Annotated in this window: 30 protein-coding genes, 3 pseudogenes and 1 other annotated feature (1 of these 34 running past the window's edge); of the genes and pseudogenes, 17 read left to right on the top strand and 16 right to left on the bottom strand. The window is 57.6% G+C overall.

The genetic code is table 11. From position 1 onward, the window contains the following. Nucleotides 1-382: 382 nt before the first annotated feature. On the top strand, nt 383-1,744 hold the full coding sequence (locus tag HDG33_RS29365) for a GDSL-type esterase/lipase family protein (protein ID WP_184037507.1): 1,362 nt from the start codon (nt 383-385) through the stop codon (nt 1,742-1,744). 692 nt (nt 1,745-2,436) lie between these two features. Continuing rightward, a complete protein-coding gene (locus HDG33_RS29360; protein WP_184037504.1) occupies nt 2,437-3,627 on the top strand; it encodes a M20 aminoacylase family protein in 1,191 nt (396 codons plus the stop codon). Between the two features lie 6 nt (nt 3,628-3,633). Here the strand turns inward: HDG33_RS29360 and HDG33_RS29355 are convergent, their stop codons facing one another. Together HDG33_RS29355 and HDG33_RS29350 are read right to left on the bottom strand one after the other, a co-directional pair. After that, nucleotides 3,634-4,008 (bottom strand): hypothetical protein, encoded by a 375-nt coding sequence (locus tag HDG33_RS29355; RefSeq protein ID WP_184037501.1) that lies wholly within the window; start codon nt 4,006-4,008, stop codon nt 3,634-3,636. Between the two features lie 275 nt (nt 4,009-4,283). Beyond that, the gene (locus HDG33_RS29350; RefSeq protein WP_184037498.1) at nt 4,284-4,619 is read right to left on the bottom strand and encodes a hypothetical protein; all 336 of its coding nucleotides are present in this window, start codon (nt 4,617-4,619) and stop codon (nt 4,284-4,286) included. Between the two features lie 243 nt (nt 4,620-4,862). On the opposite strand from HDG33_RS29350, the gene HDG33_RS29345 reads away from it, so the two are divergent. The 5 genes and pseudogenes from HDG33_RS29345 to HDG33_RS29325 all read left to right on the top strand — a co-directional run bounded on the left by HDG33_RS29345 (nt 4,863) and on the right by HDG33_RS29325 (nt 12,970). Then, a protein-coding gene (locus HDG33_RS29345; RefSeq protein ID WP_409259089.1) for an IS3 family transposase occupies nt 4,863-6,097 on the top strand; the annotation gives its coding sequence in 2 pieces (ribosomal slippage) (nt 4,863-5,151 and nt 5,151-6,097; 1,236 coding nt in all). Further along, nucleotides 5,141-5,257 (top strand) — a sequence feature (AL1L pseudoknot). It overlaps the preceding gene by 117 nt. 843 nt (nt 6,098-6,940) lie before the next feature. Next, nucleotides 6,941-8,385: pseudogene (locus tag HDG33_RS29340) on the top strand (MFS transporter). A 497-nt stretch (nt 8,386-8,882) separates the two neighbouring features. Then, a complete protein-coding gene (locus tag HDG33_RS38440) occupies nt 8,883-9,152 on the top strand; it encodes a helix-turn-helix domain-containing protein (RefSeq protein ID WP_409259088.1) in 270 nt (89 codons plus the stop codon). 790 nt (nt 9,153-9,942) lie between these two features. Next, nucleotides 9,943-10,473 carry an HAD domain-containing protein gene (locus HDG33_RS29330; RefSeq protein WP_184037489.1) on the top strand — a complete coding sequence of 177 codons (531 nt, stop codon included), beginning with the start codon at nt 9,943-9,945 and terminating at the stop codon, nt 10,471-10,473. 1,582 nt (nt 10,474-12,055) lie between these two features. Further along, nucleotides 12,056-12,970 carry a hypothetical protein gene (locus HDG33_RS29325; RefSeq protein ID WP_184037486.1) on the top strand — a complete coding sequence of 305 codons (915 nt, stop codon included), beginning with the start codon at nt 12,056-12,058 and terminating at the stop codon, nt 12,968-12,970. 157 nt (nt 12,971-13,127) lie between these two features. Here HDG33_RS29325 and HDG33_RS29320 read toward each other — a convergent pair whose 3' ends face one another. Further along, a complete protein-coding gene (locus tag HDG33_RS29320; protein WP_184037483.1) occupies nt 13,128-13,937 on the bottom strand; it encodes an H-NS family nucleoid-associated regulatory protein in 810 nt (269 codons plus the stop codon). A 339-nt stretch (nt 13,938-14,276) separates the two neighbouring features. Here HDG33_RS29320 and dcm point away from each other — a divergent pair, with 339 nt between their 5' ends. Next, nucleotides 14,277-15,626: a DNA (cytosine-5-)-methyltransferase gene (gene dcm, locus HDG33_RS29315; RefSeq protein ID WP_184037480.1), complete on the top strand. Its 1,350-nt coding sequence runs from the start codon at nt 14,277-14,279 to the stop codon at nt 15,624-15,626. 934 nt (nt 15,627-16,560) lie between these two features. Here dcm and HDG33_RS29310 read toward each other — a convergent pair. After that, complete coding sequence (locus HDG33_RS29310) at nt 16,561-17,457, bottom strand: GIY-YIG nuclease family protein (RefSeq protein WP_184037477.1); 897 nt, start codon at nt 17,455-17,457, stop codon at nt 16,561-16,563. A gap of 406 nt (nt 17,458-17,863) precedes the next feature. Between HDG33_RS29310 and HDG33_RS29305 the strand changes: the two genes are divergently transcribed. The 4 genes and pseudogenes from HDG33_RS29305 to HDG33_RS29290 all read left to right on the top strand — a co-directional run bounded on the left by HDG33_RS29305 (nt 17,864) and on the right by HDG33_RS29290 (nt 24,092). Further along, nucleotides 17,864-19,024 (top strand): DNA cytosine methyltransferase, encoded by a 1,161-nt coding sequence (locus HDG33_RS29305; RefSeq protein WP_260330619.1) that lies wholly within the window; start codon nt 17,864-17,866, stop codon nt 19,022-19,024. Nucleotides 19,025-20,158: 1,134 nt separating this feature from the next. After that, complete coding sequence (locus HDG33_RS29300; RefSeq protein WP_184037474.1) at nt 20,159-20,809, top strand: hypothetical protein; 651 nt, start codon at nt 20,159-20,161, stop codon at nt 20,807-20,809. A gap of 401 nt (nt 20,810-21,210) precedes the next feature. After that, nucleotides 21,211-21,517: pseudogene (locus HDG33_RS29295) on the top strand (hypothetical protein); the annotation flags it as partial. A 565-nt stretch (nt 21,518-22,082) separates the two neighbouring features. Next, nucleotides 22,083-24,092: a sigma-54-dependent Fis family transcriptional regulator gene (locus tag HDG33_RS29290; RefSeq protein WP_260330618.1), complete on the top strand. Its 2,010-nt coding sequence runs from the start codon at nt 22,083-22,085 to the stop codon at nt 24,090-24,092. Nucleotides 24,093-24,305: 213 nt separating this feature from the next. Here HDG33_RS29290 and HDG33_RS29285 read toward each other — a convergent pair whose 3' ends face one another. Further along, a complete protein-coding gene (locus HDG33_RS29285) occupies nt 24,306-26,183 on the bottom strand; it encodes a sigma-54-dependent Fis family transcriptional regulator (RefSeq protein WP_311548392.1) in 1,878 nt (625 codons plus the stop codon). A gap of 664 nt (nt 26,184-26,847) precedes the next feature. Here HDG33_RS29285 and HDG33_RS29280 point away from each other — a divergent pair. Further along, on the top strand, nt 26,848-27,651 hold the full coding sequence (locus HDG33_RS29280; protein WP_184037471.1) for a response regulator transcription factor: 804 nt from the start codon (nt 26,848-26,850) through the stop codon (nt 27,649-27,651). Nucleotides 27,652-28,819: 1,168 nt separating this feature from the next. Continuing rightward, nucleotides 28,820-29,476 (top strand): annotated as a pseudogene (locus HDG33_RS29275) (TolC family protein); the annotation flags it as partial. Nucleotides 29,477-29,644: 168 nt separating this feature from the next. On the opposite strand, the gene HDG33_RS29270 reads toward HDG33_RS29275, so the two are convergent. The 10 genes from HDG33_RS29270 to HDG33_RS29225 all read right to left on the bottom strand — a co-directional run bounded on the left by HDG33_RS29270 (nt 29,645) and on the right by HDG33_RS29225 (nt 43,700). Continuing rightward, the gene (locus tag HDG33_RS29270) at nt 29,645-30,064 is read right to left on the bottom strand and encodes a hypothetical protein (protein WP_184037468.1); all 420 of its coding nucleotides are present in this window, start codon (nt 30,062-30,064) and stop codon (nt 29,645-29,647) included. Nucleotides 30,065-30,216: 152 nt separating this feature from the next. Further along, nucleotides 30,217-31,149 (bottom strand): oxygen-dependent coproporphyrinogen oxidase, encoded by a 933-nt coding sequence (hemF, locus tag HDG33_RS29265; RefSeq protein WP_184037465.1) that lies wholly within the window; start codon nt 31,147-31,149, stop codon nt 30,217-30,219. Between the two features lie 366 nt (nt 31,150-31,515). Then, the gene (locus HDG33_RS29260; RefSeq protein WP_184037462.1) at nt 31,516-33,345 is read right to left on the bottom strand and encodes a UvrD-helicase domain-containing protein; all 1,830 of its coding nucleotides are present in this window, start codon (nt 33,343-33,345) and stop codon (nt 31,516-31,518) included. Nucleotides 33,346-33,734: 389 nt separating this feature from the next. Next, nucleotides 33,735-33,947: a hypothetical protein gene (locus HDG33_RS29255; protein ID WP_184037459.1), complete on the bottom strand. Its 213-nt coding sequence runs from the start codon at nt 33,945-33,947 to the stop codon at nt 33,735-33,737. A gap of 540 nt (nt 33,948-34,487) precedes the next feature. Then, nucleotides 34,488-35,756: an IS256 family transposase gene (locus HDG33_RS29250; protein WP_221311575.1), complete on the bottom strand. Its 1,269-nt coding sequence runs from the start codon at nt 35,754-35,756 to the stop codon at nt 34,488-34,490. Nucleotides 35,757-35,901: 145 nt separating this feature from the next. Further along, complete coding sequence (locus tag HDG33_RS29245) at nt 35,902-36,342, bottom strand: hypothetical protein (RefSeq protein WP_184037456.1); 441 nt, start codon at nt 36,340-36,342, stop codon at nt 35,902-35,904. 420 nt (nt 36,343-36,762) lie between these two features. Next, a complete protein-coding gene (locus HDG33_RS29240; protein WP_184037453.1) occupies nt 36,763-39,420 on the bottom strand; it encodes an AAA family ATPase in 2,658 nt (885 codons plus the stop codon). A 1,013-nt stretch (nt 39,421-40,433) separates the two neighbouring features. Further along, nucleotides 40,434-41,594 carry an IS30 family transposase gene (locus tag HDG33_RS29235; RefSeq protein WP_184037373.1) on the bottom strand — a complete coding sequence of 387 codons (1,161 nt, stop codon included), beginning with the start codon at nt 41,592-41,594 and terminating at the stop codon, nt 40,434-40,436. Nucleotides 41,595-41,867: 273 nt separating this feature from the next. Then, nucleotides 41,868-42,140, bottom strand: coding sequence for a hypothetical protein (locus HDG33_RS29230; RefSeq protein WP_184037450.1), 273 nt, complete (start codon nt 42,138-42,140; stop codon nt 41,868-41,870). Between the two features lie 1,182 nt (nt 42,141-43,322). After that, nucleotides 43,323-43,700, bottom strand: coding sequence for an Ltp family lipoprotein (locus HDG33_RS29225; RefSeq protein ID WP_184037448.1), 378 nt, complete (start codon nt 43,698-43,700; stop codon nt 43,323-43,325). A gap of 227 nt (nt 43,701-43,927) precedes the next feature. On the opposite strand from HDG33_RS29225, the gene HDG33_RS29220 reads away from it, so the two are divergent. From HDG33_RS29220 to trpS, 3 genes are all read left to right on the top strand, one after another. After that, entirely contained in the window at nt 43,928-44,107 is a 180-nt protein-coding gene (locus tag HDG33_RS29220; protein ID WP_311548394.1) for a zinc ribbon domain-containing protein, read from the top strand. A gap of 607 nt (nt 44,108-44,714) precedes the next feature. Then, nucleotides 44,715-45,248: a universal stress protein gene (locus HDG33_RS29215; RefSeq protein WP_260330617.1), complete on the top strand. Its 534-nt coding sequence runs from the start codon at nt 44,715-44,717 to the stop codon at nt 45,246-45,248. Between the two features lie 131 nt (nt 45,249-45,379). Continuing rightward, the gene (gene trpS / locus HDG33_RS29210) at nt 45,380-46,390 is read left to right on the top strand and encodes a tryptophan--tRNA ligase (protein ID WP_184037446.1); all 1,011 of its coding nucleotides are present in this window, start codon (nt 45,380-45,382) and stop codon (nt 46,388-46,390) included. A gap of 137 nt (nt 46,391-46,527) precedes the next feature. Here trpS and HDG33_RS29205 read toward each other — a convergent pair whose 3' ends face one another. Beyond that, nucleotides 46,528-46,771, bottom strand: partial view of a DUF3788 domain-containing protein gene (locus HDG33_RS29205; RefSeq protein ID WP_184037444.1) — the 3' portion only. It continues 242 nt past the right edge of the window; only the last 244 of its 486 coding nucleotides appear in the window; its start codon lies off the right edge, out of view; the stop codon is at nt 46,528-46,530.

Here is a 46,771-nt window from a genome sequence, read left to right as displayed (position 1 = left end):
GGCAGTACTGGCAGCAACAGCGGAATGATGTGACGTGCGGCGAGCCCGGGGCCATCGAGTCAGCCCCGGTGCCACAAGAGGTTGCGCTCGTCTACCTGGAAGAACACCACCCATCTTCCTGCTGCGCAGCGTGGGCAGTGAGCATCGTGGACTGGAGTCGGCCATCTTCTGCCGTTCGACCTTTCTCTCAAACCGACATTAGAACGTCGGCTCCGCCCCGGACAATGGACGTCCGCAAGCTGATCGTAGCTGGCGTGTTTATCGGTGTGATTGTCCGACGCAAGGAGACCCGTGGGTATAAAAAGTGCACGTTTCGTCGAAGCGTTTGTTCAAGCATAGGTCGACGTTCTTGCGGTCCTCGAGACCGCTTTGAGAGGCACTCATGGACCGATTGCAAGGTTTGGCCGATAGCACTAGCGCGTGGCCTCGACGCGCGCTGATCGCGCTTTTGGCGGCGGTCTGTCTTTCCTGCGGTGGTGGTGGTGGCGCGGGCGGAGCCGGCGCGAGTGGAGCCGGCGCGAGTGGAGCCGGCGCGAGTGGAGCCGGCGCGAGTGGAGCCGGCGCGAGTGGGGGAACTGGCTCCGGCGGAACATCGGGGAGTAGTTCCGGAGGAATGTCTAATGGCACGGCATCGATCGCGTGGATCGGTACCTGGGCTGTCGCACCATGGGTCACTAATGCACCGGGGTTTAACAACGAGACTGTGCGCCAGATCGTGCACACCAGCATTGGCGGTTCTGCCGTGCGTGTGCAGTTGTCGAACCTTTACGGGAGCGAGGCAGTCGTGATCGGCAACGTTTATGTTGCCCTGCGTGACAGCGGTCCCATTACGGTCGCCAGCAGCACGAGAACGGTGACGTTCGGAGGCCAACAAAGCGTGACACTGCCCGCAGGTGCGTCAATCGCAAGCGACCCTGTTCCCTTCGACGTGCCGTCACTCGCGGATATTGCCGTCAGCCTGTATCTGCCCGGCGGAACGCCACCGCATTCGACTGGCCACGACGGCTCGCTACAGGACGTCTACGTCGCGCCGGGCAACGTCGGTGCCGATCCGAGCTTCACCGGCTTCACCCCTAACCCTGCCGGTCAGGCATACTATTTTTTGACGAACGTCGATGTCCAAAACGCCAAGGCAACGGGCGCGGTGGTGGCATTCGGCGCGTCGATCACTGACGGGTCTGCATCCAGCAGCAACGCTAATCGCCGCTGGCCGAACGATCTTGCCGTGCGCCTGTTCGACGCCGGCATGGCGGTCGGTGTACTGAACGAGGGAATCAGTGGCAATAACTTTTTCACCGATGGCTGGGGCGAATCGGGCCTCAATCGCTTCAATCGCGACGCGTTGGCCCAGCCGGGAGTGAAGTGGACTATCGTCTCCGACGATGCCGTCAACAACCTCAACACCGAGGCACCAGCCAGCGCGCAGGATCTGATCGCCGCGTTTCAACAGTTGATCGCCCGCGCGCATGTGGTCGATGTCAAGGTTATCTGCTCGACGCTGACGCCGTTTCGCGGTACGCCGTTCTGGACACCCGCGATCGAAGCTACACGGGAAGCGATCAACGCGTTTGTGCTGAGCCCGTCGAGCGGCTGCGATGCCGTGCTGGACCAGGCTCGCGCCGTGAGCAATCCCGCCGACCCAGCCTCCTTTCTGCCGGCTTTTAACAGTGGTGACAACCTGCATCCGAACGACGCTGGCATGCAGGCGATTGCCGACGCATTGGACCTTGATAGCCTCAAGTGATGACGTCATCTTGGGTTTCTGAACCTGCGTGCGCATTCTCAGCCAACGACGCTAGTGGTCCGATACCTTTATGGCAGGACATCGTCGCGCCATTCAAACGATGTCTGCGGGGAAATCGAGGCCGTTCACAACCGTTGGCTTGTTAAAGGACAGTTAGCAGCGGTTAGCGAACACACGCCCACGTCGACCGGCCACGCCGTGGGTCGCATAGAGCAACCGCCGCCGTTAACCGACTTGCTCTCCTGTCGAGACACGACAACGCGTGCCAGTGACGAGGTTTGGTGCAGCAACGGCGAGCCTGCCTACGAGAATCGCCATCAAGTTGGACAAGCCAATTAGAGACACGGACAACTACGAGCCAGTCAATATGAACGCCCGAATAGCCGTTTGGGCGTTGGAAGCTGCCGGTGGAGCCGTGGTTGGTCGAACGGCGGATATGGGTCCGACTGCTGCTCGCCCCGACGGGCCCGTTGGGTAAAAGCCATCGGCGGCGAACCAGGCCGCCGTTGGAAAAGGCTGCCGAAACAGCCGGCATCTTGGCCAAATAGCTCGAGGTTATCCGCGCTTGCGGCTGAATTCGTCTGCTATAACTGAGCGACATGTGTAGCGGTGCGCAAGTTGCTTTTGCAGCCCGTAAATGTTGACACGAGCCAAAAGCTGCCGCGCCGACCCGGCACACGAAGGCTTCCCCGATGACTCTCACTTCCCGCTACACCGAAGTCCCCGATCTCGCCGACGATGCCCCCTCCCTGCGCGAGATTCGCCACCACCTCCACCAGCATCCCGAACTCGCCTTCGAGGAACTGCGAACGGCCGCGCTTGTCGCGGAGAAGCTTGCCGAATGGGGCTGGCAGGTGACGCGCGACGTCGGCGAGACGGGCGTCGTCGGCACGCTGGAGGTGGGCGAGGGCACGCGCAGCATCGGCCTGCGCGCGGACATGGACGCACTGCCGATCGTCGAGCGGACCGGCAAGCCCTACGCCAGTGCGGCCTACGGCAAGATGCACGCATGCGGCCACGACGGTCACACGACGATGCTCCTCGGTGCCGCGCGCCATCTCGCGCGCATGCAGCGTTTCAGCGGCACGGTGCATCTGTACTTCCAGCCGGCGGAGGAGCGCAGCGTCCCGAGCGGCGCGCAGAAGATGATCTCTGACGGCCTCTTCACGCGCTTTCCGTGCGACGCCGTGTTCGGCGCGCACAACCATCCGGGCATGCCGCCGGGTACGTTCCTGTTCCGCAAGGGCGCGTTCACGGCGGCGGGCGACAAAGTGACGATCACGATCGAAGGCGTCGGCGGGCACGCGGCGCGGCCGCATCTGACGGTCGATCCGGTCGTGGTGGCGTCGAGCGTCGTGATGGCGCTGCAGACCATCGTCGCGCGCAACGTCGATCCGTCGCAGCCGGCGGTGGTCACAGTCGGCTCGCTGCATGCTGGCACGGCGAACAATGTCATCTCGAATTCGGCGAAGCTGGAACTGAGCGTGCGCTCGTTCAGCGAGGAAGTGCGCGCGCTGCTCAAGCGCCGCATTGCCGAGTTGGTGCAGGCGCAGGCCGCGAGCTACGGCGCGACGGCGGTGGTGGCGTACGAGGAGGGTCATCCGGTCGTCGTGAACACCGACGTGGAGACGGAATTCGCCGCGCAGGTGGCGCGCGAACTCGTCGGGGAAGAAAACGTCGTCGCGAACGCGGATATCCTGATGGGCAGTGAAGACTTCGCGTTCATGCTGCACGAGCGCCCGGGCTCGTTTCTGTGCATCGGCAACGGCGCGGGCGAGGACGGCTGCATGGTCCACAACCCGCACTACGACTTCAACGATGCCAACCTTCCGGTCGGCGCGGCGTACTGGGCGCGCCTCGTCGAAAGGTTTCTCGCGCAATAACTTTTATCAAATTTTATGCGCATGACGCTCGTCACGCATGGCCGAAGCGGCGGTCAGGCCGGCAGCGAGAAGTTTTCGATCGCTTCGCGCAGCACGTCGACCTGAACCTTCAGAGAGCGGGCGGCGGCCGTCGCCGCTTCCTCGAGCGGCGGCGTTCGGCTGCGTGACCGGGTTCGTCTCGACCACCGCGCGGTTCACCCGCACCGGACGTGCAGATCTCCCGCATTCGCCGCTCGCACAAGACATCACGCCTTCGTTCACGGCTCGCAACAAGTACAAGCTTAGACGTCGCAGGGGCGGGAGCGGCTTTGTCAGGTTGATGGGAAGGCGGCGGTAGAACGAAGGGATGAAGAAGACAAAATCTCGTCCGTGAGTGACCATACCAAGCGACTGCTCGACTCTGATACCTGCCGTTGCAGCCCTGACGGCTCGACCGGCGGCAATGGGTCGAGGCCGTGTGAAAACGCAAAAGTCCTCGGTTTTCAGGTGTCGCTTTACCCTTCCCAACGCACTACCAAGCCAGCACAGCGCGATCTGAAGGGTCGCCTTTTTCGAACGTCGCGTTTAGCCTGTGTTTTCACACGGCCTCGGTCGACAGTCGCACGGCGAGCCGATGACGGTACGGCCGCCGTTGTCGCCAGCGCCGTGCAGATCCCTTATCCTCCCCAAATGCGCGCGACGTTGTCGTTTATGTAGGTCCCGACAGTCAGAACCTGATTGTTCGCGCGGTCATATGCAACAAGGCCGCACAGGACGTCGCCGAACTGAGGTCCATAGGCATCTAAAGCGCTTGTCAGGAGCAAATTGTCCGCGGCAGTCACCTGCCCAACTGAGGAAAGGATGAATTTCACGTCCGGTGCATTGCTTAGAAACGACAGGAGTTGCTCCGAAGTGGAAAAAAATCGCGGGAGCTTGAGTTGGGAGCCGTCCAACTGCTCAAGCAGAGCAAGCTTCGCTTCGTATAAGCCTGTGCCAGCCGTGTACAAGATCATAGCCGCCCCCTATGTGAGCCTCTATTGGGCTGAAACATAGCACTTCCGGCGCGTCAATTCAGACATTGTATCCGCGTTGACGGACGGCCCCCAGAGACTCCCGCCACGTGCCTCTATGTGGCTTGGGGACTAGCCGTCGGCTGGCGCGGCGGTTGCGTTTGATTTCCGAGGCGATGACCGCGCGCGGGAGCAATGAACCGCCCCGGATTTGGTGGAGGCTCCAACTCTTGAGAGAATGGAGCTATGAACAAGTCGAACAAGTTTTCTGCTGAAGTCCGCGAACGTGCTGTGCGCATGGTGCAAGAGCATCGGGGCGAGTATCCCTCGCAGTGGGCAGCGATCGATTCCATCGCCCCTAAAATCGGCTGTACGAGCCAGACGCTGCTGGGATGGGTCAAGCGAGAAGAAGTTGATAGCGGTGAGCGTGAGGGCGTCACCGCGTCGGAACGTGAGCGCCTCAAGGCACTGGAGCGTGAGGTTAAGGAACTGCGCCGTGCCAATGAGATCCTGAAGCTGGCGAGCGCGTTTTTCGCCCAGGCGGAACTCGACCGCCGCCTGAAGTCCTGAAGGCCTTTATCGATCAGCATCGCGACACCTTCGGTGTCGAGTCGATCTGCAAGGTCTTGCGGATTGCCCCGTCGGGCTATCGGCGTCATGCCGCACGGCTTCGCGATCCATCGCGGCGCTGTGCCCGAGCGAAACGCGATGAGTTTCTGAGTCCGGAAATCAAGCGAGTCTGGCAGGCCAACATGCAGGTCTACGGCGCGGACAAAGTCTGGAAGCAGTTGAACCGGGAGGGTATTGCGGTGGCACGTTGCACCGTCGAACGGCTGATGAAGCAACAGGGTTTGCGCGGTGTGAGGCGTGGAAAGCGAGTTCGCACGACCATCCCCGAAGTATCGGCTCAACGCCCGCTCGACCGGGTCAACCGTCAGTTCAAGGCTGACCGGCCGAACCAGCTCTGGGTGTCAGATTTCACGTACGTCTCGACGTGGCAGGGCTGGTTCTATGTCGCATTTGTGGTCGACGTGTTCGCTCGGCGCATTGTCGGCTGGCGTGTTAGTTCATCGATGACCACGGACTTCGTTCTGGATGCACTTGAACAAGTCCTGTACGCTCGCAAACCAGACAACGACGGCACGTTGATTCACCACTCCGATAGGGGATCGCAATACGTCAGCATTCGATACAGCGAGCGGCTGGCCGAAGCCGGCATCGAACCATCCGTCGGCAGCCGCGGCGACAGCTACGACAATGCACTGGCTGAAACGATCAATGGCCTATACAAGGCCGAACTGATTCATCGGCGCGCTCCGTGGAAAACTCGAGAATCTGTCGAGCTGGCTACGCTGGAATGGGTCGCGTGGTTCAACCATCATCGACTGATGGAACCTCTCGGCTATATCCCGCCCGCCGAAGCTGAGGCAAACTACTACCGGCAATTCAGCAATACCATCGCTGTGCCGGCATCAACTTAAACCAACCAGCCTCTACGAATCCCGGGGCGGTTCACCTGGCACCGCCGCGTCGCGACGCAGCCCCGATCCAGCGACAGCAGAGTGCTCAGTCGCGGCCCGCGATCCCCGGCGCTATTGATGCGTGGCCCAAACAAGCCACGAGTCGAGGCGGACGACTGAAGACGCTCGGACAGGCGCGGGCAAACGACGCGGCTAGCTGCGGCGTTGACCGTTTCGCCTCGGTAGCAGCCATTGGAAAGAGACGAGCCGAACGACCGAGTAGGGTCGAAATGCGTCCGCCGGAGGACGCACAGTTACAGTGCCCACCTGGTGCAATGCAACCAAGAACGCCGGCATCAGCCAGCAAATAAGGATGTCCCATTTTTCAAGCAGTTCCACGGGTTTCTGGTGGCACAGGGCGCGGCCCTCCGGGTTCGATACGCTCGATCAGGAGGAACGGTTCCCGATAACCCGGCGCTCGACGGAAATCCGGCAAACCCAAGCGTGGCAGGGGATTGCGCTGGTGTAGCCCTATATATATACAATAATTACTACCAACCTCGTGATGGCGTTTCAGGAGACCGCGACGGGCCTTAATTTCTGGCGCTTCGTCGCCTGTGGGCGTGCAATTAAGGGTGTTAAAAAACGGCTGTCTTGCTTCCATGACGGGACATTAAAGCTAAAAACCGTAGCTTTTAACCCCCCGCCATACTTAAATTCTTTGCGATTTTCATTTTGTATCGTGAGAAATGCGCCATTGTTGCAGTGCGATACTAAGTAATAACCTAATGCCAACTTAGACTGCCTAGCGATGCGAGACGGTGACCCAACTGTGTTCTCGCCGCTTCATTCCGGAGACACGTAATGCCCTATCCTGACGCAGCGATCACTTGCTCGGTGTCTCTTGCGACACCGCTTGCGGGAAGTTCTGAAGCCGGGCAAAGGGTAGATGCCGGAAGTATTTCGGCCCGACTTGACCGGTTGCCCCCGACCCGAACGGTGTGGAAGCTGGTGATCCTGCTGAGCTTGGGATTTTTCTTCGAACTGTACGATTTGCTGTACACCGGGTACGTTGCACCGGGCATCGTGAAGAGCGGGCTGCTGACCCCCACGACTCACGGAATTTTCGGCACAACGGGGATCGCAAGCTTTATAGCCGTCCTTTTTGCCGGCCTATTCATTGGCACGATTGCATGCGGGTTCCTAGCCGATCGGCTCGGACGACGTTCGGTTTTTACATATTCGTTGGTCTGGTACGTAATCGCCAACGTATTCATGGCATTTCAACACAGCGCCGCAGGTCTCAATTTTTGGCGCTTCGTCGCGGGTATTGGGATAGGCGTGGAGCTCGTGACTATTGGCGCGTACATTTCCGAGCTTGTTCCAAAGGGTATTCGTGGTCGCGCGTTCGCGTGCGAGCAGGCGGTCGGCTTCACGGCGGTGCCGGTGGTCGCGTTTCTGTCGGTTCTGCTGGTGCCGCGCACGCTGTTCGGTCTGGACGGCTGGCGCTGGGTCGTACTGATCGGCGCGCATGGCGCGCTATTCGTCTGGTGGATTCGCCGCGCGTTGCCGGAAAGCCCGCGTTGGCTCGCGCAGCAAGGGCGTCTTGCCGAAGCCGACCGCGTGATGAACGCGCTCGAGGCCAAGGTGCGCCACGAATACGGCCGCGAATTGCCGCCGCCGGCGTGCCGGTCGCGCCGCGCGGCAGCTTCCGCGACATGTGGGTACCGCCGTACCGCAGCCGCACGCTGATGATGACGATCTTCAACATCTTCCAGACGGTCGGCTTCTATGGCTTCGCGAACTGGGTGCCGACGCTGCCGATCAAGCAGGGCATCACGATCACGACGAGCCTGATGTATTCGAGCGTGATCGCGTTGGCCGCGCCGCTCGGTCCGATCATCGGACTGTTTATCGGCGACCGCTTCGAGCGCAAGACGGTGATCGTCGTGATGGCCGGCGTCAATATCGTATGCGGGCTGTGGTTCAGTCAGGCATCGGGCGCGGTACTGCTCGTCAGCCTCGGCGTGTGCCTGACGCTTGCCGGCAACATCATTTCGTACAGCTATCACGCGTATCAGACCGAGCTGTTTCCGACCAGCATCCGGGCGCGCGCGGTCGGCTTCGTCTACTCCTGGAGCCGTTTTTCCGCGATTTTCACGGCGTTTCTGATCGCGGCGGTGTTGCGCTACTTCGGGACAACCGGCGTGTTCGTGTTCATCGCGGGCGCGATGCTGATCGTGATGCTGGCGATTGGCTTGATGGGCCCGCGCACCAATGGTCTGGAACTCGAAAGGATTTCTAAATAACTAGGTTCTTTCCTGAGCGATTGTGATCTCCGCCTACAATAAGCGCACAGTGGCTTTTCTATGTGAATCGATCCCTACCTGCTCTTACTCGTTCGGTTGTAAGAACTACGAAATCAAGTATATGCTGGCCGTCGAATTGACAATTCGTAGCGTTTATGGAATACAGCGGGGGCAACTTTGTCGAAATTTCAAGCGTGGATTCTGTTTGCCTCCTAGCAGTCTTTCTTGGCGAAGAGTAAGTTGACGCTGTCTCCGGCCGCAATGCGCTGCGTCCTTCGCCGAACCTTCCCCTTGGACGAATACGACCGCGCTTTGTCTTTTGCGACCAAATTGATAACATTGTGCCGATGCATTGTTTGTGTTGAAGAGCCGCAATGTAGACCCTGCCGGTTCCATGCCGACAAGGTGCTGCGTTATCAATACATCGCGAGCGGAGTTGTGACGTGCTCTTTTGAAAAGACGTTTTTCAGAGCGCCTGCCGCAATTTTTACTAAGGCATGTTTATGGTCGAGCGTCCACCCGTCGGTAAGGTCATTCGATTACTGCGGCTTGAGCTCAAACTGACACAGATTGAGTTTGCGAAGCGGTGCGGGCTCACTAGCCAATATTTGTCACTTCTGGAACTCGGGAAAGTTAACGTTTCGCTAGATACGCTCTTGGTGATAGCCGAACAACTAGGGGAACCTTTGTCGCACGTTCTCTCAAAGGCTGAGGATTTTGAGTTACTGAAGCGACCGAAGTCTCATAGGGGAAAAAAGTCCGTTTGATGCACGCTGCTGAATTCAGTCATCACCGTTTGTTGTGTCAGGCACGGTTCGGAATCTTAGCTCATTGAAATTAGTCACAACCTTGCACCGTGCCGGTCTCACTTGTGACGAGAACCCTAGATAGGCATTGGTGGCCCCGCGGCGATCGGTTAGCCGCACCTGTATAGGCCACCATCGTGCTCGTGGGCGCATGCGGTCTCGGGTTGCCTTGCTAGTTCCTGCAGGTGCGCGAGAACGAATGAGCGTCAGAGTTCATGGCTAAAACGTGTGCTCACCGGCGATGATAGTACAGGCAAGCAGCCTACCGAGGGCTGCGGTCTTTCCCTCGAAGTACTCCGAGTCCGCATCTGACAGCCATTTTCGCTTCATAGCCAATGCATTTCCTCCGCCATTGCCGTCGCGATCAGACATGCGCCGTCGCTGCACTGCGGTAAGGGCTTGTTAAGTGCCATACCGCCGGGCGCCGCAGAAAAGGCATATCCTCACCTCGACGGTGGCTATCAGGTTGGGTGCTGCATTGCACAAAGCACGCGATCTTCGTCGTACGACGCAACCGCATCCTGCCTGACTGCTGCATCGAGGACGGTCGTTCCATCAACTGAAGCTTCGTCCTAATTCAATATTTATATTGAATTTCCGGATGAGATGTACCAAACTGGATTGTGCGATGGGCCGGGGCGATGCCTTTGGAGACGTTCCGCACCTAGTAATATTGCAGTCCGCTGAACTGGGAGTTTCGACTTTTACCTGATTATCTTGGGAATGAGCGGACACATCTGGACGCGTTGACATGGCCACGAGCGCTAACGACCGGATCGATGAAGACGTTCAGAGAGCGGTCCTGTTCTTGGACTACGACGGTACCTTGCACAGGGGGCCGACGTATCGTACGCGACGGGGCATTGTAAGTAGCGACCCGGAGAGGATTGCGCTTTTCGAATTTGCACCGCTTCTCGATGCCTTGCTCAAGCCGTACCCGCAGCTTGAAATCGTGCTGTCAACTTCATGGGTGCCTGTCCTCGGATTCAAACGCGCCAAAAAGTTTCTTCCGACGTCACTTCGGGAACGCGTTGTCGGCGCGACGTTTCATTCTATGTACGCCGATGCATTCGCGTGGCCAACAATCGGGCGCGGCATACAGGTGCTTCGATATGTTGGAGTTCATCGCCTGCGACGTTGGTTAGCAATTGACGACCAAGATGATGGGGCCGAAGGCTATGAGAAGCATTTCGTGAAGTGTAATCAAGCGCTAGGACTCGGTGATTCTGAGACAGTGGAGTTGTTGCAATGCCGGCTCGCGGAACAATTCGGCGAAGTGTGAGTGTTCACCTGAAGCTCAGAAGTTAAGCAATCGTAGTCCAAAGTCTGAGCTCGGTTTGAGGTTGTAAATTGCTGAACATGCAAGAGGTACCGCAAAATCGGTGAGTGTGGCCTCCGTTCTCGTCAGGCGATAAGAGGTCCTGTAGTTGCGCAGCGGATGTGAGTGACGGCTCGAGATCCGCTCGGACGCCTCTTGGTGATCTGGAAACAGATGCGTCTTCCATGACGGTCGAAGCGAAGTTGCAGTCGCAACTGCTTAGATGCCGACACCTGACTTCTGACGTCGGGTGAATCTCGAAGTGACCTTAAGAGGAAAGGGCAATCACATGTGGATCAGTCGTTCTGCGCCTGTCGAGGACGAGCCCGAAGTCTTCCTCGAGCTCTGGTCTATTCGCAAGACTAGTACTGGAGACTTACATTTCGTTGGGTTCAATGTCGACCACCGGGCCGGACGTGTAAGTACAAAAATTGTTGAGTTCGACGCTCAGCTCCGCGAGGGGATTACCGAAAGCGGGCGCCGATATCACCTCGTCGGCCCTGCCGGTTACGATCCAGACGCTGAATACGTTTGGAGTCGTGTCGCTCGGGGAAGAGGAATTTCGGAATGGACGGACGTCACCGCAGAACTCATTCCAGACTGTCAGCGAAAATATGACCTTTGACAGGGAGTGTGGCCAAGCTGGTTTGTGGGTTCTGCAGCACTTTCAAAAACTGAAGCTACGCGTTGATCCGTCTCTTTCGCAGACCGTCAGGTTGAGTGCGCAACCGCCGCTGAACTGACCCTGCACAGGTTGGCCGTCGATATGCGTCGATTCCGTCGATGAGCGGTCTTTGCGATCCTATTTTTAGTAAGCTACCTTTCTGGATGAGCTTCCATGCCGGACTAGGAGCTACGCTATCGCCTGCACTCATTGGCGGAGGGACCTACGACCGAGGGATCGGTGGTGATCCTTCCGACCTCGTTGGCTATGCAACCGGTGGGGCGGCGCCGGCACCTCGTCTACAACGCGACAGGGGGCGCCCAAGTCGGTACCGACGATTACACCTTCTCAATGACCGGGGGAGTCGAGCGGCACTTGTTGTTCGGGAACCGAGGCTCCACCGAGCAGTGACGACGGGACCTGTCCGTGCCTGATCAATATCTGATCGAATACGTCAGTTCGGATGGACTTAATACTCCGGTCGGTTCCCGGAAGCCGTGATTCGATTGAGTACCAAGATGCACTTCAAGTATTTTTCGATGCCGGCGGACTTTGCCAAAGGAACTGAGGGATAAGATTCGCTCGAAATGACAAGCGTGCGGCGATGTAGTCACCATCCGCAACTTCGCGGAATGAGCGAACGGCGAAGTCGTTCAGAGAGACATCCACGTGGGTCATAGTCTGGCTGTTTTTTATTCTGCGGATAGAATTACGCTGCTTGCGTCTGTCGACGAATGTCCGGGTATCCAACCGGTGGGCCAAGTCTACCTCATAGCGCCGCAGACTTATTAAGCACCGGCGGCGATGCATTATCGCAGGCGCCGCTGCCCTGGAGTCCGCCGGACCTTGTATAGTCTTGGTATTGCCATCCTAGGATCCTCCATGTCGCGGTTAGGAATTGAAAGAGATACGGGGTTGATTTATGAGGGTAGAGATAGCGCGTGCTTCCTGTCGCTGCCAACGCCGGTTCTCTCACAATGTACCTTGGTGAAATCGCCGGTGGACCTGACTAATCTGCCAGTCAACATTGAGACCCATCCGTTCGCGTGGGTTTTTCGAGAAGATTCGTTCGACGCCGTTTCTCGCGTGCGAAGAGGTCGGATTTTTCAGAAGCAAGGCGCTAGCAATTCGGAGCCGTGGACCGTCAATGCTCATTCAAACCTCGTGTCTGATATCGCGCAAGGGCGCAACGACGGTCGCATAGTTAAGCAGCTCAATCTGTTCATAGAGTGCCAGGAGCTACTGGGCCTTCCAAGTCGCGGGGAAGGCTTACAGCTAGCGATCGGCGTCGCCGGGGCATTCTCACTTTGGCGGATTTTGCAGGTCGAACGAACGCTGAGTGGCGATGTGATGGTCACCCTTCGCGCTGAGTCAGCCATGGGCATTCTGCCTGAGCTCGATGAAACGCGAGTACCGCCGGCGAGCCTGCCGGCCGTCCGCGTTGCGATCACCCGTGTACTCGAGGTTGCCTATCGCGAGCTTCCGACATCGGTCGTCGACCAATGCCGCAACGCGTGTGCGGCGCTCGGGTCGCATTGGCTCTACCATCGGTCCGGCGAGGCTCAGATTCTGGAAAGAGACCTTGGCAAGGTCATCGTTGCCATTCAGAACGAACTTGGTTCCGATAAGTCACGAACGATCTGTTCTGCCTTGGATATCGTGAACAGATTACATCCAAGAGGCAAACACAACGAGGTCCGCAAATACGACTTGCGCGATGTGACGGATGAGGATGCCGCCCTTGCAGTGCATGCGACTGGATTTCTGATTCGTGAGTTTGGGTGGGCAACTGTGTAGGTGCCACGCCTGTGGGTTCGCGTTGTAGTCGGGAACGTCGCGGTGATCTTTAGCGCGGACTTGTCAAGAACAAGCGAGATCGGCCGCTGCCGCGAAAAGCCCGATATGAGCTTCGCGAAACAGCGGTCGATTGGCTACCTGCTATATCAAAAATCGGTCACTCTTCCTGTTGAGCCGTCGCCGCGCCATTGATATGCTCAACGACTGCTGACGGCGCTGCGGTATTTGTCTCAACGTTCTTCGCCCCTGCATTCTTGGTCACCGCCTTCTTTGCGGATACTTTCTTTGCTGCCGCCTTCTTCGCGACCGTCTTTTTCGCCGTCACCTTTTCTGAGGCTGGTGCAGCGCGAACGGCCTTCTTTACGGCAGTCGCAGCCTTCGTTGTCGACGTCTTCGTCGTCGAGTTCTTAGCTGCAGCTCTCTTCGCAGTAGCTTTGCCTGGCGAACTCGATGAGTTGGTCAAAACGCCAGTTTCTGCAATCAAAAACTTGGTGCGGTCTTTCGCAGTCGCAATCCACGCCGGCGCACGTCCACGCCCACTCCACGTCGCACCACTCTTGGGATCACGGTACAGGGCTGGTTGTGGGCCTCGCACATAGTTTCCGACCTTGGCAAGCGCCTTCGCTTTCTTGGCTGGCGCGCTTGAACTGGCGGCGACTTCAAATTTGGTTCGGTCCTTTGCGCCAGCGATCCACGCAGGTGCGCGGCCATGTCCTGACCAAGTTGCACCGGTCTTCGGATCTTGGTATTTAGCCGCTGCGGCGCTGCGCGCATTCGTAGGGTTAGCGCTCGGTTTGCGGCCACGATTTTTCCCGACGGTTGCCTCAATGTCAGAAATCGCAAGACCGTGCTGTTCCATCAAGTTACGGATCTTTTTGATAACACCTGAATTTTGCTTTGCAGCTACCGATGCCGCTTGGGCCTCAAGCTTTGCGATTCGTGCTCGAATGCTTTCGAGGTTTGCCATAGTTATCTCGTTAAAAGTTGATTGCCGCACTATGCCACAGTCATCGAAGAGCGTGGCTGTTCTTTGAGCAAACTTATACCGAGAAATCGAAAATATCTCGTTCTGGCCATTACAAAATTTTCATGCGGGCTTCCGCACGCATGTTGTCCTAGAGGAGGGCCATCTCATAGCTATTCCTTGCTCTCATTTAAGAGACCGCTTACTCTCGTCGCCGGGACGCGTGCATTGGGGCTAGAAATCAAAGCAGTCCCTCTGTCATTCCGACATCCGCGACGTAGCTGAGATTGCGATAAAAACTGGTCGCAATACCTGTTTCCTCCAACAGACCTAGGAAACAGGATGTCTCAAAGCAACACCTCAAAGCTTTATACCGCTGACCTCTTCGCCGGAGTCGGCGGATTCCGATTGGCGCTCGAGTCAATTCACGGCGCGCCGTTCGAATTCAGTCTTAGCTGTCAATGGGAGCCGTCGACACGGGTCCAGCACGCGAGCATGGTTTACCAAAATCACTGGCCGGGAGGTGTTCATCTTAATGAAGACATCCAGTCGGTGTTGGCGTCCGAGGAGGGATGCGCGCTAGTGCGGGAGACCAAGATTGATGTCGTCTGCGCAGGATTCCCGTGCCAGGACTATTCAGTCGCAAGGCCGCTATCGCAGTCACAAGGACTTGCTGGCAAGAAGGGTGCGTTGTGGTGGCCCCTTGCACAACTCCTGCGGGAGCGGAACGACGACAATCGCCCGGTTCAGTATCTGATGCTTGAGAACGTCGACCGACTGATTTCGAGCCCTGTTGGAAGCCGAGGCCGGGATTTTGCCGTCATTTTGTCGACGCTCAGGGCGCTCGGCTACGCCGCTGAATGGCGCGTGCTCAACTCGGCCGAATATGGACACGCCCAGCGTCGCAAGCGCGTTTATATCTGTGCGTATCACGAGTCCACCGGTATCTTCCAAAAGTTGCGCGCGGCCACTTTGGAGCAAGACGGGACGCCACTCGCTCAGACGTTGTTATATGACGCTTTTCCATGCACTCTGGTGAATGCTCTGGACGCCGTGCAACCCGCGTTGTCGGTTCTCCCGGAGCCGCTGAACGAACAGTTGGCCTATCGGCCTCTCTCGAACGGGCGCTCGCGCTTTGGCAATATTGGCTTGATGCTCGAAGGGGCCGTCTACACGTGCGCTGCAAAGGCTGCCACCATCACGGATTTCACGCGGTTCACGGGACACCACGACGCGCTTACATTGGGTGATGTCGTCAGGCAGACCGGGCTGGTTCCGTCGGCGTTCTATATCAAGCCGGAGGATGAGGCTCGCTGGCTTCAGGCAAAGGCTGCAAAAGTGACGCCCCGGCAGGCAAATGGCTTTGAGTACAACTATTCCGAGGGAGCGATGAGCTTCCCCGATTCGCTCGACCGCCCAAGCCGGACAATCATTACGTCGGAAGGTGGTACGACGCCGTCGCGCACAAAGCACGCAATCCGAGACGCTTCTGGGCGACTTAGGCGTCTTACTCCGGAGGAGCTTGAGAGCTTGAACGGGTTCCCGCGTGGCTTCACAGAACTTCAGGGTGTCAGTGATGCCGCTCGAGCCCGTCTCATGGGTAATGCGCTCGTGGTCCCGATGATTCAGCGAATTGGCGAGGCATTGCACTCCGAGCACCAGAAGTGTCTCACCGGATATACGGTGGCGTGACCAGCTGGTTTCGCGAGACTGAACACCGGCTTCGAGAAAGTGAACGCGCGTTTCGGAGCACAGAATTTCAGAAATGGTGCTGCTTCTCGAGGAAGACGCGCGCAGCCGTTTCGCTTGAATTCGAACAGTTTCACGTCGTTCTTAGATGGCGCGGGAACTTCGGCGCCACGGAAGGGGCGGACGCCCACCGGCTGAAGGTCCGGGAGGCAAGGACGCACGGGAAAAGAAACTGTTAGCCGAGACAATGCTCGACGTCGAATCATTGAACGTTGTCGTCAAGGGACCTCGCTTGGCGAGGCACTGAATCGGTGGTTGATACCGACTCGACGCTTTTTCGGTTTGGTTCCTATGAGGCGAGAAACAGTAGAGCCCCTTTTGAGGCCCTTTCTTGATTAATTGGCCGCTGAGTTAAAGTTGCTTGGTCGGGTCATTAGTGGGTACTTCCAGCGTGCGGGAAGAGCCGCATGGCGGAGATGGTCCAAACTATCACCGAGATCGGCGAGCCTGTTCTTGTCACACAGAACGGCGCCGCTCCGGTTGTGGTCCATGATGCGCAACCCTATGAGCAACAGCAGCAATCCCTCGCGCTTCTGAAAATGCTGGCCCTGGGAAGGAGACATCCAGGCGGGCAACTTCCGCGATGCCGATGAGATTTGCGCAGACCTTGATAAAGAAAATAGTTGATCGTTTGCCGGATTATGGTGGGCGCGCCTGCAGGGCTTCGATTTGACTACCTGAGCGCTTCAGCACTCTCGGTCGAAGACGTTGGACGAGAGTGTCTCCCTCAACTGAAGCTCAACAGTATAGAGCGGGCCAATAAGGAGCGGTGACATCCGATTAATGCATATTCCCCGGGGTGGGTTTGAAGCCGAAGCGTGGGTCACTAATGGCGCCGCTCGCCGCCTAGTTTTTTGCGGCAATATTGGTGAACTTGTCATGCCGCCATCTGATACGTTGCCGGTGTGACGTCAGCGTCCTGTCGTCGCTTGAGTTCGTGCAATGTCACACCGTGCTCGTTCTTCCAGTCGAGCCAGCCGTTGCACGCACTGCCGCAGACCACGGCCGACGCACCACTGGGCGATGTGAACAGCAGGTCTTCATCAAAAGTAAGTACGCCGTCGCGGACTGAAATCTTTTTTTGCTGCAACAACTCTTCTCGCAGTCGTGCAAACGAGTGATTTTGGAATCCTCGACTCACGTCGGCCTTCCCAATCGACCCACGGAGAACCACGAGACCTTCGTCCGTATAGTAGCCAGATGCGGAAGTGTTCGCGCGTCTGCAGAAGAGGATTTCCCCAGCCTCCCTTGTCGTTTCAGGATTGCCTAATCGCTCAAATATCGGCAAACCCAATGAGGCAACGAGAGTGCGGCCCGTATCAAATATCTCGAAACAGTCGGCGGCTAGTGGAGCAGGGACATGTGGTTTGCTACCACCGTTGCAGTTGTCAATGCGATAACGGCCAGCATTCCGTGCCTCCTGAATCAACAAGTTTTCGAGAAACAGCGCGTGGGTTTGAGTCAGACTTTCAGTACGGGTCGAGATAATGAAAGCGCGCTGCCAAAAATCTTTTTCGTTATTGTGGGCGACCAGCCTTTTGCGCAAGTCCCCCGTTTGTCCGATATAAGCGAGCTTGCCAGAACCATCATCCGCCTCGCCAACTAGTATGTAGACGGACAGGCGTTCACTCTCGCGCATGTCGAGGAATTCGGCGATGCGGCTTCGCGGTACATCAATGGCTTGGACGATGCGCGTGGTGATTTCAGCGATCCGGATGCCGCGCGGGTCGCCGCTCGGCAAGAAGATCTGGATGGTTTGTGGTCGTGAGTTCATCGTTCTAAATTCGTGGTCTAAGTGTTCCCCTGGCACGGGGATACGGTTTTATTGGCTGGGACGTCTGAGTGCGACGTCGATTTAGTGGAACGATATTCTTATTGTTTCAATTGGGCAACGTATAAATCGCGTTTGTATAGATTGTTAAATTAAATCTAAAAAAATCCATCTATTTATACATTCCACTCGGAATTCGGATTCAAGTGTCTGCGAATGAGTGAAGACAAGGCCTTTCTCTTAACCGCTGGAAAGTAGGCGCGTCTCGAACTTCGGTAATCAACTGTGGCGGGGTCGCGTCCCAGGACGGTGGGGCGCAGACCGAGAGTCATCTGCGTTCGTTTAGTAGCGGGCTGGGTTTTCGGGCGATAAAAACGGCGGCTACACGAGCTTTCTACTGAAGGCTCGTATGATGGTCCATTCGTATTTGGAAGAGATGGTGCCGGGATATTTGATCCCGGGAAAAACCAACGTCCTCACTTGTGGGGAGTTGTTCACTGGCTGCGGTGGAATGCTCACTGGGTTGGCACAAGCGGGTTTCGGGCACAGGTGGGTGAATGAAGTGGATGCGACCGCATGCACCACTTTGCGCAACAATTTGCAGGGTCATCAGCTTGCTGAGTCTCCCCGTGTGATAGAAGGGGATATGCGGGATATCGATTGGAGCGACATTGACGCGGTCGACCTCGTAGCCGGTGGTCCACCATGCCAGCCGTTCTCGAAGGGCGGACGCGCAGCGGGTGAGACCGACCCGAGAGATATGTGGCCGGAAGCGATTCGTGCAGTGCGAACGCTGCAACCTCCCGCGTTCTTGTTTGAGAACGTTAAGGGTTTACTGAGGCCAGGTTTCTCGCAATATCTGGCGCGAATCCTGGACGGTCTGAGATGCGGTGACGGCAATGGCTCCGAGTGCGGGGATAAATACGAAGTTGCGGTGATTGCGGTGAATGCTGCGGACTATGGCGCACCACAGAAAAGAGAGCGGGTGTTGATTGCTGGCGTGCGCAAGGACTGCGGTTCGCTATTGCCTTTTCCCTCAGCCACTCACAGCGTTGAACGCTTAGTGTGGGAGAAATGGATAAGCGGTTGTTATTGGGACAGGCATGGGTTGGCGCGTCCCGCTTGCGGGCCAACGTCGCGCTTTGAGCGGACAGCTTTTCGAACACTAAGCCGAACGCGTGTCGAGCCAGAAGGGCTGCCTTGGGTGACGTGCCGGGATGCTTTCGCCGGCCTCGGTGAACCAACGCTCGGAGACGATCCCCTGCGACACGAATATCGGGCGGGCGCGAGAGCCTATCCTGGCCACGAAGGGAGTGAAATTGACCAGCCGGCTAAGGCCCTCAAGGCCGGGTGCCATGGGGTGCCCGGTGGCGAGAATATGTTGGTCGACGGTATGGGTGCCGCAAGATATTTCACTGTCCGGGAGGCCTGCCGGTTGCAGGGAATGCCAGACACATTTGTGCCGGCGGGTTCGTCGAGTCGAGCGCTGCGACAACTCGGCAATGCTATGCCCGTGCAGTTGGCAAGAGCGGCAGGACACTGGATTCGTCAGTGTATGAGCGCACGGTGAACAACCTTCCAAGTGAGAACCGTAACGGGCGGGCGCCGCCCATTCGTTCCATCTTGTAGGAGCACGTGCGCTGCGGCGCGGGCGAAGCGGGTTCGCGTCGATATCTTCATTAACCGCGTCGTCCGTGGACTTGGGCATCAAACACCGTCTCGACGGGCCTCGGCGCCTCTTTCTAGACGCTGCCAATGGCTGCTCGTGACACGGAAGCTTGAGCGCCGCGTCTAGTGCACGTCGCGTTTCGTTGTTCAATCAACCGTAGTTTCCATCTAGTTAGTCGGGTCTGAATAATTCGTTTTGGGTCGGCGCTTGCCCTCTTATGCGGCCCGCGTTCTCGATTTTCCCGTAGGGGCCATTGTCAGAGCTCGCAGTTATTTGCCGTATGAGAAGGTGCAGGACTTGGCTGCTAACCCCACTTTGGACTATCTCAAGCACGAGGTGCTGGACAAGTACGAGGAGTTTGCGGAAGAAGCGGAGTGAATCGCCAAGGTGCCGGCGCGAGAATCCGTGCCGTGGAGATTGCTTCTGTCATTAAAAGCGGGCGACATGGAAGAAACCGTAGTGGCAGGACACCGGAGCCCGATGTATGCGACCTGTACGAATGGTGCGCATGAATGGTAGCCAGCCCCGTGAGGGAGCGATGAGGCGGTTTTGCCGATAGGAATCTTCGGACAAAGCGACGCCAGCAGGAGGCCAAGACACTGAGTGGGGTATCCCGTTCGCGGATTAGTCGTTTCGAAACGGGAAGTCTTCCCGAACTGGGAGTGGCAAAAATGGTGAGCCTCTTCGAGGCGGTTAGCCTTGAGCTACTTGCTCGTCCCATTGGCCATCGGCGAACGCTTCGGGACGCTATTGCCGAGCAAAGCGCACCCGTTTCAGAAATCCGACGGCGTGTCGGCAACGTCGTCCAAAGGTCAGTGACGGGTAGCGCCGGAACGACTCGTCTCCAAACGGCAAAACCACTCCCAACACGATTTGAATTTAGATACTTATACGCTCCAAATAAAACATATAAATTTATATATTTTTGAAGCTGATGCTCGATATTCTCTATTTATACCTTGATTTATGTGACTCCATTATTTAATCTTCGCCATCACTTCCCGATTGTGGGGGTTAAATGGAGATAAAGTTATTATGGCGATTTGTAATCCAATCGACGCGTCGTCCAGTATTCCTCTTGGCGTCATCATGCCGGCGGCAGAATATGCCGGTGTCGACCGACGAGTCCGTGGAATCGTTCTCGAACAGGTCGTAGGCTTTAACCCACTTCACTACGTCAAAGCGCGCCGTTCATTCTTCGACGTCAGCGTCATCCGTGGTCCCCAAATGTTCATGCTTTTGTTTACGCTTCAAATTGCGGATGCGCGTCTAATATGGCTAGCGGACCCGTGCGAACCGGCGGTTTGGGACGCTATCGACAGTTGGAATGCCAATAGCTCGGTCTCGATAGCTATGAGCCGAAAACAGACACATATGTTCGTTATTCCCTGTCCAACAACAAGCGACGAAACAATCAATCTGCTTCGTGGTTTGAAAGGGCAGCCGGGTTCTGACCTATTCACCCAGCAGGCTATCGAGGCGCTGAGCGGCGGATTGCTCGACGACTATGAGATTCCCGGTATACCGAAGGCTGCACGCTCAACTGCATGCTTGCTCCACACTGCCGTGGTAGACCGCGCGCTGAAACGTCAAGGCTATGAGGCAAGGTACGACTTGGACGCGAATACTTTTTGCGCGCACAAGTTGATGGCGACCGCTCACATTTCGGCTGCTTCCATGCACTAGCCTAGGCTCTTTCTGGAAACGTCTACGCACGATGGCAGCATTCACGTGGCGGTGCTGTAGCGGCGGAGAGACGTTATTGGGGCCGGTGCGGAGCGTGCAGGTGCACCTGCGGCAGTTGCGCCTATGGAAGCAGGGTTCGGCGACGCCGCTACCGGTGCAGAGCATGCTGCCGGGAAGAACGTGCCTGCGGTCATCGGATAGCGCAGCGTTTCCAACAACCGCGTCAAGGCCGGCGGAAGTCGCCTGGAGTCAATTCGAGTCACGTTACGCTGTGAGCGAGCAGCTTGCGTTCGGCAATAGCTCGTTCCGGCTATACGCCGACCACTCCTGATGGGAGCAAAGAGTTCCTGACGTCTAGGCCGGGAGGCCCATCCACACGTAGTTTTCGCTGGCCAGATTACTGGTCCCGTGTCGTCGTCGATTCCTCCTTCATCCGCGCAGTGGGCGCAGGTCAATAGCGAGACCGAATCCCACGGAGCGCGCGCGACCCGGTTCAAAGCACCACCTCATCACTGAAGGGCACGGCTGCGAGCCCCACGGCAGCGGACTGGGCGAAACACGCTGGGTTCTCGAGCACACCATTTCATGGCTCCGTAACTTCGACGACTGCGCATCCGTTTTGAACGTCTTGCATTCATCCATGAAGCCTTCATGAAAATCGCCTGCTGCATCGTAACGTTGGGGTATGAGCAGTGCATATTTTCGTGAGCTCGCTGACGGCCATGCCCCTCTGCCGCCTATTTCTTCCGCAAGCTTCGCGACGCGGCATTGAGAGGCGAGAACCGGATGCTCAGCCCCGATTTTTTCAGAACAGCGTGCGTTCAGGGCTTATATGGACCATTTCGCGGGTTAGGTTACGATCCGCAGGTGGTCGGGAAACGGGTTCCCTCCACGCGGCGCAACCGGATTCGGGATGGGTCCGGGATCTTCCGGGAAAGGACGCAGCCCATGCGGAGCTTTCGCCGACACAGACGTAATTTTGGCTCGTAGATGAGGCTCGAGGCTGCGCAATAATTGCTTCTGGTGTGTATTCTGAAGATAGCGTCAAGCGGTGAAACGTTTCTGAAACGTCGCCGATTTCTAACGCTGCCGCCAAGTGAAACGTCGAGGTGCCGAGAGGACCCCTTGGGAAGCTTGGCGAGCTTGCGCGGCATCGTGCGTTGGTGCCGCCTTCTGGTGAATCGGACGACCGATTGATTCGGAAACCCGGCGAAGATATTTCAGGCACGGAAGATGCTGGGCGACCGGCCGATCGGGTCATGGACGCGTGCTCATGAAAAAGACAGGTACACCAATGGACTGGATTGCGAGCCCGGTGGCCGACGCCAGCGTCGAGGCCGCCTGGGAGAGCTTGATCCAAGGTGGGAAACCGTCGACGGATGCGCTACGCGGAATCGTGGACGAGTCCTGGCACCGATGCCTGGACGGCCGCGTGGACCCAGATACGAGGCGCGCGCCGGCGCCGCTGGACGAAGGGCCGCTCTTCGACTTGCGCATCAGGAATGATCAACTGATGCGTGCCAGCGTACCGTTTATCCAGCAGACGCATGAGTTTCTTTCCCAGACAGGGACCATCCTCTTGCTTGCGGATCCGAATGGGATGATTCTCGAGCAGTCCGGCGATGCGCGCCTTCTCGAACCGGCGGGCGAGATTCACCTGGTTCCGGGTTGCACGTGGAACGAGCTCAGTTCGGGCACCAACGCGATCGGCACTACTCTGGCGGTGCGGCAGCCGGTGCAGATTCATGGATCCGAGCATTTCTGCGCAGGAATCAAACGGTGGACCTGTTCAGCGACAGTAATCCGTGATCCGGTTGACGGTTCGGTACTCGGCGTTCTCGACGTATCGGGACTCGCTCGCACCTATAACCGCCACAGTCTCGCGTTCATTGTCTCAATGGCAGGGCGTATCGAAGGCAGCCTCAGCAAGTTCGCTACGGAACGACGACTGCGGCTAATCGAGCGTTGCTGGACTTATTGCTCGGGACGCACGGACGGCGTGATTGTCGTGGACGATCGGGGGCGCCTCGTCAGGGCGAATCCGCAGGCGTCGGGCGCATTCGCTCGGCTAGGCATATCGGGCACGCTGGAAAGCGCTTTCCCCATCCCTGAGATCGCGCGTATCGCCGCGGGCGCGATGTCGCCGCAGGAAGCGGCGTGGCTGCGCCTCGCGCGAATTGAAACGGTCTCGGAAGGCAGCGAAATACTCGGCTTCATGCTGGTTGCGCCGGCCGTCGCCCGGCGCGCCGCCTCACTCTCACACTCGATAACGCCTGCGCCGGCGTTCTCCCGCCTTGTCGGCTCGAGCCTCGCGCTTCGTATGACGATCCAGAAAGCGACCCAACTTGCGAAAGCATCGGTCCCTGTGTTGCTCGTCGGTGAATCGGGTGTCGGCAAAGAGTTGTTTGCACAGGGTATCCACGACGCGAGCGACAGGGCCAACGGTCCCTTCATTGCGCTGAACTGCGGCGGGATGTCACGCGACCTTCTGACAAGCGAACTGTTTGGATACGCGGAAGGGGCGTTTACCGGTGCGTGTAAATCCGGCATGACCGGGAAAATCGAAGCTGCGGATCATGGCACCCTGTTTCTCGACGAGATAGGCGAAATGCCTCTCGACATCCAGCCATTTCTGCTGCGTGTATTGGAAGAAGGCGAGATATATCGACTAGGAGAGAACACGGCTCGGAAGGTAGACTTCCGCCTCATCGCCGCGACGAACCGTAATCTGCGTGCGGATGTCGCAGACGGCAAGTTCCGCATGGATCTGTACTACCGGCTCGCCGTGACGCATATCGAGATCCCGCCGCTGCGCGACCGCAAGCAAGACGTGGAAGAACTGATCGAACACTGGCTAGGTGTCTTGCTCGAACGGTACGGCATCATCGGCGCCGTGTTCGACGATGCGGCACGTGCCTGCTTGTTGAACTATTCATGGCCTGGCAACGTGCGTGAACTGCGAAATGCGATTGAGTGCGCGGTGCTCATGAGCAGGGATGGTGCGATCACCTTGAACGAGCTTCCACTAGAGGTACGCGCCTTCCCGGCTGTTCAGGGGGGCGGGCCGGGGATACCTCCGCTCGGCGTCGAGCCTCGCCAGCAGAATTTGGGCTCGCTTGAAATGGTAGAAGCAGAGGCGATCCGAACGGCGATCCAGCAATGCGAAGGTAACCTGACCCGCGCGGCAGCTCAGCTCGGGATAGCAAAGAGCACGCTGTATTTGAAGATGAGCAGGTACTCTTTAAAGCGCGAACCCGTTACGAGACGGCGCAGCATTCGATGACCGCAGGGCGGCAGCACTTGCGGCGGCTTGAATTCCGATCATTGTCGGGCCGAACAACTAACGGTCACGTTCTGCTCTCCAGGCGCGCGACAGTACCTTGCTGACCATCGAACAGTGAATTCGGCGGGAACGCGGCGCTAGCGCGACTTGCCATTGTCTTATCTTATCCGTGATGCCGCTGTCATAGCGCCCGGCTGCTTGCAGCTGCAGTTATTAACGCTCCTGGCGAGAAAGCTTTCGACGGGCGACCAGAATATCGTCGGTAAGTCCGTATCTCGCGACCTTCTGATACAGAGTACTCTTCGCGATCCCGAGCTGAGCTGCCGCCTCTGTGAGATTACCCCGATACTTCTGTATCGCTAGCCTTATCGATTCGGCTTCTGCCGCGTCAAGCGAAAGGACCTCGCCGGAAACTGGCTGGGAGGCTGTGGTATGTGACCTATCTTGGGCGCCTTCGAAAATAAAGGGCGTCTGAATCTCCGAGGGAAGGTCGCCAATCCTGATGACGCCGTCGCATGCCATCAGCACAGCGCCTTCAATCGCATTGCGCAGTTCGCGCACGTTGCCGGGCCACGCATAGTTCATCAAACACTCAAATGCCGTGTCTTCGATTACGACGTTACCTACCCCGAAGCGGTCACGGGAAATGCTTAACCAGTGTTCGAGCAGGTCCGGCAAGTCCGCCTTTCGCTCGCGTAGCGGGGGAATGGGGATATTGGTAACGGCTAGCCGATAGTAAAGGTCAGTGCGGAAGCTACCGTCAGCAATCTTCGCCCGCAAGTCGCGATTGGTTGCGGCGATCAATCGGAAATCAACCTTGCGAGCCATGTTCTCGCCCAGTCGCAGAACCTCGCCTTCTTCCAACACGCGTAGGAAATGCGGTTGTATGTCGAGCGGCATCTCTCCGACTTCGTCGAGAAACAGTGTGCCGCGATTCGCCGCCTCGATCTTTCCCATCATCCCTGATCGACGTGCGCCCGTAAATGCGCCTTCTGCATAACCAAAAAGCTCGCTGGTCAGCAGGTCCCGCGAAAAGCTGCCGCAGTTCAATGCCACAAAAGGCCCATTAGCCCTCGAGCTGCTCTGATGAATGCCCCGTGCGAACAGCTCTTTCCCCACACCCGTTTCTCCAAGGAGCAGAACCGGGACTGCAGCTTTCGCCAACTGCTGCGCTTTCTGGATAGCCGTGCACAAAGGAGAACTCGAGCCGATGATGCCGGAAAATGCCGGCGTCCGCTCCGATTCTACTGGCAATATCTGATCCGGGCGTAGGGGGGTAAGCCTGATGCTTGCCGAAGCAATCAGCATGAACCCGAGCGTATCCCCCCCTTCTTTGATACATTCGATTCGCGCCACGCGCAGCCACTCCGCCGACTGCGGCGGCACTGATCCCTCTGCAATTGCCGCGATGTCCGCAATCGGAAAGGCGCTTTCCAGCGAGCCTGAAACGCCGAGCCGGGCGAATGCGGCGCGCGCCTGCGCGTTGGTTTTAACGAGACGTCCGAATTCGTCGACTATTGCGACGCCGTCTGAGCGCTGGGAACAGTACGTAAGACTGTTTTCCAGCAGACGCAGATGACGCTCCAGCGTGAGCCGACCGAGTCGGCCCTCTATCCGTGAGGCGAGTGAGACAATGAATGGAAGACTGTGCCGACTGTAGGTTTGTGCAAGCCCTGAAACATCGACTCCGCCCAGCACAGTGCCGTCTTGCGGATCGCAGATAACGGTGGCGGCACATGTCCACCGCTTCATTGCCATGCAGAAATGCTCGGCGCTATGGATCTGCACCGGTTGCTGCAACGCAAGCGCGGTGCCAATCGCATTGGTCCCACCGGTGTGTTCCGTCCAGCTACATCCCGGTATCAAGCGTAGCTCGCCCAAGGGCCGAACGATGCGGGAGTCGCCCGCGAGCTCGAGAATTGTTCCGTTCGGGTCAGTCAGAACCAGAACGGTCTCAGTCCTGCACAGAAGCTCACGTGTTTGCCCGATAAGGGGTCCGATGGCATCTAATAGCCGGCTGTTCCTGACGCGCAGGTCATAAACCGCGTCTTCGTCGAGAGGCGGGGGACCGCTCTTCGCTTCGGGGTCCACGTGACCCTCTAGGCACCGATGCCAGGAAGCGTCAATGACTGCGCGTACAGCGCTGCTGGGTGGCTCGCGTCCCTCAATAATGCGTTCCCACGCCGACATGATGTTCGCATCGTGATCCGGACGGGAAAACCAATCTACTGATGTACTAGACCTTCTCATTACGCCTCCTGGCGGAGTCCTTCTCGGGGAGAGACCGTTCGCGTGTAAGCGCTTCTCGACGGCCGCAGCCCGACGCCGCGGCGCGGCCTGAATGGCTGGTGCGGGTGCCTAGATTCGAACGGATCTCTCGTCCGTCGTCGAACCAAGTCGCTTCATTCGACCGCTCTATGTCCGTAAGCACGGCTTTGGATTTATACGTTTAGATACGCCGAAGCCCACCGTTTGAATTCTATGCGTTTGGCGTCCGAAAATCGAACGCTCAGAGCGTGAGCGAGTCTGGAGCCCGAAAGCGGTGACAAAGATGCCTTTGAAATCAATGTTATGAAGCGACGTTGGCTACTTTGGCACAGTTGATGCATTTGGAGCGTTATACCGCCGCTCCTGTGATTCAGCTCGTCGCAACCCCGTCAAACATGACACGAGACGCTGCAGGAGCGATTACTACACAACGGAATGGAGCCGATGGCGACGCGGCGTCTCCAGACCGCTACAGCAGGAGGATATTGTGACTCATCAAAGATCTGAACTCAGGACCACCGACGCTCCGCCCCGGGCTTTGGTGGTCGACGATAACGCTTCAGTGCGTGAAGCCATATCGGAATTGCTGAGCTCCGTTGGCATCGTGGTTAAAGAGTTTCCGTCTGCCCAAGGTGTGTTGCAGCAGCTCGAGAATTTCAACAACAGTGAAATCGCGGACGCGAATTGTTTGATTCTGGATGTTCGCTTGCCCGGAATGGGAGGACTTGAGCTTCAACACCGCCTGCGTACCGCGCATTTTAACGTGCCAATAATTTTTATCTCTGCTCACGGTGACGTAAGGATGACGGTTGATGCGATGAAGGCCGGTGCTTTCGATTTTCTGAGCAAACCGTTCCGCAGTCAGGACATGCTGGAGTCTGTTGAAGCGGCCGTCGAATACGACTATCGGCGTAGAGAGATCGACCGCAGACAAAAAGAACTTCTTGCCCGGTATTTTTCCCTTACACCCAGAGAGCGAAACATATTGGCTCTTGTGGCCAAGGGATTGATGAACAAGCAGATTGCTTCCGAACTATGCCTCAGTGAAATAACCATCAAGGCAAACAGGTCACATCTGATGCGAAAAATGAAAGCAAAGTCGGTTGCGGAATTAGTTAGAATGGAGGCTTATTTGAGAGAGGTGGTTCAAAATCAAGAGAACCATGCGATCGTATACAGCGGGCATCTAGTCATTAACGATTCGTCGCTAGGCACGAATCGGGCCGTTTTAGAGCGAAACGGCATCCACCTTACCGCGTGCGCGAGACCTCGGAGCGATAGCGCTGAGTGAGATCCGACGCTGAAGTGTGTCGGGGCCTTGTCGCGCTTTTTCTTGCGCCAAATGTTGTCCTACTAAATCTGAATGCGGAGTAAGTGTTCTCGGCTAAATTCGATACCTAGGTATGTTGATCAGATTCCTATGTGGTATGTGGAAACTCTTATAGATAATTGATCTTCGCGCGCCTCTGTCTATCATTAGAGCGTAGGTAATGCATAGGTATCCGTTCTCGGAGGAGGATATTCCTGACTGTACCTTGAAGACTTATTTGTGTTTGTTTAATCGATGACGATGTGCTTTCATATCGAGGATATTTCCATGTCTTGCTCTTTGCACCGTTGGATTTACATTGGCTCAAACGCTTACGATGAATACGTTTTCGTGCCGTGGCTTAATAGAAATGTTTATCTTCGGACCGTCGATCTATGCCGTGTTTGCGTTCAATAAACGCGATCTCAGGTGTCCTCGACAACTCGGCGGCGCGCGTTCTGTATGTGCGTGTCGCCGCCGAATTAGCGATGAAAAATCGCCCAATGCAGCGTTCTGTTGTGAGCAATGGTTCTCATCGGACGTTCAATGCTATTCCCCAAAATACTTCGCCAGACGGGTTCTACGACTAACGGCGCGGCTGGTGACGCCGAAATCAGTCAAGTTCGCGCGGAGCAGGGCGGACCACATCGTCTTGTTTTGATTGTTACGGGATCCGCCCCGGGACAAATGGCTAGCCGCGCGCCTGTGCGAAGACAGCCAGTTGCTATTGGATCCGACCGAGCCCGGGAGCGTGTTGGTCATGATTTTGCGGCGGCATGGTCGGCGAATGTCCGATGCAACAAAGAATGTCGATGGACGACGGTATGTCCGTCGCCATGACCTGGTGCGATTCGATGAAATCGTCCTCAACCATCAAGGCAAAAGGCGGTTTCTGCAAGATAACCGCACAGTGCCAGTTCGGCAGTCTGTACTATCCCGCTGTAACCGCAACAGTCAGTCATCCCACATCCTTCGGAAGTCGGGTTGTCTTTCACTATGTACGGTCGCTCACCGTCCGTGAACCGAGCGGCCTGTGGCGACTGCCTCGAGCAATCTAATCCCTTGTTGACTGGTTCACCGCGTCCGCGGTGAGGTCGTCCTGCGTCCAGGACGTGGATTCCCTATGGGTCTCCGCCGTTGGGGTTAGAACATGCACCCTGAAACTATCGGCATGCCGCGCCGGCTCGCATCGTTGCGTGCGCGCTTGCCCGTCGTCGCGCTGCTTGTCGCGAGCGCCGCTGCGCACGCTCAGAACGCGCCTTTCACGCTTGAGGCGGCATTGCAGTCCGCAACTGACCGTTCGGCTGCGATGCAGGCAGCGCAGGCATCGGAACGCGCCAGCTCGGGAGCCGCTGTCAAGGCTGGGCAGTTACCAGACCCGACGCTCAAGGCTGGTATCGACAACCTGCCCATCACCGGGCCGCAAAAATTCACAATCGGCCAGGACTTTATGACGATGCGCCGCGTTGGCGTCGAGCAGGAATGGGTCTCGGGTGAGAAGCGACAACTGCGCTCAACATTGGCCAATCAGATGGTCGGTCGTGAACACGATGGCTATCTGCTGCAACTCGCCAACGTCCGGCAGCAAACCGCAGGTGCATGGCTGAACGCCATCTATGCAAAGAAGGCGGTTTCGTTGCAGCAGAAACTGCTGGACCACATGAACAACGAACTCTCTGCGACGAAAGCCTCCTACCGCGGTGCGAAGGCGACGGCCGCAGATGTCGTGCAGGGCCACGCGATGCTCGCACAGACGCGGGACCAGGTGCTCAAGGCCGAGCAGATGTACAAGACTGCCCTCATTGGTTGACCTGGCTCAGGGCTATTTTTACGCGCGAACGATGCCCCTTAGCCTTCTGTTAACTTTTTTAGCGGCTGGCGGGGAGTCGCTGCGGATGAGAAAGAAAAAGCGCTGGAAGTTGCGCTAGCGCTGAGGAGGCGGCACTCGGAACGGAAGGATCGCGTGATGCGCTCGTTATGCGCGTTGTGAGCGCAACAGCGCTGCCAACGCCGTTCTCAGCCCATCACTCATGTTCGTGTCCGCCGACCGCTGCGGGATCGCCTCGATTACTGCGGGCGTCACGGCCGTGAGGTCGAGACCGGGACGCTTCGTCGCCGCGATACGCGCGTAGTCGAACAGTTGTTGCCGGTGGCGCCAGGTGTCGAGCCGAACTGGCTGAGCCGCGCCGATCAGCAGGGAGATCGGCGCTTCTTTTCCGCCGCGCTCGCCCAAGCGTCGCAGCGTATCGACGGTGTAGGTTGGACTGTCGTGCTCCGTGGCGACGCTCACCGTCACGTCCAGCAGCGTCAGCGACCCGGCGGTTGCGCGGGTCATGGCGAGCCGGTGCGCGGCCGCCGACACATGTGCTTTCCGCCACCGCTGGTCGGCCGGCATCAGCACGAGTTCGGTCAGATCGAGTGCATGCCGCCGAGTATGCCGACGCGGCGGCGCAAAATGCCCGTTTCACAGCGACGGATTGAGCGGTTCGCATTCAGTTGTGGTCTATTTCCCTGGCGCTTGGAGCGAGGGCAGCGCGACGGAGGGCGTCAGACCCACTCGCGCGGCACGAGAAAGTCGCTGTACAGGCGCGCTTCCGGCGTACCCTGCTCGGGCTGCCAGTCGTAGCGCCATTTCACGACAGGCGGCATCGACAACAGGATCGATTCCGTGCGGCCACCGCTTTGCAGCCCAAACAGCGTGCCACGGTCGAACACCAAATTGAATTCGACGTAGCGGCCGCGCCGGTAAGCCTGAAATTCGCGCTGGGCTTCGCCGTACGGCGTCTCGCGGCGTTTTGCGATGATGGGCAGATATGCGTCCAGGAACGCATCGCCGACGCTCTTGACCATCGCAAACGACTGCTCGAAGCCGGGCTCCGCGAAATCGTCGAAGAAAATCCCGCCGATGCCGCGCGGTTCGTTGCGATGCTTCAGGAAGAAATAGTCGTCGCACCAGCGCTTGAAACGGGGGTAGAGATCGGCGCCGTACGGTTGCAACGCATCGCGGCAGACGCGGTGGAAATGCTGGGCGTCTTCCTCGAAGCCGTAATAGGGCGTCAAATCCATGCCGCCGCCGAACCAGAACACGGGCGCTTCGCCCGCTTTGGTCGCGACGAGGAGGCGCACGTTCATGTGAACGGTCGGGCAGAACGGGTTGCGCGGATGCAGCACCAGCGACACGCCCATGGCCTCGAAACCCCGGCCCGCCAGTTGCGGGCGCAGCGCGCTCGCCGAGCCGGGCAGCGCGTCGCCTTGTACGTCCGAGAAGCCAATGCCCGCGCGTTCGAAGAACGCGCCATCTTCCAGAATGCGCGTGCAGCCGCCGCCGCGCAGGTTCTCGTCGGGCGCGCGGTGCCAACTGTCGGTGGCTAGCGGCGTGCCGTCAAACGCACCGAGCGCGTCGGCGATCCTTGTCTGAAAGTCTTGCAGCCAGGTGCGGACAGTCTGGATGTCGTGAGCGTCGTGAATCGAATCGGTCATGATATGTGGGGCGCGGCAAGTGCGGGATGCCAGCGCGGTCGAGACTTAAGGGGAGGGATTGACGTTATGTGTGCGTGTGCGGTTCGCGGCTAAAAAGTCTGCCGGCTGACCCAAGTGTAGCCTTGGGCGGGCGGGGGCGCATAGGCTCCCAAGGACAGTACCAGCAGACCTGCGGCCGCGTTCTCCAACTACCAACAATATGCATTCGAAGTATTCCCACGATGCCATGGATACTGGCGGGCGGGCGCTGAAGTGATTGGGATGCAGCGCGCGCCCCTCTCTTGGACAGTAGAACCGGTGCGCCTTGCAAGCCAGAAACCGACGTCTATCGTCCCGTGCGCCAGTCCTCGAACGCCTCAAAATGCTTCAGATTCGGCTCATGGATCCGCTAGCAAGCAGCACGCAAGGATCGGTTCGCGGCGTCAGAATCGTTACCTGGCGCTTCGCGCGCGTGACGCTGATGCGAAGCGACTGACGGGCCTTCTCATCAATATTTTCTCGTAAATTGAGGCGCACAACTCTGTCGCCATTGAGGGGCGGCAGTCCCTTACGGCTCACCGGCCATCCTTCGAAGATGATCACTTCGTCGAACTGCTTTCCCTTGGCCTTGCCCATGTTCATTACGATGATGCCCGACTCGGGTTTTGCGTCAGTTGAGAAATGCTGTCGAATGAAGGCCTCCCTCGCGATATCGAGGGCGTTACGGTATCCGCCATTGTTCCTCCAGTCTTGCGACAGGGTCTGATGCAACTGGGTGCCATGCTGGAGTAGGCAAATACTCCTTACGTCTTCGGCCACTTCACGCAGGCGCTTACAGGCGCCTTCCGCTAGTACGCGTCTGATCGCACGCCAGTCAGCGTCGGGGTCACCCGTCAGTTGCAGTGAACGAACCTGGTCATACACTGCCAGAACGCTAACGATGATGCTGTTCTTGCGAATCAGCTTGCCGCTAGCCTGCGCGACGAACAGTTCCTCATATCCCTTGCGTAAGCGTGCGGCTTCTTTGAAGGATTCGTGTCTCGGCTCGTCACCTCCTTTGCCGAGGTAATAGTGGCTAAGTAGATCGATAAACCGTGCAAAGTGACGGGGACTTGAAGCAGGCTGCATCAGTAGCGCGATGACGTCTGCCGCAAGAATGGCGGCTTCCATCTCGACTACCGCGGTGTGCGAGATCTCGGGCATCCCAGCCGCAGGCAGACGCAGAGCATCTGAGACAAGCTGCGTCATCTTGTTTGTGGGAACCAGAATTGCCAGTGACCAGTCCGTGGTTCCTCGGTTTACGAGGCGCTGCCGCGCGGCGTAGGTAGCTGCTACGAGCATTGCCGTAGCCGGAGCCATGTACGGCTCGAAATACCGGACCGTGACGCCTTCGTAGATTTTCTGGCAGATTCTCCCGGTCAGGAGGTCGTCACCATACGTACCGATCTCCGTACCACTGCTGCGATGATTATCGGCCATCAGGTCGACATTAACTGGATTGAAAACTTTCCGGAACTGATCAAGGCGGCCCGAACCCGCGCCGATCCAGTCGTAGATTCGCTGCGCGGGATCGCCAAGTGCTATGAGTCGGGAATGCCGGCCGAGAGCCCGTACTACCCGCCATTGGGCACTGTTTGTGTCCTGGAATTCATCAAGGATGACGACAGGGTACATGTCGGCTACGAGGCGAGACACGCGTTCGCTCCCACACAGGATGTCACCGGCATACGTTGCAAACAGATCAAAGCAGACGTGTCCTTCGTCCATTGCCAGACGTGCGCGCTCTCGCTCTTCAGCGAGGCATTTCGCCTCTATTTGTCCATCTGTCAGCTTTCTTCCCGGAAACCGCGCACGGGTGTCTGCGAGCGCAATGGCTTCTGCAGGTGGAGTGAGAACACCGATTCGTCTTGGTAAGCCGATGAGATGCCCGTGAGTCTTCAGAATACGCCAGAAGAATGAATGGTACGTCTCGAAGTCGAGGCGACGCTTCTCTTCCATAGCCATCTTCTGTTCGCGTTCGATGGCCTCTTCAACGCGCACGAGAGATGCCCGCGAAAAACTGACAAACAGGATCTTCTGTCCTGCCGCCAGTTCGCTCCCGGCGACCTTTGCGGCTTTCAGGATCGAAACAGTTGTCTTGCCTGATCCCGGACCGCCAACCACCAGCAGATGGCCGTCGGCACGCATGACATCCCGTTGGCCTTTAGTAAGATGCATTAACGTTCGCCTCGGGAATCTCGCCCGCTTTTTCTTCGTGCATCAGGAGATGTTCAACCTAAGATTTTATTTTTTCGCCTCGTTATCGATGGTACCGGGAATGAACTTATGAGAGCACGTATATTACGCAGTGCATTTTGGACGTGCACCGCATGATACGGCGGTGCACGACTTGAAACGGTAGCGAGGCGTGGCGGTCGCGATGGGAGAGTGCCCGCCGGTATGCGCTTCTGATGCGGTCCGGCCAGTCGGTCACTGCAGATATCGGGGCTACTTGGTGTATTCGTTACGCCGTAACGAATTATTGCGGGGATCCCTATTGTGTCTTTTTTGCAGCGACCAGATAGTGGCAACTGCCTGAAGCAAAGTGCTTCCGGGGCCGCTATCCCCTACTTGAAGAAGTCATTGCTTTCGATGTGCTGAGCGACGTACTTGAGCTTGAAGCGGGGATGCGCGCCGCAGCCCTTGCACGGTGGAAATCTCTTCCCAAACACGCAAGTGACGTCATGCGCCTGCGTGTGTTGATTGTCGTGCGTGACTGTGTAGATTCCTGAATGAGGCACTGTATCACCTGGTTTGAAGATGTCCCCGATTTTTGCCATATATGTCTCCTTCTAAAAGCGGTGTACTTATTCGCAGATTGTGGCCATCAATGAAGGTTATAAAAAGATGGTGTATTCCTTCCAGGGAATACGATCCGCGTCTATAGACGCAAGGAATCGAACCAGATCATTTCGACCCTGATACTCGAATCTACCGCGGGAGTCGTGTGCCGCAAGCACAAGCGGCAGTCTTGGAAAGAGTGGCTGGAAAGCTTTCCGAGCCTCGGTCGCGCTCATTGCCGTCTGAAGAGCAGACGCCTGAACCATCACAATGGCGAATGTGATCCCCTGTTCCTTGATGACCGCCCCGTTTATTTTCATTTGATCCCTCGATTTACTTTTGAATCGAAACGGCGAGCAAAGTCTGCGTCGTAGAAAGTTCTTTTTTAACTGGCGTAAACCCTTGGCGTGGAATCGGCATGATCGTTACTGCGTAACGCTCTTCCTTCTTCTTCCCGACGCGTCATGTTCGCGTTGGCCTTGCATGGCGGTTCGTTAGGAGGTGTCAGGAATTTCGTGTGCTGAGGTCGGTTAAAAATCTCAGCTGATGGCGGCGGTGAATCGCTCGCCGAACAGAATGGCGAACTGATTGACTGCTTGCCGCCAGGTGATAGGTGGCATCTTCCAATCCTTTTCGATGTTGCGCAAGGCCAGGAACAGCAGCTTGCTGGCGGCTTCGTCGCTGGGGAAGTGACCGCGGTTCTTGACGATCTTACGCAACTGCATGTGCATGCTCTCGATCGCGTTGGTCGTGTATATGATTTTGCGTACCTCCGGCGGATAGGCGAAGAACGGAATGACTTGCTCCCATTGGCGCTGCCACATCGCGGCGACCGTTGGGAATTTCTTGCCCCATTCGCTTTGCGAGAAGGCTTGCAGCGCCGCCTCAGCGGCTTCGGCGGTGGCGGCCTGATAGATCGGCTTGAGCGCCGCTGCCAGCGGCTTACGGTCCTTCCAGCTCGCCAGATTCAGCGAATTGCGGATCAGATGCACGATGCAGGTCTGGATCTGGGCGGCCGGGTACACCGCTTCGATCGCCTCGGGGAAGCCGCGTAAGCCGTCGACGACGGCGATCAGAATGTCGTGCAAACCGCGGTTCTTCAGTTCGTTGAAGACCTTCAGCCAGAACTTGGCACCTTCGGTTTGCTCAATCCACAAACCCAGCACTTCCTTGCGCCCGTCGGCCCGAATGCCCAGCGCGAGGTACACCGCCTTGTTCCTGACCGTGCCTTCGTCGCGGATCTTCAGTCGAAGTGCGTCGAAATACACGATCGGATACATCGCCTCCAGCGGGCGTTGCTGCCACTGTTCGACTTCGGCCAGCACCTCGTCGGTGACGGTCGAAATCAGATCGGGCGACACCTGCAGGCCATATAGCTCCAGCAAATGGCCCTGGATCTCGCGCACGCTCATGCCGCGCGCGTACATGCTGATGACGTGATCGTCAAAGCCGGGCAGCCGGCGCTGATACTTGCCCACCAGTTGCGGCTCGAACGTCGCCTGCCGGTCGCGCGGAATGTCCAGGTTGAGTTCGCCGTTGGGCGTGATCACCGTCTTGCGGCTCGTGCCGTTGCGGTGGTTGCCGGCCTTGCCTTGCTCGGCCTCGTTCTCCAGGTGATGCGTGAGCTCCGCCGTCAGCATGCGCTCAGCCAATTGCTTCTTGAGTTGCCCGGCTAGGCCCGATTCGCCCAGCACCGACTCGGCGTCCTTGTTCTGAATCTGCGCCAGCAGTTGATCGATCAGTTCATCGGGGAACAGCTTCGGCGCCTTCGGGTTCTTGCTCTTCTTGGTCACAGTTGCTTCGGTCATAGGACGTAATTTCCGTTATCGTCTCATGACCTCGGCACACTAAAATTCTGACAGGCTCGTTCGTTATCAACATCCCCGGCGACCTGAGCCAGCTTCAGCGAGCTTAACAAGCCGGGGATGAAAGGCGGTTGTTGACAGCGAAGCATCAATATCGCAATTTTTTCGAAGGATTTGAAGGTGTGCCTATACGGAGAATTGACCGTGTCGGCCCATGACCTTCTCGACCCGCGTACTGCGCTTCAGTCTCAAAGACAAGCATGCCACGCTCTTGCGCGAGCTTGCACGCGAGGTGAACTTTGTGTGGAATTTCGTCAACGAACTTTCGCTGAAGGCGTACGGTAGATGCCACAACCGCTTGGGGACTCCTTCGAGTGATGTCCATATAATCGGTCGACTTATAAATTTCCGGGATCACTTCGCGAAGAGTCTGTTGTTGCTCCTCAGTGAGACGACCGCCAGTCAATAGCTCCCCCGATAGCCACAGAGGTTGTTGTAGCTCCATCATCCGTCCCGATTCGATGATGCCAATCACCAGTGTTACGAGCCTTTTGAATTCGGTGGATTCGCTGCTTTCAGGTAGTTTCATCCATCTATGCACAGCGATTGCGGCTTGACTAACTGAAATCGAATTTCCGCCCCGAAGGGCGATGGCAATATCTCTCGCCACTGCAGTAGCGGCTTCCGAATAGACCTCTAAGGCACCCGGGTGTACATCTCGAAGACAGCAGCTCGGCCATTGCAGACATCCACCCCGGTTGAGTCGAACGTTTACAGATTGGCCAGATGCTGATGTTGGCAGTGTCGTGCGACGGACCTACTTGCACTCCATGGACACCCGGCAAGCAAACGCGAACGCGAAGCGAGCGAAGTAGTCAACAAGGCGTGCCATCAAGGGCGGGCTCCTGCGCGATTTCGCTGCATGCATTCTGTCGCCTGGCAGATCGCAGCCGACTATTCAGCGAAATGGACACGCTGCAGCGCAGCCGGAGCGCGCTGATCCGTTTTTCTAGGCCTGCTTGAAAGCCGCCGAACGTTCGAGAAGCTCCCGACGGCGGCGATCGGTGTCGTCATTGAGTTTCTTTCGGGTCGCGAAGAACACTCTCGCCGTCTCGATGTCTGCTCGCAGCTCATCCGGTGTCGGCGGGGTCGCGTCGGCATCCGCCGCGGTGTCATGCGCAGCGAAGTGGGAGCAGCGCGCCATCGCCTCGTGGAGCGCCACATATTCCTCGTCACTCAGCGTCACGGCCCGGAGCCGTTGTGTCGACACGCCGGGCCGAAAGCGCACCACCGTCTCGCACAGAATCGTCTCCTCCACCCCGCGCTCCCAAGTCTCGCGCAACCGTCCATATCCAGTCCGGACAAGATTCTCGCTGCGATCGACTTCTCCGGCATCGAGAAGGCCATCGGCCTCCGTCGCCATCTTCTTGATGCGCTCCAAGCGTTCGCCAACCTTGATCCCGGCAAAGGGGAGCTCAGGAAAAACCAGTCCCGCGCGCTGCTTGACACGCCGCACGCTCATCGCGCTCGCCTCAACTTTTTGGGCGCTGGCCTCATCGGCCAAATGAAGCGCGAAAGGCAAGTCGTGAGTGAACACAATCACCTGCCGGCTCGACGCTTCTTGAACGAGCCGGCGCGCAACCTTTTCGCGATGCGCGTGATCGAGCGACGACATGGGATCGTCGAAGATGATTGCCCCATGCCCCTCCACCAGCGAGACTTCCGCCATGAAAGTGGCAAGCGCAAGCGCGCGCTGCTCGCCCTCGCTGAGGACTTCGCCCACCCGCTCGCCACCAGAAGTGTCAAGCTTCACCTGCTGCTTGGCCTTTCCCCTTTCCATTCGCGTGGTGCTGCGGATCGGCACATGGCCGACGCCCAGCGCGGCGCACTCACGGGCGAAAGCCGCTTCTGCGTCGGCGGACAACGCCTCGGCGTGAAGCGCGCTCATCTTTCTCGAAACGGGAGTCGAATCCGCCGCTCGATGAGCGGCTTGGAGCTTTTTCTTCAACGCTAGGTCGTCCGCGATCTGGATGATCTGCGCGAGCCTTCCCAAGAGGGCTTGCCGCGACTTCAAGTCGGCGAGCGCTTGCTCGCTCCTTTTGCGCCCGTCCGCCGCCGCGAGCTTCTCAAAGCGCGCGGCCTCTTCTTCGATGGCGCGAGACAAATCACGGAGCGCAGTGGAATGCAAAACGATCGCCGGCGCCGCGGCGTCGAAACGCTTGGCCGCCCAAGCTTCGGCGAGCGCGGCCTGCCTGCTCGACAAGCTGTCGCCCGCTTGTTGCAGGGCTTCGCGCGCGCCTGGCTTAGCCTGCTCAATCTCGTTCACAAGTGCATGGTCTGCCAGCAGGGCGGCCGGATCAACCGAGGCGATGAAGGAAAAGGCGGCGCTGGCTTTGATCCTAGCGGCCTCCGCGAGCTTTTGCGCCTCTTGCTCGACAAACGTCTCGAAGCGTCGCATGCGCTCTGCAGCGGCGGCCGCGAGATCTTGCTGGCACAGCACGCACCGGCTGCCATCAACGTGCGGAAAATGATATTCCGGGTAGGCCAACGTCGTTGAATAATGCCGTGCGGCGCTCAGCAGCGCGCGCCAAGGATCTGACCCGGTTCCCGGCAACAGGCCGCCCTCCGCAGCAAAAGCGTCCGCCGCGAGCCGGGCTGCCGTTTCAGCGGCGACAACCGCCGCTCCATGCCCAATCGCGGCTACCGCCTTTTCATCGGATAGCGCCGCTTCGCACCGCTCCCACCGGGTCGCCAGACCTTCAATGCGCGCCTTTTTGCCGCGAAGATCGGCCGCGCGCGCGGCGGGATTCGCCTCGGCAAGCTCCTCCGCTAATCTTTGGATTTCCGCGACATCCGCTTCCGACAGCGTGGCGAGTGCCGCGAGCTCCTTTCGATACGCCGGAAGGTGTGAGCGTTTTTCGAATGCCGCGAGCGAGCGGCCTGTCGCATGCTCGCCCAGAAGGTCGGCGAAGGAAGCGGCCGACGCGTGAATGCTGTTGATTTCCAGTTCGAGCCGGGCGCGAAGCGTGCCGCACAAGGTCGCGAGCTTTGCGAGAACGTCGAGGCCGCGCGGCGTGTATGCAACCTCGCCCTCCGCGTCGGTGAAGGCGCGTGCGCATTGGCTGTCGAACACGGCGACCGTCGCCAGCTCCGCAGGGGCCGGCGAGCCTTGTCGCCAAACCAGCGTTTCAGGGCCGGCGGCGCCCTCACGCTGAACAAGGATTTCAGCGGTCGGATTCGCTCCCGCCGCATCAGCGAAAACGTCGCCCAAGATGAGCCCGCCCGTCGCCCTCGCTCGGCACGCCTTGCGCAACACGCGCGAGTATCCCGATTTGCCTGCCCCGTTGTTTCCGTAGACGACCGTCACGCCGATCGGCGAAAACAGGATCGACTGGTCTGCGGCGATGGCGTTGACCCCACGCAGCCTGCGCAGCGCCAAGAGGGTGATCGGTTTCGAGGCCGCGTCGCCGGCCGGCAGCAGATCGCGAGTCAGGGGCTGTGCGACATGGCTGGCCGAATCATCGATGCCGGCGTGCGCTTTCGCCAAGGCGAGGATCTCGCCGATCTCGGCGTCGTCAATTCGGCCGTTTATGACCAAACGGCGGGCGGCGTCAGAGAGCCACGGTTGTTGTGTCTCGATCCAGTCGGCGATGCGCGCGAAAATCATGAGCCATGTCTCTCGTGTATTTTACTGCCCGGAGTATAGCTTTTGCAGCGTGCGCCATCCGCGAGGTGAGAGCTTTCTTATGGTTTTTTCCACGACATAGCCGATAGCTCAATGCGCCGCTCTCCCTCGGACTGATCCATTTTGCATACGCCTGACGCATTTCCGTTTAGAGCGCGCCGCCTTTTTGCGCTTCGGAGCAGGCTCCAAACTGGGAACCTCGGAAGCAGCCGCGCCCAAATCTCCTTGTTCCATCAGTTGCGCGATTTCGCTCAGTTTCACGGCCACGGGGCGCGCCAATCGGCATAGCTTGTCCATGCCCTCCAACTTGCGACGCGCATGACCGACTATTCGGATTTGAGATCAGCCTTCGCGTTGCAACAGAACATACGTCCGGCGATAGCAGCGGGATAGGTCAGCCGTGTGAGGTCAGCAGGTCAAGAGGTCCCATTCACGCTCGACCAGCTTTCCGCACTCGCACTCGCGGACGACCACGAACGCAGAAGCAGAACTTGTTCGATGCATACGAGTGGCAGCGTCAGCAGCAACTACCTGTAGAAGCTAATTGCCTGCCTTGAATCAAGGTAGCGCCGGCCTAGCCCCAGATATCACTATTGAAAATTTCAATTTGCTCGTGAGGTCAGCGATCGTATCGCCGGCACGGCGCGGGGATTCTTCGCGCTGACGAATGACTACTTCCATAGAAGGCATCCAGTATCCTTCCGCGATGATGGAAAGGTCAGCAATTGTTCGAGTTCCAGACGTTGAGTGTACTTAGTCTCAACGTCAGCAAAGGCCGACAAGTACGCCTAGAGTATCCCGCACGTTTTGGAGAAGACCAGCCGTTCGAGTGGCCGCTGTACGGCTTGGGTGAGCGGCAGATTGTGGCAAGTGCGCGTGGGCTTGCTGTAAAGCTGCCTGAAATCTCCAACGGTAGCTTTTGGGCGCCTTCTGTGAATGAGTACGGTCGGACAACTCCAGCCGTTCGTCTTTGCGGCATGTACACCACGGCGGATTCAACCGGTGGATGCAATAGTTTGGTTAAAGCGCTCGGCTGGCGTTTCGTAGTTCAATGTCTTCCTCGGACGTTCATTGAGGCGTCTCGCCACAGCATTGAGTTTGGCCTGTGAATACACCGAGAGGTCGGTGCCTTTCGGGAAGTACTGCCTCAACAGTCCATTCGTGTTCTCGTTCGACCCTCGCTGCCAGGGATGTTGTGGGTCGCAGAAGTAGACGGCAATGTCAGTCGCAACAGTAAAGCGCTTGTGGCTGGCCATTTCCGTACCGCGATCCCAGGTTAGCGATTTGTAGAGTTCCTGCGGCAATTTGCAGGCATGTTTGATGAGCGCATTGGCAACCACCTCGCTGTCCTTGCTGGCAATCTTCACCAGCATGACATAGCGTGTCTGGCGTTCGACGAGCGTCGCAATCTGGCTGCTCCCGCTGCCGCAAAGCAGATCACCTTCCCAATGTCCGGGCACTGCGCGGTCCTCGACCGTGGGTGGACGTTCGCTGATCGACACTGTGTCGCGGATCCTGCCGTGGTCGCCCGTCTTCTGCGTGTAGTGGCGGGAACGCCGCATGACCCGGGTACGCCGCAAATGTTCCAGCAATTCCTTCTTCAAGGCACCACGGGCCTGGATGAAGAGACTGCGGTAGATGGTCTCGTGTGACACGTGGTAATCCTCGTTGTCCGGGTACGCGCGCTTGAGCCATCCGGCGATCTGCTCGGGCGACCACTCCAGTTGAAGTTTGTCTGCCACGATGCGTGCCAACATCCGGTGTTCGACCAGCTTACAGGGTTTGGGACGCTGCGCCCGATCCCATGCAAGCTGATCGGCGTGGCTTGCCCGATAGCCATCCGGTCCACTGTTGCGTTTGATCTCGCGGCAGATGGTAGAGGGAGCCCGCGAAAGCCGACTGGCGATTGACTGGATTGAATCGCCAGCAACAAGTGCTCTCGATATCTCCTCCCGCTCGGCTAATGTTAGCGCCAGCCGCGAGCGATGTCGCTGTGCCGGCTGGATTCCACCGGTTTCGCCGATAATCCGTTGCACGGACGAGTGGTGGCGATCGAAAAGCTGGGCGATATGCTGGAGCGACTCACCCTGCCGCCAGCGCTCCCACATCAGCGCTTTCTGCTTCTCGCTGTAGTAAATCCGGCGTCGCTGTTTCATTTGCAACACTCCCGCCGCTCATGCAGCGTTCATTGTGTTGCATCCACCGGTTGAATCCGCCCACTCTAAGCCGTCACGACCTTATCCAATTCCTGCCAGGAAAAGGATTCGGCCCGGCCTGTTAAGTCAATAAAAGCACGGGATGCTGCCCGTTACTTTCCCTTCAACGTAGACATCCCGATAACGGATCGCATAGATGTACATGGCAAGCACCTGCGGCATTCGTGATCGATGTGATCACGGGACTTTGCTTCCAGCGAAGTATCCATTGCACTAGAAACTGCGTGTACTCTCCGACTGCTCTTCCGTGACGGGCTCGTCTATTCGCGCCACGATGTGCTCCGGTCCCAATGATTGTCCACAGGAAAGGCACGCAGGTGTGGCATCCGCGAACAGCGGATCAAGTCCTTCGTATTCTCCCACATGAGAAAGACCGCAGAGGAAATTGAAATGCCACTGTGGCATTACTGTGCTATCCCTGCTTTCCACAATAAAGCCGCGGTGACCGCACGGACACAGCAGGGTAAAAATCTTGCGCCTTTTCATGGACAGCCTCCCTTCCTTCCGAAGAGCCACATGGCCCGCGGCTTTTTCTATCCTGCGTAGAAGACGCCGGTCGTTCCCGCTAAATCCGATCGTACCGATGCGGTTCAAAGTCCGCCGATACAACTCTTGGTCGGCACACGAACGAATGCTCTTCCCACGCACGTCGTATAACTGCAGTCTAACGGGAACGTATAGATCCGTGAAATCATGGTAGGCCGCCGACCCAGAGAAAACCATTGTACGAACGGTCCAGTGCAGTCTTACGTGGGCATACAGCGCTCATACTTTTGGATATCTCGGCGCAGCTTTCGCAGAAGAAAGGGGGCTCTTATCCGCAAGGCGACCTGACGCTCAAGCACCCGCTATGCACGTCGATCCCCTGCGCGTCGCAATCGCGCTGAGAGCGACGCAGCGCGGCATTCTCACAAGTGGGGACTCGTATCGCGGTGCCCAAGACATCCTGAACGTACGGGAGCAGGAATCCCCGTCGACCGTGCGATCTCGAAAGTCTGTTTAGACCGTGTCTAATGCGAACCTGCGCGGGTACGCAGCGACCTAGAACGACGCGCGGGAACCGACAGTTTTGTGCAGTGCGGTATGGGACGTGGGCATTGTCGCTACCATCTCGGGCTTTTCGATCCTCGCGATCTGCTCAGCACGGAAGACGAAAACTTCCAGATCGACGGCATGTCTGGGGTGCGGTTCAACGAGGCTTACTGTAACTGACCTCATGCACGTTAGTAACGCATTCGCTTTGCAGCTTAACGCCACGAATTGCCGTGGGAGGGTCGCTTCCGGTTGTTGTTTGCATTCGGTTGTATGGAAGTTGACGTTCGCCGCCGCGAAGGGTGCATGTCGGGATTGCCACTCGCATTTGCCCGATGGACGACAAATCTCATTATTGGGCGGCCGACTTGCGTTCATATCCTGCAGGTTGCATTTGCGGCGTAAGTAGGCTCCGGGCAGCTAAGCTTGAACCGGGTCGAGAAGACACCAAAGCCTGCGACCGGCGAGATTGAACGGTCGGTCGGCACCGACCTGGGCGTGAAGGGGATCGGAATCCAGAATTAACGGGGTCGGGAAAATCCTCGCGAGTGTAATTGTCCTCATCGCAGAGGCATCGCGAACTGCAAGCTTCCTTTTTACAAACGCCAGGAATCGCGTAAGGCCCCTGGAGAGCTTTTAGCAAGCGCCCGCCTGTCTTGCCCCGTAGGTTGCTTGGCTTACGGTGTATCGATCTCCGGCATTTGAGGAAAGTTGACGAATGAGGCCTTTGCACGAGAAGCCTTGGATGCTGAGGTACTGCTTGGCAGACTTCACCGCCTGCTGGTTCCAATCAACGTTGAGGCTGTTCACCGCTACCGTAGCATCGGCAATCGTGCAACCATCGCCTGCCTCCGATGAGAGTTGCCGAATAAGTCCGTTCCGTGAGAAGCCTTGCATACTGAGATACTGCTTTGCTGATCTAACGGCGTTATTCTGAGGCCCTGTCAGGTCCCCGGCCCATGTGGATGCAGAAACAAACAAAGCGGCAGTCATGGCAACCTTCGAAAAATCCATTGAAGTATCTCCGGAACCTATGCGGTGCGTCTGGCGCCCGCGAAGCCCTTGCCTCACGGTACACGAGCGATGCGCCCTGCAATGAGAAGAGTATTGTGTGCGAGGCGAGGCAAGCTTACCTTAACTTAGAGGTCGATGCCTAAGTAGGCGGTATCTCCGAGTTGGTCGTGCCGAGTCACCGCCGGACTCCGACCGCACTCTCAAACCATCCAGACTATCGGCGATGAATATGCAGTGCGCCGGAAACAGTCCAAGGTCTTGGAATAAGGGAATGGGCCTGTCTGGAATGTGGCGCGTATCACCATCGCGACATCAATGCGGTAGTCAACATTCTCGCGGCGGGACGTCGCCGTCTTGCAGAAGGAATCCTCGTCCTTTCCGCGCACAGCGCGGCAGCCGAAGGCTGAGCGCGGGGAGGGCGTCAAGGCAGTTACCAGCGAACGTTATGCTCGTTCTAGAGGGGCAACTCCTTGCCCCCGCCGCAATGGTCGCGCCTGGTCGCGTTTGCTTCGCCTGTCGTTGATTGCCGCACTGCCTCACCCGACCCTAGCCGTGCATCCACCATTCTTGTCTATTCACCGGTACCACATTTGACTGAGCTGGCCCGAACATCAAAGATGGCCTGGCCAAACAGTCATTTCATGGCCCTACAGTCGGCCTCAGCGACCAGATACTATAGCCGACCCATCAACGAAAAGAAGGCTTGGACAAGATGCCGCGCGCAACGCTCATATCTCCGCAAAGGTCTATTCGACAAAAGTATGCTCGTCGCCGAATCGAGCGGATCGGCGGATTTGAGGGCGTGCGCGGAAGATTCTGTCGATGCTCGGATTTCTCGCGGGTTGCATTCGGGTATGGTTGACCTGAGCGGACCGGCTCACGATTTCTTCTAATTCGCAATGGTTTTCGCGCATTCGCGAATGCCTGTCGCTCCGTATTCCGGCAAGTCCGAAACACCGAGGCACCACCTTTTCTGTGGATTTTCTGTAGTTTTTCCGAAGTCTGCTGTTCCCCATGGAATCCCTTGCGCATAAGCCTCGCATTGATTCGATCGTACCGACTGACCCGATTCCCGCTCCATGGATCGCTACGCCTAATTTGCAAATGTCGAATGAAACCAGAATACTACTGTTCTATGATGGAACAACCGAAGCAAAGTCCGCTTTGTTTCGATGTGTCTCGCTTTCTTTAACGCTTGCGGCCGTTGTCGATGTCGTCACGGTTGTCGATTGCATCGGCACGGCAGCCGTAGCAGGGGGTATGATGAACGAACTCCTGGTATTGCAAATGGAAGCAAGCGCGCGGTCTGACTTGAAAGACGCAATCGACGAGCTCAATACGAATGGAATTTTTGCGCGCGGCCACGTTGTATTTGGCCACGCTGCAGATGCAATCTCTCAGCTGCTCGAACGATTGAGCGCCGACATGATCGTCGTCGGTCACCGTGTGAAAACCGGCTTCGCGAGATGGTACGGCGGTCGCCCGCTTCACATTGACCTGTTGGACAGGTTAAACGGGGCAACGATCGTTACCGTCACTGCGGGCTGATGAGCGAGATCATCCGCATCAGTGGGGCCTCCAGCGGCTTGGGTCGCCCGGCCTGATGCCGTCAAGCCTGGTGGCGTTTGAGTTTCTCTGCTATTAAGGCTGGTACCATTAAGCAAATGGGGCAGTAGTCGATGATGTATAAAAACCGTCCTACCATCCTGACTGGGGACCGGACCACGGGCCCGCTCCATCTGGGCCACTATGTCGGGTCGTTGCGTGCAAGGGTTCAGTTGCAGCATGAAGCACGGCAGTTCCTGCTTCTCGCAGATACACAGGCGTTGACCGACAACGTCGGCCGACACCAGAAAGTAACCGAGAATGTGATTGAAGTAGCACTCGATTGTCTTGCCGTCGGAATCGACCTGACGAAGTCCACCATTCTCATTCAGTCACAGGTACCAGAATTGGCGGAACTCTCTCAGTATCTGCTCAACCTCGTAACCGTCGCGCGTCTTGAACGTAACCCCACCATCAAGGAGGAAATTCGACTACGGGGTTTCGAGAGAGACATTCCGGCCGGCTTCCTGACGTATCCGGTCAGTCAGGCTGCGGATATAACAGCGTTCAAGGCAACGCACGTACCTGTGGGCGATGACCAGTTACCTATGATCGAGCAGACGAACGAGTTGGTGCGCCGCTTTAACACCACAGTTGACCGATCTGTACTGGTCGAGTGCGAAGCTGTGCTCTCGCAGGTTACTCGATTGCCCGGCGTCGATGGCAAAGCCAAGATGAGCAAATCGCTAGGTAACGCGATTACTCTGGGGGCCACTGAGGACGAGATTGCGAAGGCGGTCAGCGACATGTATACCGACCCGAATCACCTGCGGATCAGCGATCCTGGTAGGGTAGAGGGTAATGTCGTGTTTGCGTTCCTCGATGCATTTGAGCCAGACGTACAGAAAGTTGACGAGCTCAAATCGCACTATCGTCGTGGAGGTCTGGGCGATAGTGCGGTAAAACGGGTCCTAAACGAGCGACTGCAGTCACTTATCGAACCCATTCGGGTGCGCCGTCGCGAGCTTGAGGAAGACCGGGGTGAGGTGCTGGCAATCTTGCGCCGCGGTACGATGTGTGCGCGAGAGGTGGCCGCAGAAACGCTGTCGGAGGTCAAAGGCGCGCTGGGGCTGAGCTACTTCTAGGTCAAGCGGCCGCTTTCGACTATTTGTCGATTGCCCGCGATTGTCGCAAGTCGCACAAGGCATTGGGAAAGCATTGACCAACTTCACGCGCGGCGTGGCCGCGAGCGCGCGAAGTTGCACACATAGCGTCGCAGGGCTTAACGCTTACGCGATATTAACCGCCCGTTAGGGGAGGCCGTTAGGGGAGGGCGCTTCATACTTACAAGCTCTATAAGCTCATGACGATCATCTGCAGATGAGACGGCAACAGTCAACCATTTCCCGTCGGGGTATGGATGGGCATCGTCGTAGAGTTTCACCAACTTCGGGCTCCAGGAATAGCGGCGCTCATCAAATTTTTCCCGCTCTGCTCGTCCCAGGACCACAAGAACGGACAACATC

This window comes from Paraburkholderia sp. Cpub6 (assembly GCF_014201065.1).
GTDB lineage: Bacteria > Pseudomonadota > Gammaproteobacteria > Burkholderiales > Burkholderiaceae > Paraburkholderia > Paraburkholderia tuberum.
Note: the sequence above shows the minus strand (reverse complement) of the source record. Positions and strands in the feature narration are given on the sequence as shown.

Excerpts from the sequence above, each read along its gene's own strand:
- HDG33_RS38440 (WP_409259088.1), top strand. The coding sequence starts at position 8,883 with ATGTTTATGGTCGAGCGTCCACCCGTCGGTAAGGTCATTCGATTACTG.
- dcm (WP_184037480.1), top strand. The coding sequence starts at position 14,277 with ATGTCTCAAAGCAACACCTCAAAGCTTTATACCGCTGACCTCTTCGCC.
- HDG33_RS29300 (WP_184037474.1), top strand. The coding sequence starts at position 20,159 with ATGGCGATTTGTAATCCAATCGACGCGTCGTCCAGTATTCCTCTTGGC.
- HDG33_RS29255 (WP_184037459.1), bottom strand. The coding sequence starts at position 33,947 with ATGGCAAAAATCGGGGACATCTTCAAACCAGGTGATACAGTGCCTCAT.
- HDG33_RS29355 (WP_184037501.1), bottom strand. The coding sequence starts at position 4,008 with ATGGTCACTCACGGACGAGATTTTGTCTTCTTCATCCCTTCGTTCTAC.
- HDG33_RS29365 (WP_184037507.1), top strand. The coding sequence starts at position 383 with ATGGACCGATTGCAAGGTTTGGCCGATAGCACTAGCGCGTGGCCTCGA.
- HDG33_RS29305 (WP_260330619.1), top strand. The coding sequence starts at position 17,864 with ATGATGGTCCATTCGTATTTGGAAGAGATGGTGCCGGGATATTTGATC.
- HDG33_RS29240 (WP_184037453.1), bottom strand. The coding sequence starts at position 39,420 with ATGATTTTCGCGCGCATCGCCGACTGGATCGAGACACAACAACCGTGG.
- HDG33_RS29230 (WP_184037450.1), bottom strand. The coding sequence starts at position 42,140 with ATGAAAAGGCGCAAGATTTTTACCCTGCTGTGTCCGTGCGGTCACCGC.
- HDG33_RS29350 (WP_184037498.1), bottom strand. The coding sequence starts at position 4,619 with ATGATCTTGTACACGGCTGGCACAGGCTTATACGAAGCGAAGCTTGCT.
- HDG33_RS29325 (WP_184037486.1), top strand. The coding sequence starts at position 12,056 with ATGTCGCGGTTAGGAATTGAAAGAGATACGGGGTTGATTTATGAGGGT.
- HDG33_RS29290 (WP_260330618.1), top strand. The coding sequence starts at position 22,083 with ATGAAAAAGACAGGTACACCAATGGACTGGATTGCGAGCCCGGTGGCC.
- HDG33_RS29320 (WP_184037483.1), bottom strand. The coding sequence starts at position 13,937 with ATGGCAAACCTCGAAAGCATTCGAGCACGAATCGCAAAGCTTGAGGCC.
- HDG33_RS29360 (WP_184037504.1), top strand. The coding sequence starts at position 2,437 with ATGACTCTCACTTCCCGCTACACCGAAGTCCCCGATCTCGCCGACGAT.
- HDG33_RS29225 (WP_184037448.1), bottom strand. The coding sequence starts at position 43,700 with ATGGATTTTTCGAAGGTTGCCATGACTGCCGCTTTGTTTGTTTCTGCA.
- HDG33_RS29235 (WP_184037373.1), bottom strand. The coding sequence starts at position 41,594 with ATGAAACAGCGACGCCGGATTTACTACAGCGAGAAGCAGAAAGCGCTG.
- HDG33_RS29310 (WP_184037477.1), bottom strand. The coding sequence starts at position 17,457 with ATGAACTCACGACCACAAACCATCCAGATCTTCTTGCCGAGCGGCGAC.
- HDG33_RS29245 (WP_184037456.1), bottom strand. The coding sequence starts at position 36,342 with ATGAAACTACCTGAAAGCAGCGAATCCACCGAATTCAAAAGGCTCGTA.
- hemF (WP_184037465.1), bottom strand. The coding sequence starts at position 31,149 with ATGACCGATTCGATTCACGACGCTCACGACATCCAGACTGTCCGCACC.
- HDG33_RS29215 (WP_260330617.1), top strand. The coding sequence starts at position 44,715 with ATGGAATCCCTTGCGCATAAGCCTCGCATTGATTCGATCGTACCGACT.
- trpS (WP_184037446.1), top strand. The coding sequence starts at position 45,380 with ATGATGTATAAAAACCGTCCTACCATCCTGACTGGGGACCGGACCACG.
- HDG33_RS29330 (WP_184037489.1), top strand. The coding sequence starts at position 9,943 with ATGGCCACGAGCGCTAACGACCGGATCGATGAAGACGTTCAGAGAGCG.
- HDG33_RS29270 (WP_184037468.1), bottom strand. The coding sequence starts at position 30,064 with ATGCCGGCCGACCAGCGGTGGCGGAAAGCACATGTGTCGGCGGCCGCG.
- HDG33_RS29260 (WP_184037462.1), bottom strand. The coding sequence starts at position 33,345 with ATGCATCTTACTAAAGGCCAACGGGATGTCATGCGTGCCGACGGCCAT.
- HDG33_RS29250 (WP_221311575.1), bottom strand. The coding sequence starts at position 35,756 with ATGACCGAAGCAACTGTGACCAAGAAGAGCAAGAACCCGAAGGCGCCG.